The 45,851-nt window shown below is 59.8% G+C and carries 39 protein-coding genes; 30 read left to right on the forward strand and 9 right to left on the reverse strand.

Going from position 1 to position 45,851, the window contains the following annotated elements:
• Both AC1DZP_RS32875 and AC1DZP_RS32880 read left to right on the forward strand, forming a co-directional pair.
• A partial coding sequence (locus AC1DZP_RS32875; RefSeq protein WP_477308167.1) for an extracellular solute-binding protein occupies positions 1–597 on the forward strand: 597 nt, incomplete at its 5' end.
• A gap of 123 nt (positions 598–720) precedes the next feature.
• Positions 721–1,449 carry an SDR family oxidoreductase gene (locus AC1DZP_RS32880; RefSeq protein WP_477308169.1) on the forward strand — a complete coding sequence of 243 codons (729 nt, stop codon included), beginning with the start codon at positions 721–723 and terminating at the stop codon, positions 1,447–1,449.
• A 424-nt stretch (positions 1,450–1,873) separates the two neighbouring features.
• Here AC1DZP_RS32880 and AC1DZP_RS32885 read toward each other — a convergent pair whose 3' ends face one another.
• The 4 genes from AC1DZP_RS32885 to paoA form a co-directional block, all read right to left on the reverse strand.
• Positions 1,874–2,992 (reverse strand): adenylate/guanylate cyclase domain-containing protein, encoded by a 1,119-nt coding sequence (locus AC1DZP_RS32885; protein WP_477308171.1) that lies wholly within the window; start codon positions 2,990–2,992, stop codon positions 1,874–1,876.
• Between the two features lie 702 nt (positions 2,993–3,694).
• Positions 3,695–5,878 carry an aldehyde oxidoreductase molybdenum-binding subunit PaoC gene (paoC, locus tag AC1DZP_RS32890; RefSeq protein WP_477308173.1) on the reverse strand — a complete coding sequence of 728 codons (2,184 nt, stop codon included), beginning with the start codon at positions 5,876–5,878 and terminating at the stop codon, positions 3,695–3,697.
• Between the two features lie 4 nt (positions 5,879–5,882).
• The gene (locus AC1DZP_RS32895) at positions 5,883–6,833 is read right to left on the reverse strand and encodes an FAD binding domain-containing protein (RefSeq protein WP_477308175.1); all 951 of its coding nucleotides are present in this window, start codon (positions 6,831–6,833) and stop codon (positions 5,883–5,885) included.
• On the reverse strand, positions 6,830–7,480 hold the full coding sequence (gene paoA, locus AC1DZP_RS32900; protein ID WP_477308177.1) for an aldehyde dehydrogenase iron-sulfur subunit PaoA: 651 nt from the start codon (positions 7,478–7,480) through the stop codon (positions 6,830–6,832). The genes AC1DZP_RS32895 and paoA overlap by 4 nt, the downstream gene beginning before the upstream one ends.
• Positions 7,481–7,663: 183 nt before the next feature.
• On the opposite strand from paoA, the gene AC1DZP_RS32905 reads away from it, so the two are divergent.
• The gene (locus tag AC1DZP_RS32905; RefSeq protein ID WP_477308179.1) at positions 7,664–8,557 is read left to right on the forward strand and encodes a LysR family transcriptional regulator; all 894 of its coding nucleotides are present in this window, start codon (positions 7,664–7,666) and stop codon (positions 8,555–8,557) included.
• 122 nt (positions 8,558–8,679) lie between these two features.
• Here AC1DZP_RS32905 and AC1DZP_RS32910 read toward each other — a convergent pair whose 3' ends face one another.
• Entirely contained in the window at positions 8,680–9,603 is a 924-nt protein-coding gene (locus AC1DZP_RS32910; protein ID WP_477308181.1) for a LysR family transcriptional regulator, read from the reverse strand.
• A gap of 142 nt (positions 9,604–9,745) precedes the next feature.
• On the opposite strand from AC1DZP_RS32910, the gene AC1DZP_RS32915 reads away from it, so the two are divergent.
• The 8 genes from AC1DZP_RS32915 (at position 9,746) to AC1DZP_RS32950 (ending at position 16,444) form a co-directional block, all read left to right on the forward strand.
• Entirely contained in the window at positions 9,746–11,011 is a 1,266-nt protein-coding gene (locus AC1DZP_RS32915; RefSeq protein ID WP_477308183.1) for an MFS transporter, read from the forward strand.
• Positions 11,001–11,747 (forward strand): SDR family oxidoreductase, encoded by a 747-nt coding sequence (locus AC1DZP_RS32920; RefSeq protein WP_477308185.1) that lies wholly within the window; start codon positions 11,001–11,003, stop codon positions 11,745–11,747. Before AC1DZP_RS32915 ends, AC1DZP_RS32920 begins: the two co-directional genes overlap by 11 nt.
• 50 nt (positions 11,748–11,797) lie before the next feature.
• Positions 11,798–12,898 carry an alpha/beta hydrolase gene (locus AC1DZP_RS32925; RefSeq protein WP_477308187.1) on the forward strand — a complete coding sequence of 367 codons (1,101 nt, stop codon included), beginning with the start codon at positions 11,798–11,800 and terminating at the stop codon, positions 12,896–12,898.
• Between the two features lie 77 nt (positions 12,899–12,975).
• Positions 12,976–13,383: a cyclophilin-like fold protein gene (locus AC1DZP_RS32930; RefSeq protein WP_477308189.1), complete on the forward strand. Its 408-nt coding sequence runs from the start codon at positions 12,976–12,978 to the stop codon at positions 13,381–13,383.
• 68 nt (positions 13,384–13,451) lie between these two features.
• Entirely contained in the window at positions 13,452–13,931 is a 480-nt protein-coding gene (locus AC1DZP_RS32935) for a cytochrome P460 family protein (protein WP_477308191.1), read from the forward strand.
• A gap of 16 nt (positions 13,932–13,947) precedes the next feature.
• Complete coding sequence (locus AC1DZP_RS32940) at positions 13,948–14,682, forward strand: DUF4405 domain-containing protein (RefSeq protein WP_477308193.1); 735 nt, start codon at positions 13,948–13,950, stop codon at positions 14,680–14,682.
• A 948-nt stretch (positions 14,683–15,630) separates the two neighbouring features.
• Entirely contained in the window at positions 15,631–15,864 is a 234-nt protein-coding gene (locus AC1DZP_RS32945; RefSeq protein ID WP_477308194.1) for a DUF680 domain-containing protein, read from the forward strand.
• A 319-nt stretch (positions 15,865–16,183) separates the two neighbouring features.
• Positions 16,184–16,444: a hypothetical protein gene (locus AC1DZP_RS32950; RefSeq protein ID WP_477308196.1), complete on the forward strand. Its 261-nt coding sequence runs from the start codon at positions 16,184–16,186 to the stop codon at positions 16,442–16,444.
• A 30-nt stretch (positions 16,445–16,474) separates the two neighbouring features.
• Here AC1DZP_RS32950 and AC1DZP_RS32955 read toward each other — a convergent pair whose 3' ends face one another.
• Both AC1DZP_RS32955 and AC1DZP_RS32960 read right to left on the reverse strand, forming a co-directional pair.
• A complete protein-coding gene (locus AC1DZP_RS32955) occupies positions 16,475–17,926 on the reverse strand; it encodes an aldehyde dehydrogenase family protein (RefSeq protein ID WP_477308198.1) in 1,452 nt (483 codons plus the stop codon).
• The gene (locus AC1DZP_RS32960) at positions 17,923–19,089 is read right to left on the reverse strand and encodes an MFS transporter (protein ID WP_477308200.1); all 1,167 of its coding nucleotides are present in this window, start codon (positions 19,087–19,089) and stop codon (positions 17,923–17,925) included. Before AC1DZP_RS32960 ends, AC1DZP_RS32955 begins: the two co-directional genes overlap by 4 nt.
• Positions 19,090–19,525: 436 nt before the next feature.
• Between AC1DZP_RS32960 and AC1DZP_RS32965 the strand changes: the two genes are divergently transcribed.
• The 7 genes from AC1DZP_RS32965 (at position 19,526) to AC1DZP_RS32995 (ending at position 26,932) form a co-directional block, all read left to right on the forward strand.
• Positions 19,526–21,154 (forward strand): GMC family oxidoreductase, encoded by a 1,629-nt coding sequence (locus AC1DZP_RS32965; RefSeq protein ID WP_477308242.1) that lies wholly within the window; start codon positions 19,526–19,528, stop codon positions 21,152–21,154.
• Between the two features lie 518 nt (positions 21,155–21,672).
• Positions 21,673–22,416, forward strand: coding sequence for an SDR family oxidoreductase (locus tag AC1DZP_RS32970; RefSeq protein ID WP_477308202.1), 744 nt, complete (start codon positions 21,673–21,675; stop codon positions 22,414–22,416).
• A gap of 22 nt (positions 22,417–22,438) precedes the next feature.
• Entirely contained in the window at positions 22,439–23,278 is an 840-nt protein-coding gene (locus AC1DZP_RS32975; protein ID WP_477308204.1) for an SMP-30/gluconolactonase/LRE family protein, read from the forward strand.
• 147 nt (positions 23,279–23,425) lie between these two features.
• Positions 23,426–24,445: an Ldh family oxidoreductase gene (locus tag AC1DZP_RS32980; RefSeq protein WP_477308206.1), complete on the forward strand. Its 1,020-nt coding sequence runs from the start codon at positions 23,426–23,428 to the stop codon at positions 24,443–24,445.
• 41 nt (positions 24,446–24,486) lie between these two features.
• Complete coding sequence (locus AC1DZP_RS32985) at positions 24,487–25,272, forward strand: SDR family NAD(P)-dependent oxidoreductase (RefSeq protein WP_477308208.1); 786 nt, start codon at positions 24,487–24,489, stop codon at positions 25,270–25,272.
• 27 nt (positions 25,273–25,299) lie between these two features.
• The gene (locus AC1DZP_RS32990; protein WP_477308210.1) at positions 25,300–25,602 is read left to right on the forward strand and encodes a YciI family protein; all 303 of its coding nucleotides are present in this window, start codon (positions 25,300–25,302) and stop codon (positions 25,600–25,602) included.
• Between the two features lie 55 nt (positions 25,603–25,657).
• Positions 25,658–26,932 carry an NAD(P)-binding domain-containing protein gene (locus AC1DZP_RS32995; protein ID WP_477308212.1) on the forward strand — a complete coding sequence of 425 codons (1,275 nt, stop codon included), beginning with the start codon at positions 25,658–25,660 and terminating at the stop codon, positions 26,930–26,932.
• Positions 26,933–26,983: 51 nt separating this feature from the next.
• Here AC1DZP_RS32995 and AC1DZP_RS33000 read toward each other — a convergent pair whose 3' ends face one another.
• A complete protein-coding gene (locus AC1DZP_RS33000) occupies positions 26,984–27,784 on the reverse strand; it encodes an aspartate/glutamate racemase family protein (protein ID WP_477308214.1) in 801 nt (266 codons plus the stop codon).
• 372 nt (positions 27,785–28,156) lie between these two features.
• Between AC1DZP_RS33000 and AC1DZP_RS33005 the strand changes: the two genes are divergently transcribed.
• The 10 genes from AC1DZP_RS33005 (at position 28,157) to AC1DZP_RS33050 (ending at position 41,971) form a co-directional block, all read left to right on the forward strand.
• Positions 28,157–29,914, forward strand: a complete 1,758-nt coding sequence (locus AC1DZP_RS33005; protein WP_477308216.1) for a flavin-containing monooxygenase — start codon at positions 28,157–28,159, stop codon at positions 29,912–29,914.
• Between the two features lie 77 nt (positions 29,915–29,991).
• Positions 29,992–30,819 carry an SDR family NAD(P)-dependent oxidoreductase gene (locus AC1DZP_RS33010; protein WP_477308218.1) on the forward strand — a complete coding sequence of 276 codons (828 nt, stop codon included), beginning with the start codon at positions 29,992–29,994 and terminating at the stop codon, positions 30,817–30,819.
• A 25-nt stretch (positions 30,820–30,844) separates the two neighbouring features.
• Positions 30,845–31,717 (forward strand): beta-keto acid cleavage family enzyme, encoded by an 873-nt coding sequence (locus AC1DZP_RS33015; protein WP_477308220.1) that lies wholly within the window; start codon positions 30,845–30,847, stop codon positions 31,715–31,717.
• A 15-nt stretch (positions 31,718–31,732) separates the two neighbouring features.
• Entirely contained in the window at positions 31,733–32,308 is a 576-nt protein-coding gene (locus AC1DZP_RS33020; RefSeq protein ID WP_477308222.1) for a carboxymuconolactone decarboxylase family protein, read from the forward strand.
• On the forward strand, positions 32,305–33,360 hold the full coding sequence (locus tag AC1DZP_RS33025; RefSeq protein WP_477308224.1) for an amidohydrolase family protein: 1,056 nt from the start codon (positions 32,305–32,307) through the stop codon (positions 33,358–33,360). The genes AC1DZP_RS33020 and AC1DZP_RS33025 overlap by 4 nt, the downstream gene beginning before the upstream one ends.
• Positions 33,361–33,373: 13 nt before the next feature.
• Positions 33,374–34,840, forward strand: coding sequence for an NAD-dependent succinate-semialdehyde dehydrogenase (locus AC1DZP_RS33030; protein ID WP_477308226.1), 1,467 nt, complete (start codon positions 33,374–33,376; stop codon positions 34,838–34,840).
• A 167-nt stretch (positions 34,841–35,007) separates the two neighbouring features.
• The gene (locus AC1DZP_RS33035; RefSeq protein WP_477308228.1) at positions 35,008–36,057 is read left to right on the forward strand and encodes an NAD(P)-dependent alcohol dehydrogenase; all 1,050 of its coding nucleotides are present in this window, start codon (positions 35,008–35,010) and stop codon (positions 36,055–36,057) included.
• Between the two features lie 373 nt (positions 36,058–36,430).
• On the forward strand, positions 36,431–38,389 hold the full coding sequence (locus tag AC1DZP_RS33040; RefSeq protein WP_477308230.1) for an acetoacetate--CoA ligase: 1,959 nt from the start codon (positions 36,431–36,433) through the stop codon (positions 38,387–38,389).
• Between the two features lie 795 nt (positions 38,390–39,184).
• The gene (locus AC1DZP_RS33045) at positions 39,185–40,720 is read left to right on the forward strand and encodes a sugar ABC transporter ATP-binding protein (protein WP_477308232.1); all 1,536 of its coding nucleotides are present in this window, start codon (positions 39,185–39,187) and stop codon (positions 40,718–40,720) included.
• Between the two features lie 36 nt (positions 40,721–40,756).
• The gene (locus tag AC1DZP_RS33050; RefSeq protein WP_477308234.1) at positions 40,757–41,971 is read left to right on the forward strand and encodes an ABC transporter permease; all 1,215 of its coding nucleotides are present in this window, start codon (positions 40,757–40,759) and stop codon (positions 41,969–41,971) included.
• Positions 41,972–42,104: 133 nt separating this feature from the next.
• Here the strand turns inward: AC1DZP_RS33050 and AC1DZP_RS33055 are convergent, their stop codons facing one another.
• On the reverse strand, positions 42,105–43,004 hold the full coding sequence (locus tag AC1DZP_RS33055) for a LysR family transcriptional regulator (RefSeq protein WP_477308236.1): 900 nt from the start codon (positions 43,002–43,004) through the stop codon (positions 42,105–42,107).
• Positions 43,005–43,355: 351 nt separating this feature from the next.
• Between AC1DZP_RS33055 and AC1DZP_RS33060 the strand changes: the two genes are divergently transcribed.
• Both AC1DZP_RS33060 and AC1DZP_RS33065 read left to right on the forward strand, forming a co-directional pair.
• The gene (locus tag AC1DZP_RS33060) at positions 43,356–44,441 is read left to right on the forward strand and encodes a sugar ABC transporter substrate-binding protein (protein ID WP_477308238.1); all 1,086 of its coding nucleotides are present in this window, start codon (positions 43,356–43,358) and stop codon (positions 44,439–44,441) included.
• Positions 44,442–44,778: 337 nt separating this feature from the next.
• Positions 44,779–45,851: acyl-CoA dehydrogenase family protein (locus AC1DZP_RS33065; protein WP_477308240.1), on the forward strand; the 1,073-nt coding region annotated here is incomplete at its 3' end.

Consider the following 45,851-nt stretch of genomic DNA (forward strand, 5'->3'; position numbering starts at 1 on the left):
TCGTCCAACGGCTTCAACGAAAACCTGGCGCTGTTCCAGCAGGGCAAGTGCGGCATGTGGATCGACGCCACCGTCGCCGCCTCGTTCGTCTCCGACCCGAAAGCTTCCACTGTCGCCGACAAGGTCGGTTATGCTCTTGCTCCCGACAACGGTCTGGGCAAACGCGGCAACTGGCTGTGGGCATGGTCTCTGGCCATTCCCGCCGGTACGCAGAAGGCTGATGCGGCTCAGAAGTTCGTCTCCTGGGCGACCTCGAAGCACTATGCCGAGCTCGTCGCGTCCAAGGAAGGCTGGGCCAACGTTCCTCCGGGCACGCGCTCCTCGCTCTACGCCAATGCCGAGTACCAGAAGGCGGCTCCGTTCGCCAAGATGACGCTGGACTCCATCAACGCCGCCGACCCGACGCATCCGACCGTCAAGCCGGTGCCCTATGTCGGCGTCCAGTTCGTAGCCATCCCTGAGTTCCAAGGTCTCGGCACCACCGTCGGCCAGCTCTTCTCGGCGGCTCTTGCCGGCCAGTCGAGCGTCGACGATGCGCTCAAGCAGGCCCAGGACGCCGCCACGGCAACGATGACCGAAGGCGGTTACATCAAGTAAGGCTCCTCCCGGTGCCGACTGCCGGTCGCCTTCCTGGCCGGCAACGGCCGCCCGAATCCCAGTTCGGGCGGTCCGTTTTTTTGCTATCGTCCCGCAAGATCCAGCTAGATAGGGCGAGATTTCATGGCGAGAGAATTGGAAGGCAAGATTGCCGCCATCACGGGGGCCGCGTCGGGTATCGGGCTGGCGAGCACTGAGGCGATGTTAGCAGCAGGCGCGCGCGTTGTGATGATTGATCGTGACAAGGCGGCGCTCGAGTCGATCCAGGCCAAGCACGGGGACGCGGTTATCCCGCTTGTCATCGACCTCCTCAACCCCAAGGACTGTGCGACGCTGATGCCGCGCGTTGTGCAATCGGCAGGTCAGCTCGACATCTTTCATGCCAATGCCGGCACCTATGTGGGTGGTGACCTGGTGGACTCCGACACCGGTGCCATCGACCGGATGCTGAACCTGAACGTCAACGTCGTGATGAAGAATGTCCACGATGTGCTGCCGCACATGATCGGGCGTCGGACGGGCGACATCATCGTTACTAGCTCCTTGGCCGCTCATTTTCCAACGCCGTGGGAGCCGGTTTATGCTTCGTCGAAGTGGGCGATCAACTGCTTTGTGCAGACGGTCCGACGTCAGGTATTCAAGCACGGCATTCGGGTCGGTTCGATTTCGCCGGGCCCTGTGATCAGCGCGCTACTTGCGGACTGGCCACCGGAGAAGTTGAAGGAAGCCAGGGAATCGGGAAGCCTACTGGAAGCAGCCGAAGTGGCAAATGTGATCACCTTCATGCTCACGCGCCCTCGGGGGATGACCATCCGCGACGTGGTGATGATGCCAACCAACTTTGATCTTTGAGGTCCTGGATCTCAGCTGGTACCTCACCTTCCTTGGTCATGCCCTTACCGAGAGGTCGTAAGATAAGCTTGATGAATGGACTAACGTGAGCCGTAAGCGTCGGCCATCTGTCTCAGATTTGGATATACAGGCGGTGGAACTGTGGTCTACGATAGGTGTATCAATCACGGCGAGCGTCAGTTTGACGGCACTAGTCGACACGGGACCTGCAGATTACGCTGTGCACTTTGCATGCAGGTATGAGATGAACTCATCAATTGAGTGGATAACGAACCGACGGCCCGCGGCGCGGGGCAGCTTTCCGCACGGCCACTCAAACGATGCTCGCTCAAGGCGATAATATGAAAGGGCCTCTATCAGCCCCTTGTCGTTGCTTGCCGGACTCCTCCGCAGCCGGCAGGTGCTAAGACTCTCGCTCGCTGGATCAGACCGCAAGATACTCGTATCTCTTTTCGCCGACGAGAAAACTCGTTCGCACCAGCCCCTTTCCTTTGACGTCGGTTTCGCCGCGCGGCTCGAATACGAACCGATCCCGCAGCCGGTCTGCGAAGGTGTCGGTCACCTGGATTCGCGCAGGCTCGCTCGTCTCTTCCATGCGCGCTGCGATGTTTACGGCATCTCCCCACAAATCATAGGCGAACTTGCGATTGCCGATCACACCGGCAACGACGCGACCCGAATTGATACCGATCCGCGCCGCGAGAGGTTCATCGCGTTCCGGCTCCCTGTAGCGAGGGATCATTTCGATGATGTCCAATGCCAGTCGAGCGCTTTTTGCCTCGGGATCGTCGATCGGGTCCGGCAGTCCGGCGGCCACCATGTATGCATCGCCGATGGTCTTGATTTTCTCCAAACCGTATTCCGCCACAAGTTCGTCGATGGCGTTGAACACGGTGTTGAGCAGAGCAACGACCTTGGTCGGCGGAAGACGTCCCGACATGGATGTGAAGCCGACGATGTCGACAAAGAGGATCGTCACGCTTTCGCGATCGTCGGCGATCATGTCGGGCTTAGTTTTCAGCCGTTTTGCAATTTTCTGTGGCAAGATGTTCAGCAGTAAACGTTCGCTCTCGGCATAGGCCGCCGCAAGCTCGCTCTCTGCCCGCGTGGAGGCCACAATGAACGGCAGCACCATGATCAGGACAGAGATCGGCCAAGCGACGACCTGACGGATCATCATGGTGCGCGCCCACTCCTCCGATAAGATATAGAGCGGTTGGTTGTCCACACTGTATGCGGTCACGAATGCCGCGCTGGCCAACGTGAGCGCAGCCAGAACCAGAGAAAGGCGCCACGAGTAGAAGGGCTGGATGAATAGAAGCACGACGACGAGAAATGTATAGTTGGTGAAGCCGAACTGCGGTCCAATGCAAATCGTGGCCGCCATGCCATGCAGAACGAGTTCGGTGATCGCGCTCCAGTAGGAGAGCTGGTAATAGCCAGCTTTCAACAAGAAGAAGGCGCTCACAAACAGCGCCACGCTGAACGTGTTGAAGACAGCCATGAACGTGACGCCGGATTGCAGGAAAGCAATCAGCGACAACGTATGTTCGAAACCGGCAAGAACGTAGAAAACTCTCCAATAGATATAATAGCGGGCTAAGGACTGCGGAACGCGATCCGGTACGGCTACAATACGATGCCAGATAGGGTTTAGCATGGGCTTAACGCGCGGATCATTTGGTCTCGGAGAATCTGGCGGCAAAAGCACCGGTTCGGGTTAAATGGGTGACTGGAGAGCCCACCTGACGACTGGCTCTCCTTGGTTTGCGTCGGGGGAGGATTATACCACCCCTCAAGGCGATATGGCCGGCTTTCGCCGCGAGTGCTTATTGAAGAAGCTGGTCAACTTGTCTAACGAAGTCGAACTGGATCGTCATATCGATTTTCCTTCCCTGTCTATCTGCTGCTCCTTCAGGATCTGGGCGTAAGGCGCCGGAGGCTACCAGGATTAGCCTCCTCAATGATCCAGATCGCGCCGTCACGAGCCACCGCAACGTCGCTGATGCGGATCAGCGACGCGGCACTTCTCAGGAACGATAGCCGGCGCTCGTAACGCGGGGGCAACGCCGGCAAGCGCATTTCGCGGACTGCCGACTAAGCCCGGTATTGGAGGCGTACGGCTCCAGTTATCCCTTTACGGACTCCTTCGAGGTATCGAGAGCGAGTAGGTCGGACTGGGCGTTCGGCAACCCTTACCTGATTGGCCAGCCGCGAGCCTAATCTCGCCTGATGTCTATCTTTCTCATACCGCTGGAAGCCGGTCGATCATTTTGTCCAGCGTTATCGGATAGTCCCGCACCCGAATGCCTGTGGCGTTGTAGGCGGCGTTGGCGATAGCCGCGGCGACCCCGCAAAGGCCCAACTCGCCCACCCCTTTGGCCTTCAACGGCGTAGAGGACGCATCGGTGGTGTCCAGGAAGATCACCTCCTGATGAGGGATGTCGGCGTGCACCGCCACCTCGTAGCCGGCAAGATCGTGATTGACGAAGAATCCACGTCCGAGATCGGTGGCGAGCTCCTCCGACAGGGCGGCACCCACGCCCATCGTCATACCGCCTATGACCTGACTGCGGGCTGTCACCGGGTTCAGGATGCGGCCTGCATCGCATACCGCTACCATCCGCCGCACACGCACCTCGCCGGTGCCGACATGGACCCCAACTTCGACGAAATGCGCGCCGAAGGTGGCGAGTAACAGGGATTTCTTGAAATCGCCGAACGTCATGGTGTCTTCGGCGACCAGTTCCTGGTTGGCCGTGACCTGGGCCAAGGACACCACGGTGTTGCCGGCTCGGACATGGCCATTCTCGAAGAGCGGATTCTCCATGTCCAGCCGTTTGGCGATCTGACGCTGAAGGGCTAGGCACGCGGCATAGACCCCCGCGGTGGAACTCGCCGCACCGAACTGTCCCCCGGAGCCTGAGGCGACCGGATAGGCACTGTTGCCGAGCCGGACCTCGACCGCATCCATAGGCAGGCCCATGGTCTCCGCCGCAGTTTGCGCAATGATCGTGTAAGATCCGGTGCCGATGTCGGTCATATCGGTCTCGATGACCAGCCGGCCGGCGTTCAGCCGCGCCCGCGCCCCCGAATCGAGCGTCGGGCCGCCGCGATAGGCACCGGCCATGCCGTGCCCGATCAGCCAAGTTCCGTCGCGTTTCCCACCGGGTGTCTTGTTGCGATTGGTCCAACCAAATGCCTCGGCGCCACGTTCGAGGCATTCCACGAAATGCCGCTCCGAGAAGGGTATCTTGGGGTCGCTCGGGTTCAATTGGGTGTCATTGAGGATACGGAACCGGACCGGGTCGATGCCGAGCTTCTCGGCCATCTCGTCCATTGCGATCTCTAGCGCCATCAGTCCCGATGCCTCGCCTGGCGCGCGCATGTCTGAAGACTCCGGCAGGTTCATATCAACAAGATGGTGAATGATCCGCCGGTTTGCACCGGCATAGAAAAAGGGGCTCTGTGCCGTGGCGTCCTCGCCCCTTCCACCCGGCAGGGTATGCGAAGCTACCTCATGACCTATCGCCGTCAGTTTTCCGTCCTTTGTGGCGCCCAGCCGGATGCGCTGCACCGTTGCAGAGCGGTGCGTCGTGTTGTTCATCATGAAGGGGCGCGGCAACGCAAGCTTGACTGGGCGGCGGGCGGCACGGGAGCCGAGGGCGGCCAACACCTCGTCAGCCCGCAGCCAAAGCTTGCCGCCGAAGCCTCCCCCGACATACCGGCTCTCCACCCGGACTTTTTCCTTATCGAGGCCGAAGGTCGTGGCCAAGGATCCCCGGTTCCAGTTGATCATCTGGTTCGACGTCCAGACCGTCAGGCGGTCGCCGTCCGACCAGTCAACAATCGAAGCATGCGGCTCCATCATCGCGTGGGAGTGAGAGGGCGTGCGATACATTTTATCCAAGGACACCGGGGCGTTCGCAAACGCGGTGTCGAAATCGCCGACATCGGTGCTCGGCTTGCCAGTGCCCTGGAGACGCTCAAACGCCGCGTCGAGATCAAAATCCGCTTCTTCTTGCTCGTAGGTCGCCTTGACAAGCGCGGCGGCCGCGCGGGCTTGTTCCAGGGTTTCGGCGACCGCCACGGCGATGGCCTGGTGGTAGTGTTGCACCTCGTTCCCTCCGAACAGCCTTGCGACGTTCAGAAACCCCAGCGGTAGGGGGTCAATCTCAAGCGTAGTGACCACGGCGACGACGCCGGGCGCCGAACGGGCAGCTGAGGCGTCGATCGAAGTGATGCGGCCCTTGGCGATAGTCGAGCCGACAGGGTAGCCAACCAGCTGGCCCGCGACGACGTCGTGACGCTCGTAGGCGTAAGGTGCGGTTCCAGTGACCTTCAGCGGACCCTCAATCCGTGGGTGCGGCTTCCCGACGATCGTGGCGCGGTCGAAGATGTTATGGCCAGCAGGTTCATTGAATTCCATCGGCTTATTCCTCGGCTAGCATGCCGGCCAGCGTCCGCTCGGCTAGCGTGATCTTGAAGGCATTTTCCTCGGTCGGTCGCGCACCATGGAGCAGACGCGCCATGACGGCGTGTGCGCCGTTCGGCAACTCGGCATCGGCTTCTGCCACACGCCACGGCATTGGCGCGACGCCGCCAAGCGCGACGCGGCCGGTCCCATCGGCCAGGCGGACCAGCGCCACCGACACCAGCGCAAACGCGTAGGAAGCCCGGTCGCGCGCCTTGTAATAGGCGTGGCGGCCTCCGACTGGCGGAGGCAAAGTAACCGCGGTGATGATCTCGCCCTCCATGAGCACGGTCTCGCGGTCGGGCGTGTCGCTGGGAAGTCGGTAGAATTCCTCAAGAGGAATTCTACGTGTCGCTCCCACGGAGGTTACGGTCTCAACCACGGCATCGAGTGCCCGCAGAGCGACAGCCATATCAGAGGGATGAGTGGCGATGCAGGCTTCCGAGGTGCCGACGATACCGAGCTGGCGCGAGAAGGCGCCTACGCTCAGCGCCGCGCAGCCTGCGCCGGGAGTGCGCTTATTGCAGGGTTGGGCGGTATCGTAGAAATAGGGGCAGCGGGTGCGCTGCAGGAGGTTGCCTGCGGTTGTTGCCTTGTTGCGCAGCTGACCCGAGGCGCCCGCGACAAGCGCTCGTGTAAGGACACCGTAATCTCGCCGGACACGTTCGTGAGCGGCCAGATCGGTATTGCGCACGAGCGCACCGATGCGCAGCCCGCCTTGGGGAGTTTCAACGATCTTATCCAGCCCAAGCCCATTGACGTCGATCAAATGTACCGGCGTCTCGATCTCCAGCTTCATCAGGTCGAGAAGATTGGTGCCGCCGGCAATAAATTTCGAGCCGGGAACCTGGGCAGCCCGCGCCGCGGCTGCGGCCGGATTTGCGGCGCGCTCGTAGGAAAAGGCTTTCATGACCGTTCCTCCGCCACCTGGGTGATTGCTGCGAGAATGTTGGAGTAGGCGCCGCAGCGACAGATATTGCCCGACATCCGTTCCCGGATTTCCCCATCGGTCATCTTGATCGGCACGGTCAGGTCGCCGGTGACATGGCTGGGGATGCCGGCGCGGATTTCCTCGATCACCGCTTTGGCCGAGCAGATCTGGCCCGGCGTGCAGTAGCCGCACTGGAAGCCATCGTGCTCGACGAAAGCGGCCTGCATCGGGTCGAGATCCCCTGGCGTACCGATCCCTTCAATCGTCGTCACCTCGTCGCCCTCATGCATGACCGCGAGGCTGAGACAGGAGTTGACGCGTCGGCCATTCACCGTGACGGTGCAGGCGCCGCACTGGCCATGGTCGCAGCCCTTTTTGGTTCCGGTGAGCTGCATGGTCTCGCGCAGCGCGTCGAGCAGCGTCGTTCGGTTATCAAGCTCAAGGGTCCGTTGGGCTCCGTTTATCTTCAGCGACACAGACATCCGCTGGGGTCCCACGGGAAGACCGTTGCGGGCAGTTTGGGCATTAGCCGGACCGGTTAAACTGGCTGCTGCCGCTGCGGCTGATACAGCTGTGCCGACCAGAAGCGTTCTTCGGCAAATCTCGAATTCGATGGGTGGAGCCACGGATGCTCTCTCCTGTCTGATTTTGCGCGGATTTCACGTCGCTCCGAAGTACTTAAATCGGTGAGACACCGGAACCACCCTCATCCTGTTCATACCAAGGATGAATTCAGTTCATGATTTATTGATTGGGTGCAGGCGGGGCTGAGCGGCTACGGTGTGCCGAACAATGTCGAAGGCTCATGAATGAAACGCGAGGAACTGGGCGATCTGGCAGTTTTTCTGATTGTCGCGGAAGAGAACAACTTCACACGCGCCGCCGCGCGAATGGGAATCTCTCAATCTGCAGTCAGCCATACAATCCGCCGCCTGGAGGCGTCGGTCGGACAGAAGCTGTTGAACCGCACCTCGCGGCGCGTGACAACGACCGAGGCTGGAGAGAAACTCCTTGTGACGCTGCGACCCAGCTTCGGTCAGATCGATGCTTGTATGGAGGAGCTGCGCCTTCTTGGCGATGCCCCGCGTGGTCTGGTGCGGCTGACCTTAAGCAAGACCGCAGCACGTACTCCCTTGTGGCCGATCCTTTCACAAATTGTCCGCGACTATCCGGATGTAAAGATCGAGCTCAGTCTGGAAAGCCGTCTCGCCGATCTTACCGAGGATCGATTCGACGCAGGAATACGACTGGGAGAATTCGTCGGCCCCGACATGGTTGCTGTAAAGATAGGGCCGCAACTGCGCATGGCGGCTGTTGCGACTCCGAAGTATTTCGAAGAGCACGGTGTCCCAGAACATCCTTCGGAACTCGATACTCACCATTGTCTGGCGCTACGCTTCAACGTCCGTGCGCCACCATATGACTGGGAGTTCGAAAAGGACGGTGTGGAGATCGTCAAGAAGATCTCCGGACCGTTCATATTCAGCGAAAGCGACATATGCATCGAGGCAGCGAAGGAAAGCCATGGCATCGCCTTCGTCACTGAACCCGAAGTGCTTGACGCGATCAAGGAGGGCAGCCTCCGCCGCGTTCTTGCGGATTGGTGTCCTCCGTTTGATGGCTTCCATCTATTCTATTCTGGCCGAAGGCAAGTCAGCTCAGCGTTGCGTATAGTTATTGATCGATTGAGGTATCGCGACTGAAAGATGCCGGGTTGGGTGATGCCCGGATGGCCGGATTTGGCCCCCCACTGCAGCGAACGCGCCAGCTTCATGATCGGCGCGTCGCGAGGTCGTCAAGCTCGACCGGTCGAGGTGCTGAGCTACTAGCGCGCAACCTTCGAACCCGTTGCGCTGGGGATTTTGTACCGAAGAGCTTCCAGTATCACGGTCATTGCCGGAGACATCTGCCGCCTGCTTGGATAATACAAATGGTAGCCAGAAAAGGGTGCACTCCAGTCGCCGAGAAGCAGCGATAGCCGTCCCGCAGCGACATGATCGCGGACCAGATCTTCGGGAAGGAACGCGATGCCGTAGTCATTTAGGGCTGCCTCGATTATGGCAAAAGACGTGTTGAAGGTCAGTTGCCCTTCGACGCGGACCCGTAACTCACGACCGTCCTTCTCGAATTCCCAGACGGCGAGGCCCCCGGCAGTCGCTTGCCGCTGATTGATGCAATCATACTCGACGAGGTCTTGCGGAGTCACCGGAATCGATCGCTGCGCGAGGTATTGCGGCGATGCAACCGCAACCATCCGCCAGTCCGCGCCTATGCGCACGGCAATCATGTCCTTGTCGATGCTCTCGCCAAGCCGCACGCCGGCATCGTACCTCTCCTCCACGATGTTTCGCATGCCATTGTCGCTATAAAGTTCGACCCGGATATCGGGATAGTTCTTCAAAACCGGACATAATCTTGGCCAGACCGTAGTCTGAAGCGCATGGTCGGAAAGCGTCAGGCGGACAGTTCCCGAAGGTGTGTCTCGATATGCCGTTAGGTTCGCAAGATCGGCATCAATCTCCTCAATGCGTGGCGCGAGAGAGCGGAACAAACGCTCACCTGCCTCGGTAGGCGCTACGCTGCGCGTGGTGCGCGCGAGTAACCTCACCCCCAGCCGTGCCTCCAACTCCTTGATGGTGAGGCTGAGCGTTGATTGCGAGGTGCCGAGCTTGGCCGCCGCCTTGGTAAAGCTCTGCTCTCTGGCGACCTCCAGGAACCAGAGCAAGTCCTTCATGTCCTCACGCTGCAAGGGCACCTCCGTCGACAATTCATATCACAGACCGATAACTTCATGCAGATTTCACGGATTGTCCAACAAGCAGCGCTACATATCTTCCAGTCACGACGGCCGATCGGTGAAGGGCGTCATCCCGCCTGCCCAAGGATAGGCTATGGACGTGACCTATAACAGTGGATTGACGAATTCTCGCTCCGCCTGGAGCGCCGTGATTTCCATGGCGCTTTGTGTCGGGGTGCTGATCGCCTCCGAGTTCATGCCGGTTAGCCTGTTGTCGCCGATCGCCTTCGACCTAGGGATTACCGCYGGCCAGACGGGCCAGGCGATTTCGATCTCGGGCGCCCTCGCGGTCGTGACCAGCCTCCTCATCGCAGGTCTCACCCGCCGTATCGATCGACGAGTCGTGGTCCTGGCATTCACGGGGCTGCTTGTCGTCTCCGGCCTCGCCGTCACATTCGCGCCGAACTACGCTTTCCTGATGGTCGGCCGGGCGCTGATCGGGATCGCGATCGGCGGCTTCTGGTCGATGTCCACGGCAATCGTGATGCGTCTCCTGCCGGCCGATCTGGTGCCCAAGGGCCTTGCGACGCTGAACGCTGGCAATGCCATCGCAGCAACGATTGCGGCCCCGCTCGGAAGCTTCCTTGGCGCCTATATCGGCTGGCGGGGAGCCTTCTTTATGGTCGTCCCACTCGGCCTGCTGGCGCTGGTCTGGCAGTGGATCAGCCTTCCTGCATTGGCGCCGCGGCGCGACCGGGGTTTGGCCAATGTCTTCACGCTGCTTGGGCGCCCTCCGGTCGCGTTGGGCATGGCCTCCATCCTGTTCTTCTTCATGGGCCAGTTCGCGCTCTTTACCTATTTGCGTCCGTTCCTCGAACAGGTTACCCAGCTCGACATCGCGGATCTGTCCGCAATACTGTTGGTGATGGGGCTGGCCGGCGTCGCCGGAACCTGGTGCATCGGTCACCTGCTGAACAAGCGGCTCTTCAGCATCCTGGTAGTCATTCCGATTATCATGGCGATGTTGGCAGCTGGGTTGGTCTTATTCGGTGCTGCGCCGGTTATCGTATCCTTGCTGCTTACTGCCTGGGGCTTCTTCGGCACCGCTGCACCCGTAGGCTGGGGCACTTGGTTGACCCGTGCCATGCCCGACGATGCCGAGGCTGGAGGCGGCCTGCAGGTGGCAGTGATCCAGCTTGCAATCACGGCCGGCGCGGCAACCGGCGGTTTTCTATTCGACGCTGTCGGCTGGTGGAGCACTTTCGCGCTTAGCGCCGGCCTGTTGTGCGGTTCATCACTCCTTGCGGTGGCGGCTTGGCGTGTCACCCGCGGCATTCAGTCAGCGACGATACATGACCAACTTTCACCGACGGCATCCCACAACACGTCCAAATTGTCAGGAAAACATAATGACCGATAACATCGCAGGTAAAATCATAGTCATCACCGGAGCCTCAAGCGGGATAGGCGCGGCAGCTGCGCGTCATCTTGCCGCCGAGGGCGCCAGCATCGTCGTTGCGGCGCGGCGGGTCGATAGAATCGAAACTCTCGTGGCCGACATTACCAAATCCGGTGGCAATGCCGTGGCAGTCGCCACTGACGTAACCCAGTTAAGTGACATGCAGCGGCTAGTTGACACCGCCGTCCAGACCTTCGGCCGCATCGACGTGCTCATCAACAATGCCGGCGTAATGCCGCTCTCGCCGCTCGAGCGGTTGAAGGTCGATGAGTGGAACCAGATGATCGACGTTAACCTGCGGGGGGTGCTGCACGGCATCGCCGCTGCGTTGCCGTACATGAAAGAACAGAAATCCGGCCACATCATCATCACGGCGTCGGTCGCCGCTTACAAGGTTTTCCCGGGTTCAGCTGTTTACTCGGCGACAAAGTTCGCTCTTCGCGGCTTGTCCGAGGGCCTACGGCAGGAAATGAAGCCCTATAACATCCGCAACACGCTGATTTCTCCGGGTGCGGTGAAAACGGAGCTTCTCGACCATATCAGCGAAGAGGACGTCCAGTCGGCGAACCAGGATTATGTGGGGAAGGTCGGCATCCCTGCGGAGAGCTATGCCCGCATGGTCGCTTTCGCCGTGAGCCAGCCCGAGGATGTCGACATCAACGAGATCACCTTCCGGCCAACTGCCCAGGAACTGTAGCCAGTCGCGCGTCGACGCAATGAGCCCAATCTCACTTAAGGAACAGACCTATGTCGAAGCATTTCACACGTCAGGAATCTGCACTCGGCAGCTTCAATCCCAATCGGCGCACCGTCATGAAAGCGGCAGGCGCGGCCAGCGCGGCGGTTGCTGTGATGGGCGTTATGTCCGCCGCCTCGGCAACGTTGGAACCTGCCCAGTCTACCACTGCCTGGGACAAAACCTTCCCCCAGAGCGACCGCGTCGATCACCGAAAGGTGTCCTACGCCAACCGCCTGGGGATCACGTTGGTTGCCGACCTGTACACCCCAAAAGACATCGATCGTTCGCGCCGTCATCCCGCGCTCGTGGTGGGTCATCCGTTTGGCGGGGTCAAGGAGCAGACCTCCGGCCTCTATGCCCAGACGATGGCGGAGCGTGGCTTCATCACCCTGGCACATGACGCCTCCTACAATGGCGAGAGCGGCGGTCAGCTGCATTTCATCTCTTCCCCCGACGTGTTCATTGAGGACTTCAGTGCGGGCGTCGATTTCCTGGGTGTCGATCCTCTTGTGGATCGCGACCGCATCGGCGTGATCGGCGTCTGCGCGAGCGGCGGCTTCGCTCTTGCGGCCGCGCAAATCGACCCGCGCATCAAGGCCGTCGCTACCGTCAGCATGTACGACATGGGCGGTGCTAAATGGGCCTGGGCCGGCGAACCGATGCGCCCCGAGGCACGCCAAGCCGCGCTTGCCGCCATGACTGAACAGCGTTGGGTGGAATTCGCCGGAGGCGAGAAGCGGTACGGCGAACTGCCTCACGTTCTTACTGACAACACCGACGCGATCACGCGGGAATTCTTCGAATACTACCGGATGCCGCGTGGCGCGCATCCCCGCTCGACGTCGGCGATATCGGTCACCAGCGACCCTTCCTACTTCCACTTCCGGCCTTTCGAACATCTGGATGCGATCTCTCCGCGTCCTGTCCTGCTCGTCGCCGGCGAGAATGCGCATTCGCTTTTCTTCAGCCAACAGGCCTTGGCCAAGGCGGCCGAGCCGCGGGAACTGCATATCGTTGCCGGCGCCGGTCACGTCGATCTGTATGATAAGGTTGAACTTATCCCTTGGGACAAGCTGCAATCCTTCTTCGACGAGCACCTCACCGCCTGACGCCAACCGGCAGGCGTCCCGCCGCGAAAGCTGGGACGCGTGCGGGCCTTGCAACAATGACACGGACGGGTATCGCAATGCGCAACATCATTCTCAGTGCAATCGCCTCAATGCTGTTTACGGGAACCGCCATGGCACAGGAAAAGATTGTGATCTCATCACCCTGGGGGAAACTTACTGCCGAACTGGTCGACAATGAAGCTACAAAAGCCTTGCTTGGGATGCTTCCGGTCACGTTGGACATGAGCGATCATCTTCGGCAGGAGAAGACGGGCAATCTGCCTTCCTCGCTGCCGCAGTCCGGACGCCAGCTTGATTTCGACAACGGCACGCTCGGATTGTGGGGATCGACCGACTTCGTGATCTATTACCGCAAGGGAAGCGTGCCGCGGCCGGGGATTACCGTTCTTGGCCGCGTTGATGGCGATGCGTCCATTTTCGACCGCCCCGGCCCGATCACTGTTGAGATCGACCGCGCCAAATAGGGCTCGGCCTCAACGATTTACGGTCCATCACCTCATCCCGCCGCACCGAGCGAGAGGACGTAGACACCATGAAAAATAGAATCCTGCCCTATGGTTTGGCGTCGGTCTGTGGAGCACTGGCTCTTGTCGCAAGCTACCTGACCTTGCCGCAAGAGGCCGGCCCGTCTCCGGCATATGCCGAAGCTAATGCTGTGACATTTCCGCCTCTTGAGCAGCTTGAGCACTACACAACCGTGCGTCGCGGCATCACGCGGGAACATATGCTGACAAGCTCGGCCGCACTCGCAGCCTTGAGGGCTGGACAGCCGGTCCCGGTGGGGACCCAGATGGTGCTTGTCGATTACCAAAGCGATGTGCTGACCCGGTATCTGGTCAGCCAGAAAATCGGTGCCGGCGACGACGAGTGGCAATATCAATGGTTCTGGCCGGATCAGTCGATCAAGGCTGATGAGAACGTAGCGCAGTGCTACGCCTGCCACCGGTCGCGCCAAAGTCAACAGTTCATGTTTACTCACGACGGAGCGATTTCCGATGACGATCCGCTATAGGGTGACAGGGGGCTCCATGTCGGCAAAGAGAGCCGCACACCGGCTTTTGGTCCCGGTCGGCATGGCTGCTTTGCTGCTCTTGTCACTTGCCTACTGGTGGCTCGATAACATTCCGCATGAAATCTTCGGTACGGCTATTTTTGTGTTGGTCGCCTGGCACATCGCCATAAACAGGTCATGGTTTCGGAATCTGTTTCGCGGCCGCTACGATGGCCGCCGCGTCTTCACGGTGCTGCTGCATGTGTTCCTGATCGTCAATATGGCGGCTCTTCTGGCGACGAGTGTCGTCATCTCGAGATCGGTGCTGGCTTTCCTGCCGCTTCCAAACATCATTTACCTTCGCGAGATCCATTGGCTCTCCGCCTACTGGGTGATGATCGTTGTCGGCATCCATCTTGGCCTACACTGGGTTCGCGTCATGGCAGTGCTGCGCTCGATGTTGGGTCTGTCCCGCGGAAGCGTCCTCAGGGCATGGACGCTTCGCGCGGCGGCGTTGGCCAGTGCCGGATTCGGCTTGTGGAGCTTTTGGGTGCTCGGCGTGTGGGGCAAGCTGACATTCACCTATAGCTTGGATTTCTGGGATTTCACGGCGTCCGTGACGCCGTTCTTCGGGCATTGGGCCGGGGTCCTCGCCCTCCCTGCCATTGTGACGCACTACGTCATGGCCGAATGGGTCTCTGCCGCTTCACATAGTGGTCGATTGGCCGGGCTACGCAAACCGACGCAGCGACCAATCCAGTCCGTATGGTGATCTGCAGAGCCTTTCGGCCGCTCAGCCAGAATGCCTGAATTTTCGAATATGCTGGGAACCGGATGAGCATCCGCCGAGAGGCTTTCCTTGCCGCATCTTTGACCGAGACCCATGAGGGCGGCATGGTGTGGTTGCACTAAGCGATGGTAAAGCCCTGTGATGGCCGGGCGGGCAGAGCGTCATAGGCTCACGCCCGCCGCCCGATGGGCATTGGGATGGCCTACATCCGCAGCAGGGCCTTGATCGCGCGGCGTTCGTCCATCGCCTTGTAGCCACAAAATCCTCGAGCGGTATTTCGAGATCGAATACTTTGCCCGGATTGATCTTGCGGGTCATCACGAGGTCGAGGAGATGGGGAAGGTATTTCCGTACCGGTGCCAGCCCGCCTAAAAGGCTTATCTCTGCGAAAAACAGGTTCCTGCCGTCAAGCTGCGCGTCGTGCGGAACACACACGAACCCGATCTAGCCGCCCGGTCGGGCGCAATGGATCGCCTGGGACATCGATTCCTGGGTGCCGACGCACTCGTGAACTGACTCGGCGCTGTGCCGTTCGCGAGTTCCTTAACCTGCGCGACGCCATCGTCGCCGCGCTCGGTGACGATGTCGGTAGGTCCGAATTTCAAGTGCCACCTTTTTAGCGGGCGTTATGACGGCTTACGCGATTATGCGCCCCGCGCCCCTCCCGATTGGCGGCGAGCATGCCATTAGGCCCACCGCGCCGTCAGGTAGCGTAAAGCGACCTGTTTGCCGAAAGGCTGGGCCGTATCAATTCATACCGGGGGCCAATAAGCCCTAGCAGAATATAGCTTATAATCGGGGCAATGAAGCCATCCTATCTAAAGCTCAGAAGACCCTGACGATCGGTTGGGTTCCTTCTGGTTCAAGCCAACGAGCCGCGGCGGGCGAAGCCCGCTAAGCGGCAGCCAAACAAAGATAGGAGTACTAAACATGAAAACTATTGTTCTTACTGCCGCCGCCTTTCTGGCCATTTCCAGCAGCGCTTTCGCTGGCAGCGACAACTATGGGTCGAACAGGCACAACCAGCCTGCCGTAAGCGTCGACAATCAGAGCACCGGCTCTATTTCGGACGGAGCTTCGACGGTCCGCAAGCTGCTCAACCCGTCGGACGAGGCACAAAAGCCTGCCACGTTTGGCAGTGACCGCAACCTCTTCGGCAGATAACAGCCGAAGTCTGCAGTGGATTTATACGCAAAGCGGTGGGTCTGGCCCACCGCTTTTTGTGTTGTAGACCGAGGCCCAGCGATAATCGTGTCGCCTACCTCGTCCAGGGCCTTGCCCTTTACGGCAGCAGCCAGACGCCCAAGAGCCTCACTCGCGGCGACAAGAACGGGCAACTTCTGCAAGCCCGGATACTGGACAGCTGGTAAGCGCCCAACATTACCGCCTACGCCACAAGGCTCGGTGCTTGGTCATACGACGACATCGTGCAATACTTGAACCGGCGCAAACCGTTTCGAGATCGTCTCGGGCCGATGGCCGAATGTTCGAAAAATCATCGCAGCATTGGACGGACCCGGACCTCAAGGCCTTCGCCACCTATCTGCTTACGGTCTACGGCATCGAGTCAACCGTGGCGGCGCCGGCGCTCGCCGATAACAAGAGCATGGTGGTTGGACGTGCGATCTACCCCGATCGCCGTGCTGCCTGTCATGTCGGTTCCGGAGAAGCCGTCGCGCCAAGCCGTTTTCGCCGCGCCGACAGCACCGACAATTCCATCCTATGGCTGGAACCTGAGCGATGAGGACGTGGCGAATGATCTGACCTCCGGCGCCTACTGTAGGAGTTCGGGCAGCTCACCTGCTTCATCACCAAATCCGTAAACGGATTTGGTCTCGAGGTATTCCTCCAGCCCGTAAACGCCCATCGACCGTCCAATGCCAGACTGCTTGTATCCACCCATCGGCGTCAAGGAATTCGTTGCCGCGCCGTTGAAACAAATCCGGCCCGCCCGCAGCTTGCTGGCAACCTTATAGCCTTTCTCGCGGTCAGTGGTGAACACGTAACCGCCGAGTCCAAAGATCGAGTCATTCGCGATTTCGATCGCCTCGTCATCGTTGGAATACGGTATCACCGACAGCACAGGGCCAAAGATTTCTTCTCTGGCAATCACCATGTCGGGTCGAACATCCGCAAAGACAGTGGGCTGGACAAAGAAGCCCAGATTCATACCGTAGGGACGCCCAAGGCCGCCGCATACAAGGCGAGCACCCTCGTTGATGCCAATCTGGATATATCGTTGGACGGTGTCGAATTGCCCTTGGTTTACCGCGGGTCCCATCGTGGTTTCCGGGTCTCGCGGGTCGCCAATTCGGAACCTGGCGGCCTCATCGACCAGATAGGGCAGGACCTCCTCGATCTGGCTTTCGTGCACGATCATCCGGCTTGGCGCATGGCAGGACTGGCCAGTGTTGAAAAAGCCGCGTTGGATATTCCATCGCGCCGCCTTTTCCAGGTCGGCATCCCGCAGAACCACATTTGCCGATTTGCCACCAAGTTCCAGACACGTACGTTTGACCGTGCCGGCTGCGGCTTCCCCAACCAGCACACCGGCGCTCGTTGAGCCGGTGAATGAGATCATGTCCACATCCGGGTGTCTGGCCATCGCCTCGCCGACCACACGGCCCCTGCCGATTACAAGATTGAACACGCCTGCGGGCACGCCGGCCTTTTCCAGTACCTGCGCCAGCATTATGGCGCTGAGAGGTGATGCATCGCTGGGCTTCAAGATCGCCGTACATCCGGCAGCCAAAGCGTAGATCAATTTGATTACGGAGGTCTGGATCGGCCAGTTCCATGGTGAGATCAGGGCACAGACGCCAATCGGTTCGCGACGGATGATCGTGTCGCCAATCCGCGATTCAAAGTGGTAGGAGCTCAGCAAATCGCGCGCGACCTTCATGTGGCCTATCGGCCCGGTCACCTGGGCCTGCGCGCTGGTGGGAACACCCACTTCGCCCGCGATCACCTCTGCGAATTCGTCGATGCGCTTCTCGTATTCGGCGATGATGCGGTCGATCAGGGCAATCCGGTCCTGAAGCGATGTATTTGAGTATGTCTTGAACGCACGGCGCGCGGCTGCAACGGCCTTTTCCACATCCTCGACACCGCCCTGAACGACCGAGGCAAAAATCTCTTCGGTGGAAGGATCGACAATTTCACGCGCGGCGGAGGTCGAAGGATTTACCCATTCGCCGTCGATATATAGATGCTGGTAGTGCTTCATGTCGCCTCCTTGTGGTGCATGGCGATGACGATCATTAGGGCAATTATGGAGGCCAACACGCTGGCCGCAAACACCCAGTGCAATCCCGCGGAGTCGGCTATAAGGCCTAGGACAGGGCTGGACAGGGCTAGGCTCAGGTCCAAAAAGGCGGAATAAAAGGCAACTGCTGTGCCGCTGCGCGATGATGGCAGACCGCGAACTGCCTGACGCCCTAATGCCGGGTAGATGAACGCGTAGCCGAAACCCGCAATGAAACTCGCCAGAATGCAGATCGCTTCATTTCCAGCAAGCGTTACACCGGCGAGACCCACGATTTGAACCGACATAAAGATCATCGATGTCCGCGTACCTCCAAGGCGATCTGCCAAGCCTCCGAAAGCTATGCGGGCCAAGATCAGCGCCACCGCAAAAGCGGAGAATGGCGCCCATGACGGCCGCCACCCATGCTCAACAAAAAGGAGGACCGAAAAGAATGCCATGGAACTGTAGCCAAAACCGGCGAAACTCATGGCCAGTCCGGGGCGAAGAATGGCGGAAATTACAGATCCGCCAGGCGTCCCTGTCTTGGYCGGTGCCGACGTCGATTTCAATGGCAAGACAAAGCCCAAAGTGAAAAGCGGAATGACCGCGGTCACCACTGCAATGCCAGCAAATCCCAAACGCTCGAAGAGCAATCCTCCCATCGGACCGCCTGCCGCCAGCCCGATATAAAGTGCGGTTCCAGCCCAACCAATGACCGTGGCCGCACGCTGTGGCCCTGCCAAGGTCAGCCCCCAGGATTGACCGGCTGTTATGATGAAGCTTTCGCCGCCGCCCAGCAGAGCCCGCCCCACAAACAGCGTTGCAAGGGCGAGGATTGGCTGCGACGCCAAAGCGGAAGAGCACAGATAGGAAAACCCGGCCAATGCCGCCATGCAAAGGCCAACGACCATGGTTGCCTTTGGGCCGTGGCGATCTGAGTGTCGACCAGCCCACAGGCGCGATAACAGTGCGCTTGCAAACTGTGCCCCGGCCACCGCCCCGACGACATCCGCGCCGTATCCCAACTGTTGATGGACATAGAGCGGCAAGGTGGCAAGCGAGGCACCGGTCACAAGAAAGACCACGCCGACGGCGGCGAGAATTGGCGTCAGCGCGGTTGCGAGGATTCGCGTGTGGGTCACGAAAAGACTCTTACAAGTTTCGACTTGGTGGGGTCTGCCGGCGAGACTGGGTTCGCATGTCACAGCAGCCGCGTATATGGCAAACGCTGGCCTGACAACGGCTGATCCAGTTTCCAACAAGCCGCTTTGGCAGACTGAGGGGACGTGACCTGTCCGTCTCCCGAACGGAGAAATACGGTCCAAATTGACGTAATCAGACAGAAACGGCCCGTTGCGGCTCATCTGCGAGCCGCAAACTGGCAAATTCATCCCAAATTGCCTCTCATTCCAAAGATGTGTTTGATGGCCGAACCCAGCCAGATTTGCGTCTGGTGCAAAGCTCTTTTGCGCGCCGGTTGCCGGGTTTCTTTGCTACTCGGTCGGTGGGTGAATTATTTTTGGTGGCATGGCACGCCGGATTCCGAGCGCCAATCCGCAACGCGAGCTGCAGACTTCAATGGAAACGTACGACTATGTCATCGTCGGAGCAGGCTCATCGGGCTGTCCGGTTGCCCGCGCCTTGACGGACGATCCGAATGTGAGCGTGCTGCTGATCGAAGCGGGTCCACATTCGGACCGGTTCTGGATCAACACGCCAGCCGGGATGGCCAAGCTCTATTTCCATAAGACTCTGAACTGGAACTACCACACCGAGCCGATGCCGAAGTTGCAGGGGCGGCAGATGTACTGGCCACGCGGCAAGACGCTGGGGGGATCGAGTTCAATCAATGGCATGGTTTTCATCCGCGGCCACCAAGCCGATTTTGACGATTGGCGAGATCTGGGAAACCCGGGTTGGGGCTACGACGATGTGCTGCCCTATTTCAAGGCGATGGAGCATTTCGAGCGCGGTGCCGATGGATGGCGGGGGCAGGGCGGGCCGCTTTGGGTCAGCGATCCAGTGGTGAAGGAGGAAAGCAGCCACGACTTCATCGAAGCCGCGGCGCGTCTTGGCCACCACAGGACCGAGGACATGAACGGGGCCTACCATGATGGTGTTGGTTTCATGCAGCACACGATTAAGAATGGACGGCGCCAGTCGGCCTACACCGCCTTTGTAAGGCCGATACTGAAACGTCCGAACTTGACCGTGATGACCGAGGCTCATGTGCAGCGCGTCCTGTTCCATGGCCGCGTGGCGACAGGTGTTGAAATCCTCAGACATGGGCGAGTGCAAAACATCGCCGCCGCTCGCGAAGTCATTCTGTCCGGCGGGGCGATCAACACTCCACAACTCCTGATGCTTTCGGGAGTGGGGCCGGGCGCCGAGATCCAGCGCCATGGCATTCCAATCGTTCTCGACAGTCCTGGCGTCGGCCAGAATTTGCAGGACCATTTCTACATCCACACTGGCTGGCGGGCGACAGCCGGCAGTTCTTACAACGCCAATCTCGCAGGGCTGCGGAAATACTGGGAAGGCTTTAAGTATCTCATGACCCATCGGGGCTACCTGGCACTGGGCTCCTCGCAAGTGGCGGCTATGGTGAAAAGCAGCCCGGACGAGGACCGTGCCGATCTGCAGATCAGCTTCCGGCCGATGACCTTCGAGTATCTCCCGAACGGCACGGTCGCCGTCGAAAAGCAGCCCGGTATGGGGGTTTCGGTCTATCAGCTGCGGCCCAGGACCGTGGGCTCGGTGACCCTTCGTTCGGCCAAGGCCTCGGACAAGGCGGTCAGCACGCCGCATTTCCTGACCGATTCTTATGATATTGGCGCGATGATCAGCGGGATCAGGCAAATCCGGGAGATTATGAACACCCGGCCGATCGCAAGCCGAGTGGTATCAGAAGAGGTGCCTGGACCAGATGTTGAAACGGACGACCATATCCTCCGGTTCATGATCGAGACCGGCAACTCCGCGCACCACCAAGGCGGCACGTGCAAGATGGGAACTGATCGGATGGGGGTTGTCGATGAACGGCTGCGTGTACGCGGATTGGAGCGGTTGCGTGTGGTCGATGCGTCGGTCATGCCGCGCCTGACCTCGGGCAACACCAATGCCCCGACGATCATGATCGGCGTCAAGGGCGGCGACATGATCCGGCAAGATGCCGTAGAGCGCCGCTCCACCGAATTGCCCGACTGAAAATCTTTGGGATGGCGCGGATCTTTATTCCGGGATCATCCGACGGGCTGGGTTCTCTAACCAGTCAGTAATTGCTGGAGCCATGATGTCGTTATCTATGGTGCCTGTCATCACCACAACAACGGCGGCAGAAGTCGGCGGCGCGGGTGTCGTTGCCGTGCCTGTCAACGCCTTGGTCGCTTGCATACGCAGAATGATCAAGACGCTGTAATCAGGTTGAGCGCAGACGTTTTTGCAAATGAGGTGAAAGTCTTTTCCAGCCCGTTGCGTATCGGGCCCGGGAAGCCCCCCGTATAAAGTCGCTTTGGACGAGGGGAGGAGCGGGCCGGGTTTCGGCCCCGAGGGAGTGCGCAATCAAGCAGCGTGTAAGCAGCGTCGGCCCGAAAAGCGGTGGGACATCAAGCTGACTTCGAACAGGACAGCGACGGTTCGCACCCGTGGCGTTTCGTAAACATCGACTAACGGATCAGGCCACACTGTTGGCGTCAAGTCCTTCGGCTGAAGGGAAAGGAAGACAAATGGCTTTGCTTTCGGGCAAGAACGTACTCATCACAGGAGCCTTGGGCACGATTGGACGCGCATTGGTTGCGCGCTATGTTGAGGAAGGGGCCAATGTCATCGCTCTCGACCGACCCGACGCGCCAGGCGCTCAAAAGGTCCTTGATGACATTGCCAAAGGCATCCGCTTCTTTGGCTGCGACCTGGGCAATCTGAGCGAACTCGAAACCAAGGCTTCGGCACTGGCCGACGAAGTGGGTGGCATCGACATCCTGGTTAACAATGCCGCGTTGGTGATCTTCAAGAAGCACGATGAGTTCTCGATTGCAGAATATGAAGACCAGGTGCGCGTTAACTCTTCGGCGGTATTTGTGCTTTCGCGCGTCTGCGCCAAACAGATGAAGACCAAACGCTCCGGGAAAATGGTCAACATTACCTCGCTCACGCTCACCGGTCGTTGGGAGGGATATGTTCCCTATATTGCGTCCAAGGGCGCAATGTACGGTCTGATCAAGGGCTTTGCTCGCGAATTGGGCGAGTATCTGATCAACGTCAATGGAATATCTCCCGGCGCGGTCGTTTCGGAGGCCGAGTTCCGCGATCGAGGCGATAAGCGTGAAGAATATCATCAGTGGATTTTGGAAAACCAGAGCATGAAGCGCCGCATCGAAGCGGTGGACATCGCAAACCTGGCGATTTTCCTGTCGTCATCTCAGTCTGATCTGATCACCGGCCAGAATATCCAGGTTGACGGCGGTTGGTAGCTGCACGGGAGGGCTAAGAGGAATGCGCGAACACAAGGCCACACGGCTGATAGAAGATTTCGTGTTTCTTGAAGGCCCGAAATGGCGTGACGGCAAACTGTGGGTCTCGGACGTTTTCGATCACAAGGTCTATCGGTTAGGGCTGGACGGATCGCGAGAAACCGTATGTGAAGTGCCGCATCGTCCGTCTGGCCTTGGGTTTCTTCCCGATGGCACGCCAATCGTCGTGTCCTCGAAGGATTTCCGGCTCTACCGGATCGAGGACACAGAGATCGTCGAGTATGCCGACCTGACGGACCATGCCACGGGTCATGTGAACGATTTTGCCGTGGATGCGCAGGGGCGCATCTATGTCGGTAACTTCGGCTACGACTATGATGCCGGAGAGCCGCGCAAGACTACCAATCTGCATCGCGTCGATCCTGACGGCACGATTTGTGTCGTCGCCTCTGATGTCGACTTTCCCAACGGCATGACCATCATCAATCGCGGCAAGACGCTGGTCGTTGCCGAAACTTGGGCAGGCAGACTCACGGCATTTGATCTGAGCCATGGGGGTGAACTCGGCAACCGGCGCGTCTTTGCCGACTTGGGCGAACGCCAGCCGGACGGGATTTGTGCAGACGCTCAAGGCGCGGTCTGGGCTGGTTGCTTCAATACCGGGGAATTCATTCGGGTCCTGGACGGCGGAGAGATTACCGACCGGATCACTTTTGACGGCCGCGGCGTCTCCTGCGTGATCGGCGGTCCAGATGACCACACCCTGTTCTGCACCGTCTACTGCGGCCCGATCGAAGATCTGGTGGCCGGCAAACGCAAGGCGGCCGTGTTTACACTCAAGGTCGACGTCCCGTCAGCCTGACGGGCGCGAAGTCTTCCTGCCCGTCGACGGCATGAGCTGTGGTGATGTCTATCTGATCGGAAGACGCAAAGATTCTCGCCATTCCGTGGCGATACCCGCCCGACGCAGTTTCGGGCTAAGGCATGATAAGAAAGAGCGAGGTCCCGGATGCTTCTGAGTTTTGCCGATGCGCGCAAGCTTGCTGTCGACGTGCTGAAAAGCCACGGGATGCCGCAGGACCATGCCGCCATCGTGGCGGATCATCTGGTAGACGCAGCCGGAGCGGGCCATGCTTTTGCGGGTCTTCCTCGGGTGATCGCGCTGGTGCAGCATCTGAAGGATCATCCTGCGGGTAATCCAATCACCGTCACCGAAACGAGCTCCAATTCGGCGATCGTCGACGGAGCGGGTAACAATGGCTACGTTACCTCGCTCATCGGCATCGACAAGGCGGTTGAACTGGCCCGAAAGTCGGGCGTAGGAATTGTCGGGATCCGCGATACCTGGTTCAGCGGCCGACTGGCCTATTATGTCGAACGGGCTGCCCGCGCGGGTTTCATCGCCTTCCACACGGCCAGTACCCAGGCACGGGTGGCGCCGGCGGGTGGTATAGATCGGATATTCGGAACCAACCCTGTCGCTTTTGCTTTTCCCGGCGAGCCGGAACCGCTGGTCATCGACTTTGGCACCGGCATGACAACCTGGGGCGACGTGGTGTTGCGCCAAAAACTGGGGCAGGCGCTCGACCCGGGCTCCGCAGTCGACGCCCAAGGCATTCCCACCACCGATCCTACGGCGGCGCTGGTCGGAGCGTTCTTGCCGTGGGGTGGCCATCGCGGCTATGGGCTGGCGCTGGTCGTTCAGGTTCTAGCTATCCTGGCCGGTGGCAAGATGGTGGCCGAAGAAGTGACCGATAGCGGGTTCTTCTTTCTGGTGATCGACCCGGCGCTTCTGGGTGCTGCGTCCGATTTCCGCCGCGAGGTCGGCGCGTTGGTGGCGCATATCGAAGGATCGCGGCCTGCACCCGGAATGCAAAAGGTACGGGTGCCGGGTCGCGGCAGTTTGGCCAAGCGCGCCCGTGCGCAGTCGCTGGGAAAAATCGAGGTCGATCAAGCCGTCTATGAGACCTTGATGGCTATGCAAGACGGTCCGGTTTCCGGTCACCAATCAGCCAATACACGCGAATGAGCCGGTTGCTGACCGGGGGACAAAACATCGAAGGACACAACATGAGACTCAAGGACAAGGTAGCAATCATTACCGGTGGTGCCTCGGGCATCGGCAAGGCAGCTGCCGAAAGGTTCGGGCAGGAGGGGGCGATCCTCGTGATTGCTGACATGAACCCTGAAGCGATCGAGCGCACCTTGGACCAACTCATCGCCGAGGGCTACCGAGCCATCGGACAGGTCTGCAACGTTGCCGACCGTGAACAGACGCAGGAACTGGCACGTGAGGTCGTGCGTCAAACAGGCCGGATCGACATCCTTGTGAACAACGCGGGTATCTCGCGCTACAGGCCATTTGCGGAGGCGACCAGCGAGGATTGGAATGCGGTGCTGGATGTCGACCTGAAGGGGGTCTTTTTCTGTTCGCAATCCGTTGCACCGCAAATGACCGCTCAGAAATACGGCCGGATCGTGAACATCTCATCAGCCCTCGGCACCGGGGCCGCGCCGCATAACACGGCCGGATCTCCAGGAGGCAGCGCCGCTTATGCGTCGGCCAAAGCGGGCGTGATCATGCTGACCAAGACACTGGCCCGCGAACTCGGTCCGCATGGTGTGACGGTGAACTGCATCGCACCGGGTACCTTCCTTACCCCGATCTCGTCCTCTACCCGCACCTCGCAACAGGTGGAGGAACATTTGGAATACCGAAAGAAGACGACGGTGTTGGGGCGTGTCGGCACACTGGAGGAGCTGTCGAACACCATCCTGTTCTTTGCCTCGGACGAATCCAGTTATGTCACCGGCCATACACTGCATGTCGATGGCGGTCGCTCAGACCGCATGTGATGCGGTGATCAGAACCAAGGAGTTCCAATGCTTTTTTCCGTCTATTGTGAAGATGCTGAAAACACCGCCGCTCTTCGGGAAAAACACCTGAAGGTCCACCGCGAATATCTAGACACTTGGCGTGAAGCAATCTTCTTTTCAGGTCCGCTGCAATCCGACGATGCTTCTGCCGCACTGGGCAGCCTGTTTATACTGAACGTTGAAAGCCGGACCGAAGCCGAGAAGTTCATCCACAACGAAACCTTCTACGGTGCCGGGATCTTTGCCAAGGTTACGATCCGCAGGATGCGCAAGGGCCGCTACAACGCGGCATTGTTAGAAGGATTGTGATGCGTCAGAGGGCCTCTCCTTCCCCAGGATACATACATACCAGCGGGGACGCGGGATGACGAAGATCGGCTATCTTGGCCTTGGGGCCATGGGCGGCGCACTTTCGGCACATTTGGCCAAGGGGCATGATCTTGTCGTGACCGACCGCAATCCCGCTGCGGTACAAGCATTGGTGTCCCAAGGTGCCAGCGCTGCCCGGAGTGCGGCCGAACTTGCCCGTGCCTGCGATATCATTCTGCTGTGCCTGCCCCGGACTTCGGACGTTCGCGACGCGCTGTTCTCGGCCGGCGGACTTGCCGAGKGTCTGGCCGCCGGCAAGATCGTCATCGACCAGACAAGCGGAAACCCCGGCCAGACCGCGGCCATCGCGGCCGATCTTGCGGCCGAGGGTATCTTAATGTTGGACGCGCCCGTCAGTGGCGGAATTCCAGCGGCGCAGGCCGGCAAGGTGACCATTATCGCGTCCGGCCCTGACGAAGCGTGGGTCCGGGCCGAGCCAATCTTGAACGCGATGAGCGACAAGGTTTTCCGGTGCAGCAAAAGGGTTGGCGATGGGCAGGCGTTGAAACTAGTCAACAACGCCATTGGGGCGGCCTACCGTATGGCGACGTTGGAACTTGTGGCGCTCGGTCGCAAGGCGGGACTTGGCCTTGCGCCGATGGTCGCGGCGCTGAATGCCGGGCCAGGCGCGAATTTCACGACAAGAAATATGCTGGTGGGGTTGGTTGAGGGGCGGTCGACCACCAATTTTGCATTGTCGCTGATGGTGAAGGATCTCAACGAGGCGCTCGCCATGGGCGCTGCCACCTCGTCGGCCATGCCCATGTCGGCGGGTGCTCGCAGCCTGATGCAGATGGGCCTTCATCTGATCGGCAAGAATGCCAAACTGGACGACGTCATCCAATTGACCGAAAGGTTGTCAGGCACGGCGCTGGTCGGCGAGCAGACGGAGGCGGCTGAGGGTCTGTTCTCGCAGATCGAACTGGGCGTTGTCGCTTGCAACACAATCGCCGTCAGTGAATGCCTAGCAATGGGCAAGAAGTTCGGTCTTACAGGCCCTGAAATGGCGCGCATACTGAACGTCGGCTCGGCCTGGAGCGCTGTGTCGGAGGATATTCTTCCCGCCTTGGCCAGGGACGACGCTCCTCCATTGCGCTGGACGCTTCGCGATGCTGAGACAGCGCTTGTCGCCTTGTCGGTTGAAGCGGCGGTGCATGGCGTGTCCCTGTCAATGCCACATATCGCCCTTGCCTTTGTTCAGGACGCAATTTGCCGCCTTGGCTGGGAAGCTTCGCTAGGTCGGCTGACTTTCGGCTACAACCAGCCCTGACGGGCCCCCCTCATCGCGTTGAATTGGTCTAAAGCGAGGCTGAGGGCGGGGTCACTTGACCCCTGGATAAACCGCGTCTCCGTAGGCTGCCCGAACATCAGCCAGAAGCTTGCCGCGCGGAGGGGCATAGGCCAAACGTTTGCTGGTGAACATGCCTGTCAGGGCGCGCATCTGAACCGCCATTTCGCCGGTCTTAACCAAGGCCGTGATTCCGTTGAGCACCGGGGCGCCATCAACTTCGGCAAGGCGTTCCTGGATTAGCACTGCCATAAGGCTACCCCCCGCGGGGATGAGCACTTCGGCCCCTTTGTCCAACGCCGCCCGCGCGGTGGTAGTGAACTGGTCCACAATTGTCTTTCGTACCGCGGGGTCCGAAAAGGCAGTGTCGAAGACGCCTGGACGCTCGACCGTCATCATCTCGACGGAAACCATCCGACCCCCGAGACCCTGCAGCTGGATGCCGTCAACGATCCGGCGGTTGAACTTGGGGTTGACATTGATAAGCGAGAAGGTCGGCCCCATCAGGCAGGCCATCTGCACCGCGCTTTCTGCCAATCCCAGAATGGGGATATTTAAAAGCTCGCGCAGTTCATGCAGCCCTGGCTGGAAGAAGTTGCCGATAAGAAAGGCATCATATCCCTCCCGTTCGGCACGCAGGCCGTTCTCAAGAACTTCGCACGTGTCCTGAAATTCCAGATAGCGGTACTGGTCAGCCACGGCACGGTGCGGACTGAGACCAAAGATTTCGATGGTGGTACCGGGAGCCGCCGCCTCTGAAATCAGCTTCCGCAGGAACTGGCCATAGTGCCCCGATTTGGAGCCGCGCGACATGCCAAGTGTCTGGTAGAACAACCGCATGTTCCCCCCATTTCTGACTGCAGTTCTCTCTTCGTGCCACGCTCGCCCTGCGTCAAGGGTCCTGCCCGGGTACTGGCATCGCCTAAACGAGGAGACGCAACACACTACAATGCACAGGCCAACGTGCATCCTTGGGCAAGTATATGAAAGCATTCCGTTTAAATTGCAGCGTTGCAACCTTGGCGCAAATTGAAAGGCACTTGTGCAGAATCGGCAAAGCCGATTGCCGACCCGGACCCGCGGCCATGCCACTTCCTGGTTATCTTTGCAGCCTGCGGCAAATAGCTTCCCTTCCCGTTGGGTATCTGAACCCGAACGGTCCCCGTATTTTCGTCCGGCACGACGCATTCTGGAGGACTTCGTGTTATGAACGAAATCAGTATCGGGGTAAGGTCTGACGCACAGCTTGTCGTGCAATGGCTGTCGGACTTCGAAGCCGGGCTGGAGGCGGCCTCCGAGGAGGCTTTGCATCGCGTCTTGTGGACCGAGGTCCACTGGCGTGACCTTATGGCCTTCACCTGGACAATTACGCCGCATGACAGCTTGGACCATGCGGTTGCCGAATTCCTGACGGCTCAGCCGCATATCAGATCCAGAAATTTCCGTCTGGCCGAACAGCGGACCGCGCCGCGGCGTGTCCGCCGTCACGGAGTCGACTCCATCGAGGCCTTCTTCACCTTCGAGACCGACTTCGCGCGGTGCAGTGGCCTTGTGCGTCTGGTTGCCGACCATCCCGAACGGGCCTGGGTTCTGGCGACGGCGCTGGATGAGCTGAAAGGACACGAAGAGCCTATCAATTCGCGCCGCCCCGCTGGTTCCGCCTATTCTCGCAACTTCGGTGGAGACAACTGGAGCGACATCCGCGCCAGGAAAGCTGCGTTCGCCGACGTTGAACCGGCGGTTCTTATCGTCGGGGCCGGTCAGGCCGGCCTTGCCATTGCCGCGCGTCTTGGGCTTCTGGGTGTGGATACGCTTCTGGTCGACAAGCGTGAACGTGTGGGCGACATATGGCGGGAGCGCTATCACTCACTTGCCCTGCACAACCAGGTCAAGCTGAACCACATGCCCTATCTGCCCTGGCCGCCGAACTGGCCGAAATACCTGCCGAAAGACATGATAGCGGGCTGGCTGGAAACCTACGCCTGGGCGATGGAATGCAACGTCTGGAACAGTACCGAATTCCTAGGAGCTGAATACGACGAGGCTAAAGGGGAATGGGCGGTACGGGTGTGCCACACCGACGGAACCGAACGCGTTCTGCGTCCACGCCATCTGATCATGGCCAATGGCATCGCGGGCCGGCCGCTGGTTGCGAAATTGCCCGAACTGGACCTCTTCAAAGGTGAGGTCATCCACACGCACGATTACCGAGAGGGCGCGAAGTGGAACGGCAAGAAGGTTCTCGTCGTGGGTGCTGGCACCAGCGGCCACGACGTTGCGCAGGACCTGCACGGTCATGGCGCTCATGTTAAGATGATCCAGCGCGGTCCGGCCACGGTCACCAGCGTTAAGGCCGCCGGACTGGTCCATTCGGTTTATTACGACGAGGATCTTCCGCTGGAAGACTGCGACATGATCGCCGCAGCCAGCAGTTATCCCTTGCTCGTCCGGGGCTATCAGGCTGCCGTTGAGAAGATCAAGGTCGTTGACAAGGAGCTTCTTGATGGCCTGGCTGCAGTCGGTTTCAAGCTCGACTGGGGCGAGGACAACACTGGCCATCAAATGAAATTCCGCCGTCGCCATGGAGGCTATTACCTGAACTGCGGCTGCTCGGAATTGATCGCCAACGGCGAAGTCGGTCTGTTGCAGCATGAGGACACCGATCGCTTTGCCGAAAACGGCCTGCTGATGAAGGATGGGACCGTAGAGGAGGCCGACCTGATCGTGACCGCGACGGGCTATCAGAGCCAGGAGTCCGTGGTGCGTGAGATGCTTGGCGACGAGATCGCCGACAAGGTCGGTCAGATCTGGGGCATTGCTCCCAACGGCGAGATCGCGAACATGTTCGTGGCCACGCCCCAGCCAGGTCTATGGTTCAGCGGCGGGGGCTTCGCCCATTGCCGTATCTACTCGCAATATATTGCAATGGGCATCAAGGTTCGCGAACTCGGACTTGTGAAATAGCGCCCACGACTTTGTCCGGGTTGCAGGCGGCTCGTCCCGGGTCATCATTCATTCCGTCAAGGATTCGGACCGACACGATGTTGAATTTCACCGGGAAGGTGGCTCTCGTGACCGGCGCGGGCTCGGTTGGCGAAGGGTGGGGCAACGGCAAAGCCACGGCAGTGCTTCTGGCACGACAGGGCGCGCAGGTCTCAGGCCTCGATCTGAATGCCGATGCCTTGGCGGCCACGACTGAGATCATGCAGGCTGAGGGCATGGCCGATCGCTGGCTGCCGCAGACCTGCAACATGCTGGACAGCGCCGAGATCGTGACCGTTGTCGCTAAATGTGTTGCGCGTTTCGGTCGCATCGACATCCTGGTGAACAACGTGGGCGGCAGTGCGCCGGGTGATCCTGTCTCGATGCCGGAGGATGTCTGGAAGCAGCAGCTCGATTTCAACCTGACAACGGCTTTCCTGGGCTGCAAACATGTCCTGCCGGTGATGGAGCATCAGTTCGCTGCAACCGGCAGGGGCGGAGCCATCGTCAATATCGGTAGCGTCGGTGCGATGACATTCCAGTTGGGCGGTCGGGTGAGCGCTGGCTATGCCGCGTCGAAGGCGGGGCTGGTCGCCTTTGGCAGGTCTACCGCAATTGCCTATGTCCGCAAGGGCATCCGGGTCAATACGGTGATCCCCGGATCCATGCACACCCCGCTTGTGGAACACCGACTTGCCAAGCAGTTGGGGACGGATGACGCGGCGAAGCTGATCGCCAATCGTCATGCTGCGGTGCCGATGGGCCGGATGGGCGATGCCTGGGATGTGGCCAATGCCGTCGTATTTCTGGCCAGTGACGAGGCAAACTACATCACAGCCACGCAACTTGTCGTCGACGGCGGCATGACCGCCGCCCGATCAGGCTGAACTTCCTCTTGCGCAGGATCACATAATGACCCGCCCCGTCATCATCAGCTGTGCCGTCACCGGCTCCGGAGACACGACGGGTTCAAGCCGCTTTGTTCCCGTAACGCCAAAGCAGATCGCCGCTGAAGCGCTCGCCGCCCATGACGCAGGGGCTGCCGTGGTCCATATCCATGTACGCAATCCCGAAACCGGAGCACCCAGCAGCGATATCGCCCTTTACCGCGAGGTCGTCGAACGTATTCGCGCGGCGGACACCTCGGTCATCCTGAATCTGACCACCGGTATCGGCGCGCGATTTTCGCCGGACGAAGCCGATCCAAACCGGAACGCTGCGCCGGGTATGGCGCTGCCGGAGGACCGCATAAGCCATGTCCTCGAATTGAACCCAGAAATTTGCAGCCTGGACGTGGCGACCATGAATTTCGGCAACCACGCCTTCGTCAACACGCCAGACCACATCACCCGCATTGCCGAAGCCGTGCGCGCCGCTGGCGTGAAGCCTGAACTCGAAGTGTTCGATCTGGGGCACATCGCCTTGGCGAAGAACCTCTACTCGAAAGGGTCGTTTGCCGATCCACCCTATTTCCAGCTGTGTCTCGGCGTTCCCTGGGGGGCGCCAGCGACACCTGAAGCTATGCTTGCAATGAAGGCCATGCTGCCAGCCAACGCAAATTGGAGCGCCTTTGGCGTCGGCGCCCGGCATTTCGCGACCATCGCCATGGCGGTGGTGAGCGGCGGCCACGTCCGCGTAGGGCTGGAGGACAATCTCTACATGTCCAGGGGGACTTTGGCTGAGGGCAATGCACCCATGGTGGCCCGGGCGGCCCGCATCGTGCGCGAGATAGGCGCCGAGGTTGCCCAGCCAGCCGAGGCGCGAAAGATCCTGGGCTTGGCATAGAACGAGGGATCAACCATGGCGCGCCTTTCCATGCCCGACCCGCGGGACCTGACGCCGGAACAGGCCGAAGTGGTTGCCGAAKTGGTTTCGGGCAAGCGCGGCAAGGTGCCCGCGCCCATGATCGCGTGGCTACGCAATGCCGAACTTGCGCGGCGCGGACAGCAACTGGGGGAGTTGTTACGATTCGACACTACGCTGGAGCCAGTGCTGCGCGAATTGGCCATCATCATCTGCGGTCGGCATTGGACATCACATCACGAATGGACCGCGCACAAGAAGCTGGCGCTGGAGGCAGGATTGGACCCGGCCACGATTGCCGACATCGCAGCGGGACGGCCCGATCCTTACTTGCGAAATTTGCGCGAGGAGACGGTGTTTAAGGTCGGGACAACACTCCTTTCACAAGGAAAGATCGATGCGGACCTCTATCGGCAAGGAATAGCCACCCTGGGCAAGACGGGGATGGTCGAATTGGTGGCGGTCCTTGGCTATTATTGCCTTGTTGCCCTCACCCTGAACACCTTCGAAATCGGCCTCCCCGATAGCTTCGCGAAAGAACTGGTGCAGGGCCATGCCCCGGATGGGCAATGACAGACAGGTTAGCCCAGCTTCCCGTCCGAGAGGACTGGCTTGCAACCCATGACGAGGTGGTGGTCGATCCCAATCGTGCGATCATCGACGCACATCACCATCTTTTCGACCGCCCGGGCAACCGATACCTCTTCCCCGAATTTGCGGCCGATCTGGGATCGGGGCATCGTGTCCTGGCGACTGTCTTTGTACAGGCACGAGCCTCCTATCGTCCAACCGGGCCGGAGCTCTTGCGTCCGGTGGGCGAGACGGAATTCGCCTTAGGAGTGGCACGGCAGACGGCCTTCGATGGCGGCCCGCGTCTCTGCGCGGCCATTGTAGGCCACGCTGACCTGATGCAAGCCGCAGCGGTGCGCCCGCTGCTAGAAGCGCATATCGAGGCGGGAGAGGGCCATTTTCGTGGCGTGCGCCACATCTTGGCATGGGACCCGGATGAACGGCTTCTGAACCCAGCCTATCCGACCTTCGAGAACATGACCGAAAGCCCCTCCTTCCGCGACGGTTTTGCCGAGCTGGCGCAATTGGGACTGAGCTTTGACGCCTGGCTGCACTTTCACCAGATCCCCCGCTTGACTGCACTGGCGCGGCGCTTTCCCGACGTGCCCATCGCCTTGGACCATTGCGGCGGTATCATGGGAAGTGGTGCCTATGCAGCGCGGCGTGACGAGGTGTTCCGCCAATGGCGACAGTCCCTCACCGAACTGGCAACCTGTCCGAACGTGATGGTCAAGATCGGAGGGCTGGGGATGGCACTTTCGGGGTTCGGTTTCGAAACCCGCGAAAAGGCGCCTTCTTCGGAGGACCTGGCCGAGGCATGGCGACCTTGGGTCCATAGCTGCATCGAAGCGTTCGGGTCGGATCGCGCGATGTTCGAAAGCAATTTCCCGGTCGACAAGGGCAGCTACAGCTATCGGGTGGGCTGGAACGCGTTCAAGCGCCTGGTCGCCGAGGCAAGCTCGGACGAGGCGCACGCGCTGATGTATGGGACGGCGGCCACGTTCTACCGCATCAAGGCCGGAGCCGACGTAATGAGGCAGCCCAAGACAACGTGAAAGTGAAAGACGCATGGAGCGCAAGATGACTGCTGATCGCACCGTTACCTACCCAAGGATTGGCCTCTTGATTGACGGGGAATGGATCTATGACCGTGCGCCCCTCTGCGAGGTCGAGAACCCCAGCGATGAGTCGATCTTGGGGACCGTCCCCAAAGCGACCGCCGAAGATCTGAACAAGGCTTTGGCCGCCTCGGCTCGCGGCTTTGAGACCTGGCGAAAGACGCCGCCCACAGCCCGCGCCGCGCTTCTACGCCGCACGGCCGCGCTGGTGCGTGCCCGCGCCGCCGAGATCGCGCCGATCTTCACCATGGAACAGGGGAAAACGGTGGCAGAGGCGCTCGCAGAAATCGAACGATCGGCAACTTTTCTGGATTGGGACGCCGAAGAGATTGTTCGCTTGTATGGGCGCATCGTGCCCACCGATCCGCCCATCCAGCAATTTGTTGTCCGTGAGCCGATCGGTCCAGTCGCCGCTTTCACACCGTGGAACGTGCCTATGAGCGCACCGTCCCGCAAGATCAGCGCCTCCTTGGCGACGGGTTGTTCAATAATAGTGAAACCGTCCCAGGAGACACCCGCCACAGCCTGCCTGTTTGCCCAATGTTTCCTGGATGCGGGCCTGCCCAAGGGCGTTCTGAACGTAGTCTTCGGCGACTCGGATGAAGTTTCGCGGATATTAGTCCTGTCGCCCATCACAAGGCTGGTTACCCTGACCGGCTCGATTCATGTGGGCAAACACCTGGCTCGGCTGGCGGCGGAAACGATGAAGCCCCTGTTGATGGAGCTGGGCGGGCATGCCCCCGTTCTGATCGATCAGGACGTGGATCCGGTCGCAGTGGCGCGGCTGGCGGCGCACTGGAAGTTTCGTATGGCGGGCCAGTTCTGTTCGGCCGCGTCGCGGTTCCTTGTTCACCGGCGTATTTATGGGGATTTCGTAGCGGCCCTGGCCGAAGAGGCGGACAAACTGAAGGTCGGTGACGGCTTTATAGAGGGAGTTGAGATGGGCCCGCTGGCCAACCGCCGGCGTCTTGCCGCGATGGAGGGCTTTGTCGAAGACGCCGTGGCGCGTGGCGCGCGCGTGGCAGCAGGAGGCGCCCGTCTTGGCAACCAAGGCTGGTTTTTCGCGCCGACCGTGCTGGCCGACGTGCCGCTTGAGGCCAGGATTATGTATGAGGAGACCTTCGGGCCCATCGCCCCCTGCATGGCAGTGGACTCGATGGATCAGGCGCTGGAGATTGGCAACAGCCTGGAGATGGGCCTGGCCGCCTTTGTCTTCACCAATGCCATGGAAACTGCCGATCACCTGACGCGCGAGTTGCGTGTCGGTTCGGTGGCGCTGAACGTCTTTACCAGTCCGGGAGCGGACGCGCCCTTCGGTGGCTACCGCGAGAGCGGCATCGGTCGCGAAGGCGGGCCGGAAATGCATCAAAGCTATACCGTAGCCAAGACCATCGCCGAGCGCCGCGTGCGCGTTTGACAAACCGCACGATCCCTTGCCCGTCAGGATTATCGCGCAACCCTGACCTTACCGGAATGCGTGAAGGTCTTTGACCAGCGGTTCGCTTCCCAAGCCATTGCAGGCTTCATAGGATTTCGCTCGGCTGCGTGCCGATCAGGACACTGCAGTCAAAAGGTAGGTGCAAGATGTTTCCGGTAAAAGCCTATGGCACCCTAGCTGCCGATCAGCCCATCGCGCCTTTGATGATCAAACGGCGCGACCCAGGCCCGCACGACGTCCAGATCGATATTGAATATTGCGGAATCTGCCATTCCGACATTCATCAGGCACGCGGCGAATGGGCTGGAACGCTGTACCCATGCGTGCCGGGTCACGAAATAGTCGGTCAAGTCAGAGCCGTCGGCTCTGCGGTAACGCGATTCAAGCCGGGCGATACTGTAGGAGTCGGTTGCATGGTCGACAGCTGCCAAAAGTGCCCGGCCTGTACAGAGGCACTTGAGCAATACTGCGAAGAGATGTTCACCGGCACCTACAATTTCCCGACCAAGGACGAACCAGGTCATACGCTGGGGGGGTATGCCAGCCAGATCGTTGTGAGCGAAAAGTTCGTGCTGCGCATCACCCACCCTGCACACCAGTTGGCCGCCGTTGCGCCATTGCTTTGCGCGGGAATCACTACCTATTCGCCGTTACGTCACTGGAAAGTTGGGCCGGGGATGAAGGTGGGGATCGTCGGAGTGGGCGGGCTCGGTCACATGGGAATCAAGCTTGCTCATGCCATGGGAGCACATACCATTGCCTTCACCACTTCCGAAGGCAAGCGCGCCGATGCCCTCAAACTTGGTGCTGACGAGGTAGTGGTCTCGCGTAACGTGGATGAAATGGCGGCACATCGGTTGAGCTTTGACTTCATCCTCAACACGGTCTCGGCAAGTCATGCATTGGACGACTACGTCGAACTTCTCAAGCGTGACGCAACAATGACAGTCGTTGGTGCGCCCGCGCATCGCCACCCGGCACCGGATGTCAGCCTGCTTGTGTTGAAGCGGCGGTCAATCGCGGGTTCCGTGATTGGAGGAATTGCCGAGACCCAGGAGATGCTGGACTTCTGCGCCGCGCACGAAATTGTCTCCGATATTGAGCTGGCTGCTGCGGGCCAGATTGAACATTGCTACGAGCGCATTCTGCGAGGCGATGTAAAATATCGGTTCGTCGTCGAAATCGCAACGATCTAGCGGTTTCTTCTGGYACGCCGAAGGGCTCAGCGTCAGTGATGGCTACCGTGTCCCCGTGGAGGAAGGCAAGAGGCCGAGATGGGAGAACTGTTCGCCACCAGCTTCCGGGCCAGTCGCACGGATCAAGGCTGTGCCGTCTGGAATGCGGGCAGGCGTCACCGTGCGATCACGATTTCCCTCATCGTCGGTCGCAGAGCGGCTTCCGGATCCGGAAACTGCCCGGCCATTACGTCCGCGCTGAAATGCATGTCGGGTGTCTAATGGGTCGCCCTGCTGCCAGCCGTAGCTCGTACTGTTCGGGATTGCGCCATACCCCTGCGGTCTTGGCGTGGTCACACGAGATATTGGCGCGGTAGGCCGGGGAGATCGTTGTATGAGACCGTCGGAGTCGCTTTGGCAACCTTCTCGAGAGCGTATCGCGTTAGCGTTGCTGACGACGTTCACAAATCTCGCCTCAGTACGCGCCGGGCGGACGTTTTCCTCCTATGTCGAAATTCACCGCTGGTCGGTCGAGGACCGCGAGGGCTTCTGGAGCCTGGTCTGGGATTTCTGCGGCATCGTGGGCGACAAGGGCGAGCGCGTCTTGGTCGATGGTGACAAGATGCCGGGCGCATCGTTCTTCCCCGAGGCGATGCTGAATTTCGCCGAGAACCTGCTGAAAAAGACCGGTTCTGGTGACGCGATCGTGTTTCGCGGCGAGGACAAGATCGAGCGGCGGCTGTCGTGGAACGAACTGCACCAACTGACCTCGCGCTTCCAGCAGCTTTTCCTGGCGCTCAAGGTGAAAAAGGGCGACCGCATCGCCGCGATGATGCCCAACATGCCGGAGACGGTTGCCGCCATGCTGGCCGCCGCCTCGATCGGCGCGGTCTGGTCGTCCTGCTCTCCGGATTTCGGCGAACAGGGCGTGCTCGACCGTTTCGGCCAGATCGAACCCGTCGTCTTCATCGCGCCGGACGGCTACTGGTACAATGGCAAGGCGATCGAAGTCGCCGACAAGATTGCTGCCGTTGCCACGAAGCTCGAAACCGTCCGCAAGGTTCTGGTCGTCGATTACCTCGGCTCCTCAAGGGATGTCGCTGCTGTCATCGACAAGGCCGAGGCGCTGGAAGAGGCATTGTCTCCGTTCGCCGCAAAGTCGGTCACGTTCGAGCGCCTGCCGTTTGCGCATCCGCTCTACATCCTGTTTTCGTCGGGAACGACCGGCATTCCCAAATGCATCGTCCACTCGGCCGGCGGCACGCTGATCCAGCATGTCAAGGAACACCGGCTGCATGCCGGGCTGATCGACGGCGACCGCTTCTTCTACTTCACCACCTGCGGCTGGATGATGTGGAACTGGCTGGTGTCTGGGCTGGCCTCGGGCGCGACGCTGCTGCTCTATGACGGCTCGCCCTTCTACCCCGACGGCAATGTCCTGTTCAGCTTTGCCGATGCCGAGAGGATGACCTTTTTCGGCACCTCGGCCAAGTTCATCGATTCCGTGCGCAAGGCCGGTCTCAAGCCGATCCGGACGCACGATCTGTCGAGCGTACGCAGCATCTCGTCGACCGGCTCGCCGCTGTCGCCGGAGGATTTTCGCTTTGTCTATGACGGCATCAAGAGCGACGTCCATCTGGCCTCGGTCTCCGGCGGCACCGACATCGTCTCCTGCTTCGTGCTCGGCGTGCCGACGCAAGCTGTCTGGACCGGCGAGATCCAGGGGCCTGGCCTCGGCCTTGCCGTCGATGTCTGGGATGATGACGGCAAGCCGGTCCGCCAGGAAAAGGGCGAACTGGTCTGCACAAAAGCGTTTCCGTCGATGCCGATCGGCTTCTGGAACGACCCTGAAGGCAAGAAATACCAGGCAGCCTATTTCGAGCGCTTCGACAATGTCTGGTGCCATGGCGACTTCGCCGAATGGACGGCGCATGGCGGCATGGTCATCCACGGCCGCTCCGATGCGACGCTCAATCCGGGCGGCGTGCGCATTGGCACGGCGGAGATCTACAACCAGGTTGAGCAGATGCCGGAAATCCTCGAAGCGCTGTGCATCGGCCAGGATTTCGACAATGACGTGCGCGTCGTGCTGTTCGTGCGGCTGGCCGCAGGCTCCACACTGGACGAGGATCTGGAAAAGCGCATCCGGGCGAAAATCCGCACCGGCGCCAGCCCGCGCCACGTGCCGGCAAAAATCGTTGCCGTCTCAGACATCCCGCGCACCAAATCGGGCAAGATCACCGAGCTTGCGGTGCGCGACGTCGTGCATGGCCGCGCCATCAAGAACAAGGAAGCGCTCGCCAATCCCGAAGCGCTGGAGCTCTATCGCGATCTTGAGACGCTAAAGACTTAGGACCCGGTTTGTTGATCCGAACATCCAGAACTGGAGGCGAAGGGGTCATCGGCGCATCGAGGTGAGACTGGGCACGTGTGGTTTTGCATCGACTGACAGTCCGAGTTGGCCGCAGTTGCTCGACCTGTTCGACATATTGCGCCTGCGGATACGCGATTGCGTCGGCGCCAATCTTCATCGGGCCTTCGCAGCTGGTCTCACAGAACGCTGGGCAATCGAAGGCTCTCGCACATCGCTGATCCATCTCGCCGCGCAGGCAGCGCAGCAGGGTGACGTTCTCTTATTTCTGCGGCAAAGGCGGCTCCCGTTCGGGCGCCCACCTTTGCAAAGGACGACAAGATGTTTCGCTGGCTGAATCGTATTTGCACAGCCCCAGTCACGTTAGAGTTCATTTTTTGAAAGCCAGCCGTAGCTGAGACTCTTACGCGTGCTGGACAACGGAGGAAGCCGGTAGCCGAAGGGCCAAGGCTGACTGTTCTGATAGACGCGACGGGAGGCGCGTTGATCTTCGGCTCGCAACACGGTTAAGCGGTCAGAGCCAGCGGCGCCCATTTCGTCGCAGCGAGGTGCTTTGATCTTGCAGCAGTTTTTGGGCAAGGCGCGTCGAAGGCTACCCTCTGAAAATCAACATGGTCGATCCAGCAGCCCGCGAAGCAAGCATCGTCTTCAACTCGCGAGCTGTCTTTCCTGGGAAGACAGGGTGCAGCCATGTGGGTCTGGCGGGAAACATAAATGACACCCACCCGCAGTTCAAAGCGCGAGGTTGGTGTGCAATAGCGGGAGCAGGACTGGGTCATGGATGACGCCGTGCCGTTGATGCAGCTGAGAAATCTCAGGAAGACGTTCGGCACTCAAATCGTGGCGCTGCGCGGTGTGGACCTGGATATCCGAAGAGGCCGTGTCCACGGCTTGATCGGAGCCAACGGCGCGGGCAAATCGACGTTGATCAAGATTCTGTCCGGCGCCTTCTCTGCCACCGATGGCAAGATCATTTGGAAAGGAGCCGAGGTCCATTGGACCAGCCCGAAACAGGCCAACGAAATGGGCGTGGCGACAATCCACCAGCACATCCCACTGGTTCCAACGCTTTCTGTTATCGAGAACGTCTTCATGGGATCCACCGGACTGTGGCGGGTCGATCGATCCATGTACCGTCGTTTTGGCGAGTTGTGCGAGCGGGTCGGATATCATCTGGAACCCGACATGTTGGTCAGCGATCTGTCGATCGGCGCTCGGCAGATGGTGGCCATCTTTCAGGCACTGGCCACGGGCGCTGACTTGATCGTAATGGACGAACCCACTGCCTCGCTCGCGATCGAAGAACGGGAAATTGTCTATGCAACGGTCCGCAAACTGTCCAAGGCGGAAAACAAGGCGATTCTGTTTGTTTCACACTTCCTGGATGAGATCCTTGCCTTGACTGACGAAGTTACTGTCCTGCGTGATGGGCAGGCGGTCATGCGGGCAGAAACAAAGGGGTTGAACGAAGGGCAGATCGCCGAGGCGATCGTCGGCAAACAGGTTGTTGCCCTTGAAAAGGCAACGCTCGAACGATCCCGAAAATTTGCGGCTTCAAACCACGGCAAGCCCATATTGGAGGTGAACAGGCTGTCGTCTCCGGGTCGCCTTGCACCAATTTCGCTCGAACTGCGTCGTGGCGAAGTTCTTGGTGTTGCTGGTTTATTGGGGTCGGGGCGAAGCGAGCTGCTTCACGCCATATTCGGGGCGGACCCACATGCCAAAGGCGAAGTCCGTCTTGAAGGCGAAATCCTGAAGAGATCGACCGGAGCGGCAGTGAAGGCCGGCCTGGCCCTTGTGCCGGAAGACCGATTCAAACAGGGGCTCGTTCCGGATTTCGAGATTTGGCGCAACACAACCCTGCCGGCGCTGGAAAGGGTCAGCAAGTTCCGCTTCCTGCTTGACCGAAACAAGGAAGTCGAGATCGGCGAGACCAGCATCAGGCGCCTCGCGATCAAGGCTCCTGATGCCCAGTCGGTGGTCACCGAACTCAGCGGCGGTAATGCGCAAAAGGTGACCATCGCCAAATGGCTCTTCAGCGACGTAAAAGTCTTTCTGCTGGACGAACCCACGGCCGGTATCGACATCGGCGCAAAGACAGAAATCCTCCTACTGGTGCGCCAGCTGGCAGAGGAAGGGAAGTCGGTCATTATCGTCTCCTCAGAGTTTGAAGAGTTGATGGCGGCCTGCGACAGGATCATCGTTTTGCGCGACGGTCATCAGGTGTCTGCGAAAGCCGCGCATGAGACCAACGAGCACGAACTTGTGATGCTTGCCGGGGGCAAGCACCGCGCTGAACCCAGCGACAGATAGCGCCGTGAGAGCGGACAATCGGAGCATGAAGAAGATATGGCCAATACAGATCACATGACCGAAACGTCCCCGGCGGCGGAAATCCGGCAGCCAGGGTCATTCGGCCAACGCGTCGCGAGGGTCGACTGGCGTCGATCCTTCGGTCTCAGGGAAATGGGTGTCTACTATGCGTTGCTGCTGCTGGTGGTCTCACTCGCGCTCATGACCGCCTATCTGGGCAAGGCGAACTACCTGAGCGTACAGAACCTGAGCAACGTTCTTTACCAAACCTCGCTGACTGCCATGATGGCTGCGGCGATGACGGTCATCCTGGTGACGGGCAACTTCGACCTTTCTGTCGCCTCCGTGGCCGCGCTGTCGGGCGCGGTTATGGTTGGCACGGTTGAAACTATGGGGTTGGTGCCTTCGATCGGGTTGGCAATGGGCGTCGCGATCCTTTGCGGCCTTCTAAATGGAACCATCGTGATGGCGCTAGGGATCAACGCATTCATCGTGACCCTGGGCACGCTCACGGCGATCCGAGGACTGGTGCTGATCTATACCGGCGGGCGGTCTCTGCAGGTGAACGATCTCGACACCGTTATGCAACTGAAAGCTTTCGAGGGGAGAACCTTCGATGTGGGTTGGCTTCTGCTTCTTGGGGGCATCGCAATGCTGGTGGTCGCTGTCCTGCATTTCATGCGCTGTCGGCGCGTTTTGCCACTGCATATCGGTCTGCTCATGGGTGGGCTGGCGCTTGCCGGGATCAGTTGGGCGAACGGAATGTCCCTCGTTCTTAGGGCCCCGGTAATCATCACAGCCGTCTTCGTCACAATTGTCTGGTTCGTGCTCGGCTTCACGACCGTCGGTCGGCGCATCTACGCCGTGGGCGGCAATCCCGAAGCCGCGCGCTTGTCTGGCGTGAATGTCTTCGCCTACCGCCTCGGAGCGTTCGTCCTCTGCAGCGCGACCGCAGGCTTTGCGGGCATCCTGTTCGGGGCTCGACTACGATCGATGGCCCCCACTGCCTTGGAAGGAATGGAACTCACGGTTATCGCTTCCGCCATTCTTGGCGGGACGTCGCTGTTCGGCGGGGCGGGGAGTGTGGTCAAGACCGTGGCGGGCGCGCTTCTGTTGTTCTCGCTAACCAACGGCTTCAACATGCTGAACCTCGGAGCCAACTATCAGGGCCTGATTGAAGGCATCGTCGTGGTGGCTGCCGCAGCAATCTATACGGTGGGGGGTGGAAGCAAGAAGTCAAGGACCGGCTGACCGCCCGGACCTTCCATCCTTGGCTTCGCCGGGCTCGCGATCTTCGCGGGTCCGGTTTCCGTTAACGGAAGCCTGCGTCGAACAAACGGCAAGAGACGGCCGGCCTTAAGTCATGTTGCGTCCGTCAGGCCTATCAGAATTCCTTGAAAAGGCGGACCAAAAAGTCAATGAAGGCCCGGGCCTTTGGCGAGGTTTGCTTGCTGCCAGGATAGACGGCGAACAGCGCCGTGTCAGCGTCCGTCGAACTGACCTGATAGTCAGGAAAAACGTTGATCAGTTCACCTGCGATGATGGACGAGCGCACCATGGATTCTTGCAGAACGACGAGCCCAAGCCCATTTATCGCACTGGTTATCAGGACGGCGGAACTGTCGGATTCCAAATTTCCCGAGACCGGCACTGCCCGGGTCTGCCCGTCTCTGACGAACCGCCATGAGCTGTCATAGCTCTTGGCTTTGTAGACGATGCAATTGTGATGCTGAAGGTCTTGTGGCGTTTCCGGGAGACCGTGCTCAGCTGCATAGGCGGGACTGCAACACACCATCCTGCGGCCTGAGCCTAGACGCCTGGCGATCAGACCCGAATCCTCGAGTGATCCAAGCCAGACGGCGACATCAATGCCCTGTGCCACGAGATCTTCGCGCACATCAGTCAGGGTAACTTCCAATTTTATGTTCGGATGCTGTTTCAAAAAGGTGGGCAGAGAGGGGACAATCACCTGGTTTCCGACCGAGTGTCTCAGATGAACCCGCAAGAGCCCCTTCACGTCCTTCTGATAGGACGAAATCTCGCGCTTGACGGAGTCAAGTTGCCGCAGCAGTTCGCGGATCCGATCACAATATAGCCTTCCGGCCTCGGTCAGCGACAGCGTTCGAGTTGTTCGGTGAAGGAGGTGGACGCCCAGTCTGGCCTCCAGGCTGTTGATCTGACGCGCAACCGTGGCCACCGAGACACCAAGCTCCAACGAGGCGGCAGAAAAGCTGCCACTCTCGACGACCTGGAGAAAGGCTCGATTGGTGAGCATTTCATCCATTCTGGTTGGTTCCCTTCTCGTGCTTCCACTTTTTCGAGCCAGACATGTAGTTGCTTTTGTAGTCGGCGGTAAGCTGAAATGTGGATCGGACAGGTGACCGTGCGACCAGCTTTCTGTTTTTCGATTCTGTCTCGTGATCGTTACGCCCAGACGGATTTCCGCCAGTTTACGAAAAAGTCCTTGCCACACAATGGGCTAGGAGACCGTCGACGACTTGATATTCTGATCCCAGACGATTGGTTCTCAGCTGTGCGAGGGGGGCGACGGGAGGCACTCACACAAAGACATGGCCGCGGACCAAGCCGCCCTTGTCGCAAAGGCAAGCTTACAAGTGTCAGAGCTGCCGGCGACTTGCATTCATTTCAGACAAAGTCGCTCAGGGAGCAATGCTGCGACCTTGGGACGAAATCGAACTGCCGCGACACGATCTGCGCAACAACTAAGAATCAAAAGGGAGGACTAGAAATGGAAAAAAGAATGTGGCTTGCAGCCGGTGTGGTTTCCACGTTGGCTTTCACAGCAGGCGGTGGCTCGGCAAAAGACCTGGTCTTCGGGATCAACCCCAACAACATGGCCTATCCCTACGACGTGGCTCTTGTCGATGGCTTCAAGGAAGCCGCAGACGCGGCAGGCGTGAAGGTGGTGGTCATGGACCCGAAGTCCAGTGTCGAAACGCAGGCCAACCAATTCGACGACATGGTGACTCAAGGCGTGAACGCGATCGGCTTCATGCCGAACGACTCGGTGACGGCCCAGACCCTGGTGGACAAGATTTCCGAAAAGGGCATCGCGATCGCTGCCGCCGCCGTGCCGGTCGGTGATCCGGCTACGCATCCAGTAGACTATGTGTATCCGAACCTGACCTCCTTGGTCACCACCAATGACGTCATCGCAGGCCACGTCGCCGGCGAGATGGCGGCCAAGATGTTGCCCAAGGATCGGGAAGTGAAGATCGCGGTGGTCGAAGGGGCGCCTGGCTACGCTGTGGTCAAGCAGCGTCAGGACGGCTTCGAGGCTGCGCTGAAGGAAGCTGGGATCAAATTCAAGGTTGTGGCTTCGCAGCCAACTGACTGGACGCCGGAGAAGGGCGAAGCGGTCTGCCAGAACATGCTGACCGCAAACCCCGACATTGACCTGATCTTCAGTCATGCCGATCCCATGGCAGTAGGCTGTGCCCGCGCAGTCGATGCGGCAGGCTCCAAGGCCATCCTGATCGCCACCGGTGGCGGCTCGACCGACGGGAACAACGCGATTGCCGCTGGCGAGCTGGACGGGTCGGTCTGCACAAAGCCCAAGCTAATCGGCGAACTCACGTTCAAGGCGCTCTACGAAGCCGTTCAGCATCCGGATCAGGCCAAGAAGGGTCAATACGTCACCTATGACCTGATGCCGGTCACCAAGGACAATCTCAAAGACTGCCCTGCGGCAGGTTGGTGATTACTGCTGTAGTAGGCGCGCTTTAGCTAGGACAAAAATAGGCGGCGCGCTTTCGGGCGCCGCCCACCACCCCGAATACTCTTCGTGCGGCCGAGGACGATTCAGGCCAAGGCCGCTAGGCCGCGACTGCCCCATTGGCGCGCGGCGCAATCACTGCCGTTCCCGGCGGCATCAGGAATTGGATAACGTCCCGGCGATTCCAAAGTGACGTGAGCCGCCGACGAAACCCTTCATGGCTAGGCTTGAGATTGTTCACGGTTTCCTGGAACAAGCGCGAATGAAGCGCAGTTGCAGGCTTAGCCATGGCGGCTGTCGAATGGGGTGTGGAGGTCAGCGTATGAAAGAGCCAGCTTCGTTCGTCTGGGAAGATCCTTTCCTGATCGAGAACCAGCTTTCAGAAGACGAGCGCATGGTGCGCGACGGCGCCGCTGCCTTTGCCGCCGACAGACTGGCGCCGAAAATCGAGGAAGCCTATCTCGAGGAAAAGACCGACGCCGGCATCTTTCGCGAGATGGGCGAGGCCGGCCTGCTCGGCATCACCATCCCCGAGGAATATGGCGGGCTCGGCGCTAACTACGTGACATACGGTCTGGTGGCGCGCGAGGTTGAGCGCGTCGATTCCGGCTATCGCTCGATGATGTCGGTGCAGTCGTCGCTGGTCATGTATCCGATCCATGCCTACGGCTCCGAGGCGCAGCGCAAGAAATACCTGCCGAAGCTGGCCTCGGGCGAATGGATCGGCTGCTTCGGCTTGACCGAGCCGGATGCCGGTTCCGATCCGGGCGGCATGAAGACCCGAGCCGAAAAAACGGCGAATGGCTACAAGATCTCCGGCTCGAAAATGTGGATCTCCAACGCGCCGATCGCCAATGTCTTCGTCGTCTGGGCCAAGCTCAAGGGTGAGAACGGCAAGGACGAGATCCGCGGTTTCGTGCTCGAAAAGGGCATGAAGGGGCTGTCGGCGCCGAAGATCGGCGGCAAGCTGTCGCTGCGCGCCTCGATCACCGGCGAGGTTGTGATGGAAGGCGTCGAGGTCGGCGAAGATGCACTGCTGCCCAATGCCAAAGGCCTCGGCGGCCCGTTCGGCTGCCTCAACCGCGCCCGCTACGGCATTTCCTGGGGCGCGATGGGCGCGGCCGAGGATTGCTGGCGCCGGGCGCGGCAATACGGCCTCGACCGCAAGCAGTTCGGCAAGCCGCTGGCCGGCACGCAACTGTTCCAGAAGAAGCTGGCAGACATGCAGACGGAGATTGCGCTCGGCCTGCAGGGTTCTCTGCGCGTCGGGCGGCTGATGGACGAGGGCAAGATGGCGCCGGAGATGATCTCGATCGTCAAGCGCAACAATTGCGGCAAGGCGCTCGACATCGCCCGCCAGGCCCGCGACATGCATGGCGGCAACGGCATCCAGAT

The sequence above is a fragment of the Mesorhizobium sp. P2_F8 genome, assembly GCF_056403655.1.

Excerpts from the sequence above, each read along its gene's own strand:
- AC1DZP_RS32880 (WP_477308169.1), top strand. The coding sequence starts at position 721 with ATGGCGAGAGAATTGGAAGGCAAGATTGCCGCCATCACGGGGGCCGCG.
- paoC (WP_477308173.1), bottom strand. The coding sequence starts at position 5,878 with ATGGAATTCAATGAACCTGCTGGCCATAACATCTTCGACCGCGCCACG.
- AC1DZP_RS32895 (WP_477308175.1), bottom strand. The coding sequence starts at position 6,833 with ATGAAAGCCTTTTCCTACGAGCGCGCCGCAAATCCGGCCGCAGCCGCG.
- AC1DZP_RS32905 (WP_477308179.1), top strand. The coding sequence starts at position 7,664 with ATGAAACGCGAGGAACTGGGCGATCTGGCAGTTTTTCTGATTGTCGCG.
- AC1DZP_RS32920 (WP_477308185.1), top strand. The coding sequence starts at position 11,001 with ATGACCGATAACATCGCAGGTAAAATCATAGTCATCACCGGAGCCTCA.
- AC1DZP_RS32925 (WP_477308187.1), top strand. The coding sequence starts at position 11,798 with ATGTCGAAGCATTTCACACGTCAGGAATCTGCACTCGGCAGCTTCAAT.
- AC1DZP_RS32930 (WP_477308189.1), top strand. The coding sequence starts at position 12,976 with ATGCGCAACATCATTCTCAGTGCAATCGCCTCAATGCTGTTTACGGGA.
- AC1DZP_RS32935 (WP_477308191.1), top strand. The coding sequence starts at position 13,452 with ATGAAAAATAGAATCCTGCCCTATGGTTTGGCGTCGGTCTGTGGAGCA.
- AC1DZP_RS32940 (WP_477308193.1), top strand. The coding sequence starts at position 13,948 with ATGTCGGCAAAGAGAGCCGCACACCGGCTTTTGGTCCCGGTCGGCATG.
- AC1DZP_RS32945 (WP_477308194.1), top strand. The coding sequence starts at position 15,631 with ATGAAAACTATTGTTCTTACTGCCGCCGCCTTTCTGGCCATTTCCAGC.
- AC1DZP_RS32950 (WP_477308196.1), top strand. The coding sequence starts at position 16,184 with ATGTTCGAAAAATCATCGCAGCATTGGACGGACCCGGACCTCAAGGCC.
- AC1DZP_RS32955 (WP_477308198.1), bottom strand. The coding sequence starts at position 17,926 with ATGAAGCACTACCAGCATCTATATATCGACGGCGAATGGGTAAATCCT.
- AC1DZP_RS32965 (WP_477308242.1), top strand. The coding sequence starts at position 19,526 with ATGGAAACGTACGACTATGTCATCGTCGGAGCAGGCTCATCGGGCTGT.
- AC1DZP_RS32970 (WP_477308202.1), top strand. The coding sequence starts at position 21,673 with ATGGCTTTGCTTTCGGGCAAGAACGTACTCATCACAGGAGCCTTGGGC.
- AC1DZP_RS32975 (WP_477308204.1), top strand. The coding sequence starts at position 22,439 with ATGCGCGAACACAAGGCCACACGGCTGATAGAAGATTTCGTGTTTCTT.
- AC1DZP_RS32980 (WP_477308206.1), top strand. The coding sequence starts at position 23,426 with ATGCTTCTGAGTTTTGCCGATGCGCGCAAGCTTGCTGTCGACGTGCTG.
- AC1DZP_RS32985 (WP_477308208.1), top strand. The coding sequence starts at position 24,487 with ATGAGACTCAAGGACAAGGTAGCAATCATTACCGGTGGTGCCTCGGGC.
- AC1DZP_RS32990 (WP_477308210.1), top strand. The coding sequence starts at position 25,300 with ATGCTTTTTTCCGTCTATTGTGAAGATGCTGAAAACACCGCCGCTCTT.
- AC1DZP_RS33005 (WP_477308216.1), top strand. The coding sequence starts at position 28,157 with ATGAACGAAATCAGTATCGGGGTAAGGTCTGACGCACAGCTTGTCGTG.
- AC1DZP_RS33010 (WP_477308218.1), top strand. The coding sequence starts at position 29,992 with ATGTTGAATTTCACCGGGAAGGTGGCTCTCGTGACCGGCGCGGGCTCG.
- AC1DZP_RS33015 (WP_477308220.1), top strand. The coding sequence starts at position 30,845 with ATGACCCGCCCCGTCATCATCAGCTGTGCCGTCACCGGCTCCGGAGAC.
- AC1DZP_RS33025 (WP_477308224.1), top strand. The coding sequence starts at position 32,305 with ATGACAGACAGGTTAGCCCAGCTTCCCGTCCGAGAGGACTGGCTTGCA.
- AC1DZP_RS33030 (WP_477308226.1), top strand. The coding sequence starts at position 33,374 with ATGGAGCGCAAGATGACTGCTGATCGCACCGTTACCTACCCAAGGATT.
- AC1DZP_RS33035 (WP_477308228.1), top strand. The coding sequence starts at position 35,008 with ATGTTTCCGGTAAAAGCCTATGGCACCCTAGCTGCCGATCAGCCCATC.
- AC1DZP_RS33040 (WP_477308230.1), top strand. The coding sequence starts at position 36,431 with ATGAGACCGTCGGAGTCGCTTTGGCAACCTTCTCGAGAGCGTATCGCG.
- AC1DZP_RS33045 (WP_477308232.1), top strand. The coding sequence starts at position 39,185 with ATGGATGACGCCGTGCCGTTGATGCAGCTGAGAAATCTCAGGAAGACG.
- AC1DZP_RS33050 (WP_477308234.1), top strand. The coding sequence starts at position 40,757 with ATGGCCAATACAGATCACATGACCGAAACGTCCCCGGCGGCGGAAATC.
- AC1DZP_RS33055 (WP_477308236.1), bottom strand. The coding sequence starts at position 43,004 with ATGGATGAAATGCTCACCAATCGAGCCTTTCTCCAGGTCGTCGAGAGT.